Below are 56,936 nucleotides of genomic sequence, written 5' to 3'. Positions count from 1 at the left end.
CTGTATATGTTATCAGTTGGTGCGGGTGGCTGCAAGTCCAACCCACTCCCTTACTTGCTTTCACGCATGATGCGTGCCTTCTGGCGATTCCAGTCACGTTCCTTCTCGGTGGCCCGCTTGTCGTGCTGCTTCTTGCCGGTCACCAGAGCCAACTCGCACTTGATCAGGTTTTTTTTCCAGTACAGCTTGAGCGGCACACAGGTATGACCCTTATCCTGCGTGCGCGAGAAGATCCTGGCGATTTCCTTGCGATGCAGCAACAGCTTGCGGGTGCGCGTTGGGTCGGCCACCACATGCGTGCTGGCAGTATTCAATGGCGTAATGTGGCTGCCCAGCAACCAGGCTTCGCCATTCTTGACCAGAATATAGGTGTCGGTGAGCTGGGCCTTGCCGGCGCGCAGGCTCTTCACCTCCCACCCGGCCAGGGCCAGCCCGGCCTCGAAGGACTCCTCGATGTGGTACTCGAAGCGCGCCTTCTTATTGAGGGCGATGACGTTGTCACCTACCTTGGCTTTTTTCTTGGCCATGCGTCCTCGTGTCTCATTGTGCCAATGTCCGCCAGGCCTCCGATATGGGGTGAGGCATGATATCCTTCCAGGCCTTGGCGTCGAAGTTTGCCATGATACGCTTAACGGTTCGTCTACCATAGTACGCAGGTTGTGCCGGGCCAGTATGGTGCCCGGTTCATTGATGATAGCGGAGAGGTGCATGCCAACGGTCAATCGGTCCGCCCTGGTGCGGCATTCCGCCCAAACCATGTTCGATTTGGTCAATGATTTCGAAAGTTATCCGGAATTTCTTCCCGGCTGCCGACGTGCTCGGCTCATAGAGCGAGACCAGGCGCATCTGGTGGGTGAGTTGACACTGGCCAAGGCTGGCGTCGAGCAGAGTTTCACTACGCGCAATGATTTGTATGAACCTGAGCGTATCGAGCTTTCACTGGTGCAGGGGCCGTTCAAACGCCTGAATGGGCAATGGCTATTCACGCCGATGGGGGAGCAGGCCTGCAAGGTCAGCCTGGAGATGAATTTCGAGTTCTCCAACCGTCTGCTGGGGATGGCCTTCGGCAAGCTATTCAGCCAGGTCGCCGGACAACTGGTCGATGCGTTTACTCAGCGAGCCGATGAGATCTATGGGCGATGAGCTGACGGAAATTCGGAGCGACATGCCTGGCATAACTGTCGAAGTGGCCTTCGCACTGCCTGACCGCCAGAAGATCATTAGTCTTTCTGTTCCCACGGGTACCACGGCACAGGCTGCAGTGCAGCTTGCCGACATGGGGCAATATTTTCCCGATCTACCCGAAAACACCTTTACTCAGGCGCCATTGGGTATCTTCGGTAAACGCTTGCGCGATCCCGAGCAGCATGTGTTGCAAGCTGGAGATCGTGTGGAAATTTACCGGCCGCTGCTCATCGACCCCAAGCAGGCGCGCGCCAAGCGGGCCGCTGACGCATCGCGTTAGCCTGAGGCAGAGCCTTCAGAGAGGATCGTTGCCCGTGGTGGGAACGCTCTGTGGCATGGCCGGGGTCGCAGGACCGCCTTCATCCATTGGGATGGTGTCACTGGCTTCTGGCGACAGGTTCATATCGGCCTGCATATCGCCGTAGGCATTGATGTCCACAAGCCGGTTGTTGTCGAAGGTCAACGTCACGCGGCGCTGCTTGACGTCTCCGTAAGCTTCGTCGAGTCGGAAGACATAGTCCCACTGGCTGGCATCGAAAGGCGCCGGCAACAGCGGGCTGCCCATCACGTGCTGGACCTGCTCGCGGCTCATGCCCGGTTGCAGCTGGCTGACCATGTCCTGCGTCACCAGGTTGCCCTGGGGTAAATCACGCTTGTAGACACCGAGATAACTGCACCCACTCATCATCGAGAGGGCGAGTGTAAAAGTGACTGTTTTAATCAGGTTTTGCATTTGCCCCTATCTTTCACTATCGTTTGCTTTGGTCGATTATACTCGAGTCAATAAGTTACTGCGAAGAGCAACCATGGCCGATAGAAACCAGGAATTACGCAAGGCAGGTCTAAAGGTCACCTTGCCCCGAGTCAAGATTCTGCAGATCCTGGAGGCGACTCGCGAAGAAGATCTTCACATGAGTGCCGAGGATGTTTACAAGGCACTTCTCGACGCGGGCGAAGACGTTGGCCTGGCAACAGTGTATCGCGTATTGACGCAGTTTGAATCCGCTGGCTTGGTCGTGCGTCATAATTTCGATGGCGGCCATGCCGTATTCGAGATGTCGCAGGAAGAACATCACGATCATATGCTGTGCCTGGAAACCGGCGAAGTGGTCGAGTTCTACGATGCGGAAATCGAGCGCCGTCAGCGTGAGTTGGCCGAGGAGCGCGGCTATGAGCTGGTCGATCACGCTCTGGTTCTCTATGTACGCCCCAAGGGGTCGAACGCTACACGTCGTCAGGAAGGAGGCGGGCATCGCCGCTGAATAACCTGAGGAATGCTATAAAAAGCCACGGTCAATGCCGTGGCTTTTTATATGTTTATAAGGCTGCTCAGGCGTGGCGCAAGGCTCAGTGGTGTTGATGCTGGCTTGCGTCCAGCATTTCACGGGCATGGGCCAGAGTGCGATCCGATAGGTGTACCCCGCCCAGCATGCGAGCGAGTTCGCGAACGCGGCCGGCTTCATCGAGCAGTGCCATGTGAGTCAGCGTCACGTCTTCCTGAGCCTGCTTTTCGATGTGTAGATGTTGGTGGGCCTGAGCGGCCACCTGTGGCAGGTGAGTGACGGTCAGCACCTGGCCCGAGTGGCCGAGTCTTCTCAGGAGCTGCCCGACGATCTCTGCCGTGGCACCGGAAATCCCCACGTCGACTTCGTCGAAGACCAGGCTGGGAATCGTGCTGTGGCTAGCCGCGACGACCTGAATGGCCAGGCTGATGCGTGACAGTTCCCCGCCCGAGGCGACCTTGGTCAGCGGACGGGCAGGCTGGCCCGGGTTAGCGCTGATCAAAAAGCGAGCGCTATCCATGCCGTCCGGCTGGGGTGTTTCTCGAGCCATGATCTCGATCTCGAAACTGGTCTTGCCCATGGCCAAAAAGCCGAGCTGATCTTGTACTTCATTGGCGAAAGCCGCAGCGGCCTGACGTCTCGTCTCGCCGATGGTACGTGCGCGGGCGCGATAATCGTCGCGTACTGTCTTGACCTCGGCAGTCAGAGCTTCAAGGTCGGTGTCGCCACCTTCCAGCGAATCGAGTTCGGCTCGCAGCTTACCGTGCAGCTCGGCCAGTTCCTCGGGCAAGACATGATGCTTGCGGGCGATGCGGTGCACTTCGCCAAGGCGATCCTCGACAGTGGCCAGGCGCTCCGGGTCGAGTTCTGTACCTTCGGCGAAGTGGCGCAGCTCGCGGGCAGCCTCCTCGATCTGAATGCGTGCATCGCCCAGCATGGTGCAGGCTTCGGCGAGCGGGCCACGGTTGGCACCGGGCAGGTTGCCGAGTCGGGTCAGGGCCTGGTGTAGCAGGTTCAGGGCGCCGCTCTCATCATGGTCGCAGCAGTCGGCGGCGAACTGGGCCTCGCGCAGAATTTCCTCGGCATGTGCCAGTTCTTCCTGCTCCTGTTCCAGCGCTTCGAGCTCACCTTCATTCAGGGCCAGCACGTCGAGCTCTTCGACTTGGTAGCGCAGCAACTGGCGACGGGACTGGATCTCGTCGCTGGTATCGGAAAGCCGCTTGAGTTTGCGGCGTAGCCCCTGCCAGTGCCGATACAGCTCGCCGAGTTCGGCGACGGCGCGGGTTTGGCCCGCGAAGTCATCGAGCAGGCGTAAGTGAGTCTCTTCGCGCAGCAACGCCTGATGAGCATGCTGGCCGTGAATTTCAATGAGGTGTTCGCCGAGTTCCTTGAGATCGCCTACCGTACACGGCTGGCCGTTGATCCACGCCTTGGAACGGCCGCTGGCAGTGATCACCCGACGCAACAGGCAGTCATCGCTAGGCAGTTCGCGCGCATCGAGCCAGGCCTGTGCCGCCGGTAGGCTGGCAATGTCGAAGCGAGCGGTGATATCGGCGCGCTTGGTGCCGTGGCGTACACTACCGGCATCGGCGCGCTCGCCCAGGCTCAAGCCCAGTGCGCCGAGCAGGATCGATTTGCCCGCCCCGGTTTCGCCGGTGATGGCTGTCATGCCGCCGAGCAGGTCGAGATCGAGACTGTCGACGATAGCAAAATCGCGAATCGCAAGCTGTACCAGCATGGCCACCTCCGGGCGCGTCTTGGTTCTTGGGCGTCAGGTTTCGCTGTCTGTGCGTTTATACAGTAGTCCATGCCATGCCTTCAATCACCCATGTGTCGTATCCGGTCTCGCCCCTTGAGTTCGTCGGCGGCAACCCCATATAGGTGGCAAACCGCCAATCAACGCGGCCTGCGGGCCGTTTGACGTTTTCAGGAGAGCGACATGGCCAAAGATCCACAGACGCGTATGGACGAGGAGCTCGAGTGCAGCGAGCACGATGTCGAGCCACAAGCCGAGCCCCTTGAAGGCCAGCTCGACGAGGCCAGTGCCGATACCGACGAGCAGGCTGTGGCCGACGAGAATGCTCATGAAGCCGATACGCCTGCCGATCCTGAAGCCGAGATACTGGCAGCCAAGGTCGCAGAGCTCGAGCAGGCTCTCGGTGAGGCGAAAGACCAGGCGCTACGCGCTGCGGCCGAGGCACAAAATGTACGTCGCCGCGCCGAGCAGGACGTGGAGAAGGCGCGCAAGTTCGCCCTCGAGAAGTTCGTCAAGGAGCTGCTGCCCGTTGTCGACAGCCTGGAAAAGGCGCTCGAGTCGATGGGTGAGGATGCCAGCGAAGTACACCGCGAAGGTGTGTCGATGACGCTGAAGCTTCAGCTCGATACCTTGAACAAGTTTGGTGTCGAGACCGTCGAGCCCCAGGGCGAACCCTTCGACCCGCAATATCACGAAGCCATGGCCATGGTGCCCAATCCCGATATGGAGCCCAACACTGTCATGGATGTGATGCAGAAAGGTTACCTGCTCAATGGCCGCCTCGTCCGTCCGGCCATGGTGGTGGTCAGTCAGGCGGCAAAATAGTCAATTGTCAGGGGAGCGGCCCTTCAGCCCTTGAAAGGTTCGGCCGAGTCCCCACATAGACGACAAAGACGCGGTGAAAGCCGCAATGAACAGGCAAGCAACGAATCTTCGAGGTGATTATGGGACGCATCATCGGTATTGACCTGGGGACAACCAACTCCTGTGTCGCCGTGCTCGACGGTGATAAGCCGAAAGTCATCGAAAACGCCGAAGGCGCACGCACTACGCCGTCGATCATCGCTTACACCGACGATGGTGAAACGCTGGTCGGCCAGGCGGCCAAGCGCCAGGCGGTTACTAATCCGACCAACACCCTGTACGCGATCAAGCGTCTGATCGGTCGTCGCTTCAAGGACGACGTGGTCCAGAAGGACATCAAGATGGTGCCCTACAAGATCGCCGAGGCCGATAACGGGGATGCCTGGGTCGAGGTGAAGGGCAAGAAGCTGGCGCCGCCGCAGGTTAGCGCCGAAGTACTCAAGAAGATGAAGAAAACGGCCGAGGATTACCTGGGTGAAACCGTCACCGAGGCAGTCATCACGGTGCCGGCTTACTTCAACGACTCGCAGCGCCAGGCCACCAAGGACGCCGGTCGTATCGCCGGGCTCGAGGTCAAGCGCATCATCAACGAGCCGACCGCGGCCGCATTGGCCTATGGCATGGACAAGTCACGTGGTGACAAGACCATTGCCGTGTATGACCTGGGCGGTGGTACCTTCGACATCTCGATCATCGAAGTGGCCGATGTTGACGGCGAGACCCAGTTCGAGGTGCTGGCCACCAATGGCGATACCTTCCTGGGCGGTGAAGACTTCGATCTCAAGCTGATCAACTATCTGGTCGATCAGTTCAAGGCTGACAGCGGCATCGACCTGTCCGGCGACAACCTCGCCATGCAGCGCCTCAAGGAAGCCGCCGAGAAGGCCAAGATCGAGCTGTCCAGCGCGCAGCAGACCGAGGTCAACCTGCCGTACATCACGGCCGACAACACCGGTCCCAAGCACCTGAACGTCAAGATCACTCGTGCCAAGCTCGAGTCGCTGGTCGAGGATCTGGTCAAGCAGTCGCTGGGGCCGTGCAAGACCGCTCTGGCCGATGCCGGCCTTTCCAACGCCGAGATTGACGACGTCATTCTGGTCGGCGGTCAGACCCGCATGCCGCTGGTGCAGTCCAAGGTGGCCGAGTTCTTCGGCAAGGACGCCCGCAAGGACGTCAACCCGGACGAAGCCGTGGCCATCGGTGCGGCGATTCAGGGCGGCGTGCTGGGCGGCGACGTCAAGGACGTACTGCTGCTTGACGTGACTCCGCTGACGCTGGGTATCGAGACGTTGGGCGGCGTGATGACTCCGCTGATTGAGAAGAACACCACCATCCCGACCAAGAAGACACAGACCTTCTCGACCGCGGATGACAACCAGACGGCCGTGACCATTCACGTGCTGCAGGGTGAGCGCAAGCAGTCCAGCCAGAACAAGTCGCTGGGACGCTTCGATCTGGCCGACATTCCGCCGGCACCGCGTGGTGTACCCCAGATCGAGGTGGCGTTCGACCTCGATGCCAACGGTATCCTCAATGTGTCCGCCAAGGACAAGGCCACCGGCAAGGAGCAATCGATCGTCATCAAGGCCTCCAGCGGTCTGACCGACGAGGAAATCGATCAGATGGTTCGCGACGCCGAGGCGCATGCCGCCGAGGACCAGAAGTTCGAGGAGCTGGTTCAGCTGCGCAACCAGGCCGACGGTATGATCCACGCCGCGCGCAAGACCCTCGACGAGGCAGGCGACAAGGCATCTGCCGCCGAAAAGGAAAAGATCGAAAGCGCGATCAAAGAGCTCGAGGAAGCGCTCAAGGGCGACGACCAGGAGGCGATCCAGGCCAAGCTGGACGCCCTGACCGAAGCCTCTGGCAGCCTGGCGCAGAAGCTTTACGCCGAGCAGTCTGATGCCGCCCAGGGCGGTGCCCAGGCCGACGGCGCCAAGCAGGAAGACGATGTGGTCGACGCCGAGTACGAAGAAGTCAACGACGACCAGAAAAAGCAGTAACCACAACGTCTGACACGGTAACGGCGGCGCGGGGGCAAACGACTCCCGCGTTGCTGTTTCCGTGGACCCGACACGGAGGCGGACAGATCCATGTCCAAGCGTGACTATTACGAAGTGCTGGGCGTCGAGCGCAGCGCCGATCAGAAAGAAATCAAGAAGGCCTACCGACGCCTGGCCCAAAAGTACCATCCGGACCGCAACCCGGACGACGACACCTCGGCCGAGAAATTCCGCGAGGTGTCCGAGGCGTACGAAGTGCTCGCCGACAGCGAAAAGCGTGCAGCTTATGACCAGTTCGGCCATGCTGGGGTCGACGGGCAGGCTGGAGGCTTCGGCGGTGGCGGTTTTGGCGGGGCCGGAGCCGGTGGATTCAGTGACATCTTCGGCGATGTCTTCGGCGATATCTTCGGCGGTGGCGGCGGTGCCCGGCGTAACCCCAACGCGCCGCAGCGTGGCGCCGATTTGCGCTACAATCTCGAGCTCGACCTAGAAGATGCAGTGACCGGTACTACCGTTGATATTCGTGTGCCGCGTCATGTGGAGTGCGGTCACTGTGATGGCAACGGTGCCGAGCCCGGCTCCAGCAAGGAAACCTGTCCGACCTGTCACGGCATGGGGCAGGTGCGTATGCAGCAGGGATTCTTTGCTGTACAGCAGACCTGCCCGACCTGTCATGGTCGTGGCGAAGTCATCAAGGTGCCGTGCCGTGAATGTCGTGGCGAAGGCCGTGTCCGCGAGACACGCACGCTGTCGGTGAAGATTCCCGCCGGGGTTGATACCGGTGACCGCATTCGCCTCAACAACGAAGGCGAGGCAGGGGCCAACGGTGGACCGCCGGGCGATCTCTACGTTCAGGTAGCCATCAAGGCTCACCCGATCTTCGAGCGCGATGGGCGCCACCTGCATTGTGAAGTGCCGATCAATTTCGTCGATGCTGCTCTCGGTGGTGAACTGGAAGTGCCGACACTGGAGGGCCGGGTCAAGCTCAAGATTCCGCCCGAAACCCAGACCGGCAAGCTGTTCCGTTTGCGCGGCAAGGGCGTCAAGCCGGTGCGTGGTGGCCCGCCTGGCGATCTGATATGTAAGGTGGTTCTGGAGACTCCGGTCAACCTGACCGAGCACCAGAAGGACCTGCTGCGCAAGTTCCAAGACAGCCTGGGCAATAGCAATACCCATTCGCCCAAGAAGGACGGCTGGTTCGACGGCGTCAAGAAGTTCTTCGAGGACATGAAGCCGTAATTGAGCTCCATGCAGCTTGGCCCCAGCCATCGGAAGATGGCTGGGGCCTTCTTTATGCGAACAACGTTTTGCGGCTAGTGTGCGGCCAATACCGAGACGATGATGCCGGTGGCGACGGCGATCAGTACGAATTTATCGTCGACCTTGACCCAGCGCTGACCGCGGGGCGGCTCGGGCAGATGGTGATGATGCCAGTCGTGCACGACATGACGCTCGTCGCGATAGGCCGGGGGGAGCGTGTTGCCGGCGCGCCAAGCGTGCTGGTGTGGACTGGATGGCTTGTGGTCGTGCTTGTCGTGACGATCGGGGCCACGCTGAGGTGCATGACGTGGCTTGTCATCATGGCGGGGCGGTGTCTGGTTTCTATTGTCGGTCTGCCAGTGCGGATCGCCAGGCTCCGGGTTGGGGCCATGAGCCAGGGCGCTGGCGCTCCAGGCCAGCGGAGCGGTGGTGACTGCCAGGCTCAGGGCAAGACTGAAGAGTTTACGGGTCAGCATGCTCGGCTCCTTGTCCGAATTCCACATGACCCAGCGTAAGCGGCGATTGCGCAAGAACGTGCACGGATTCGTGCAAGGAAATCGCAAGGTATTCCCGCGGTATCGTCAGGGATGGGCCGGTAGCTCGAAGCAGCTCAACAGTGTTTCCTGAATCAGGCTGAAATTGTCGTCGCTGACCATCAGGTAGCGGTTGTCGCCAAGGTGTGTAAGCCCCTCGAAATTGTCCAGTCGCCAGCCTTCGCCGGTGGAAAGCCGAACGAGGGTGTTGGCCGAGGCCGTACCGTCGTCGTTCAACTGCACCTCGCGCAGACTGATGACCAGCGGGGCGGGAGGTGCAAAGGCGCGTTCCAGGGCTAGTAGCCCATTGCCGTAGGTTTCCAGCGCAGTCAGGGCGCTGCCCGAGGCATCCGCTAGCGGGTAGGCCCATTCCTGGCCGGTATCTAATGCAAACAGGCGGCTCGTCTTTTTCGACATGCCTGACGGAGCGCTTTCCAGGCCGACGATGACGCCTCTGTCAGGGTGGCTGCCAAGGGCCTCGGCACCTCGATTGTCGCCGGCGCCACGCAACCCACGGAAGTAGAGCGTCTGGCCTGCCGGTGTGCCATTGGGGAAAAAACGCTGCAGGCGGTGATCTCGTTCGAAGCCGATCAGCAGGACAGAATCGCCACGCACACCGTTGGCTCCGCGCTGGACGAGCAGGGACTCGGCATCGGCAGCGGTTTCAGTCAGGGCACGGCCCTCCATGTCACGCAGTACGTAGGTCTTGAGCGGTTCCAGGTCGATCATCTCGTTGCCGCTGAAGACGGGGCGGGCCCGATGCAGCCAGCCACGATCCGACACCAAGTAGAGCAGGTTCTCGTCGGCATCCCATGCCAGGTCAGAGAGGCCGCCCGTCGGTGTGTCGTCCTGCCACTGGCCCGGTAGCTCGAGAGTGCCACACCAGGTGATGCCGCTCGGTAGCGTATCGACATTGGGGGTGACCAGGCGGGTTCGGTGAGTATCCCGGGCACAGCCCGCAAGCAGGATAAGCAGAATGACAAGGGGCCAGCGTCGCATGGTGTCTCCTCTGGTCGCGCTATTCTCCGAGCCTACGTCATCGGCGTGGCGTCTGCATGACAGACGCCCATGTTCAGCATTGGTATACTTGCCTGATTCATCAGACATAGCGTAGGAGTCCGCATGAGTCCCACCCACCCTCGCGTCGCTATCGTCGGCGTGGCCGGCCGTATGGGTCGTACGCTGGTTGCAGCTGTCGAGCAGGACACCCAGGCTTATCTGGCGGCCGGCATTGTCGAGCCTGGCAGTTCACTGGCAGGCGCCGACATTGGTGAGCTGGCTGGCCTCGGCAAGCTGGGGGTGGCGGCCAGCGACTCTCTGAATGCCGTGGTCGACGATTTCGATGTGTTGATCGATTTCACCACGCCGCAGGTCACCCTGGCCAACCTGGCCTTCTGTGCCGAGCACGGCAAGCGTATCGTCATTGGCACGACTGGCCTCAATGAGGATGAGCTCACCCGATTGGACGCTTACCGAGACCGTGTGCCGATGGTCTTCGCACCCAACATGAGTGTCGGCGTCAACCTGACGCTCAAGCTGCTGGAGACGGCGGCGAAGGCCTTGGGGGACGAAGGCTATGACATCGAGGTGATTGAGGCGCACCATCGTCACAAGGTCGATGCGCCATCCGGCACGGCGCTGAAGATGGGAGAAGTCGTCGCCGAGTCGCTGGGGCGGACCCTTAAGGAACACGGGGTGTTTGCCCGCGAGGGGCAGTGCGGACCGCGTTCGGACAAGGAAATCGGCTTCGCCACGGTGCGGGCCGGCGATATTGTCGGCGAGCACACGGTGATGTTCGCCACTGAAGGCGAGCGCATCGAGATCACTCATAAGGCATCGAGCCGCATGACCTTCGCCAAGGGGGCGGTGCGGGCGGCGCGTTGGCTAGCCGATCGATCGGTCGGTCGCTACGACATGCAAGACGTTCTGTCTCTAAAAGGGTAGTCTCGCCGCGCCGAATCCTGTAGACTCCAGCCAATTTGGCCGGGCTTCGGTAAGCCAGCAGGCCCTCGTATACCGAGCAGAACAACAAGCGGGATGAAACCGGTCTTTTTTCAGGTTTCGTCCCGCTTTTTTACGACCTGCGCGTATGACGAATCCGACGTTTCGTCAGGTCCATCATACAGAAGGCCCTTTCGGCAGCCCGGCGACGGCGGGCTGCATCCAGTCTTACGAAAAGCAGTGGAGGACGTTGCGTTGAACAGACCCGCAATACTGGCCTTGGAAGATGGCAGCGTATTTCATGGCAGCGCCATCGGCGCCGATGGACAGACCAGCGGTGAGGTGGTGTTCAATACGGCCATGACCGGCTACCAGGAAATCCTTACCGACCCCTCCTATGCGCGCCAGATCGTTACCCTGACTTATCCGCATATCGGTAACACCGGGGTGAACATCGAAGACGTCGAGTCCGACCGAATCTACGTAGCCGGACTGGTGATTCGCGACCTGCCGTTACTGGCCAGCAGCTTCCGTAGCGAACAGACGCTGGATGCCTACCTGAAGAGCCAGAACATTCTCGGCATTGCTGACATCGACACGCGCCGCCTGACGCGTATCCTGCGTGACAAGGGCGCCCAGAACGGGGCGATCCTGGCAGGCCCCGAGGCCGAAGGCGACGATGCGGTCGAGCGCGCGCTGGCCGTGGCCCGCGAGTTCCCCGGTCTCAAGGGCATGGACCTGGCCAAGGAAGTCTCCTGCAAAGAGGTCTACGAATGGAGCCAGGGCGAGTGGGCGCTGGGCAACGGCTACGCCGATGCCACCACTGGTGAGCGGCCATACCATGTCGTGGTCTACGACTATGGCGTCAAATACAACATCCTGCGCATGCTGGCCGAGCGGGGCTGTCGCCTGACCGTGGTGCCGGCACAGACCCCGGCCAGCGAGGTGCTGGCGATGAGCCCCGACGGCGTGCTGCTGGCCAACGGTCCGGGCGACCCCGCGCCTTGCGACTACGCCATCGAGGCAATCCGCGAAATCATCGACACCGACACACCGACCTTCGGCATCTGCCTGGGGCATCAGCTATTGGCGCTGGCCTCCGGCGCCAAGACAGTAAAGATGAACCACGGCCACCATGGTGCCAACCACCCGGTCCTGGATCTGGATACTGGCCACGTCATGATCACCAGCCAGAACCATGGCTTTTCTGCCGACGAGACCAGTCTACCGCCGAACTTGCGTGCTACGCATCGCTCATTGTTCGACGGCACCCTGCAGGGCATCGAACGTACCGATCGCCCGGCATTCAGCTTCCAGGGCCATCCCGAGGCGAGCCCGGGACCACGCGACGTGTCGCCGCTGTTCGATCGCTTCGTGCGGATGATGAAGGAACGGCGCTGAGCCTCCCTTTCCATCATCCTGACCTGTTTTTACCGAATTAGCTGCGGGAATCGTCATGCCCAAACGTACTGACATCAAGAGCATCCTAATCATTGGCGCCGGCCCGATCGTCATTGGCCAGGCGAGTGAATTCGACTACTCCGGCAACCAGGCCTGCAAGGCGCTGCGCGAGGAAGGCTTCCGGGTCATCCTGGTCAACTCCAATCCGGCTACCATCATGACCGATCCGGTCATGGCCGATGCCACCTACATCGAGCCGATCACCTGGCAGGCGGTAGAGAAAATCATCGAGAAGGAGCGCCCGGATGCGCTTCTGCCCACCATGGGCGGACAGACTGCGCTCAACTGTGCTCTTGACCTCGACAAGCACGGCGTACTGGCCAAGTATGGCGTGGAGATGATCGGCGCCAACGCCGACGCTATCAACAAGGCCGAGGATCGTGACCTGTTCGACAAGGCCATGAAGAGCATCGGCCTGGAGTGCCCCAAGGCCAAGGTGGCGCATACCATGGAAGAGGCTTGGGAAATCCAGGCCGAACTGGGCTTTCCGACTATTATTCGCCCCTCCTATACCATGGGCGGCTCGGGTGGCGGTGTCGCCTACAACAAGGAGGAGTTCGACGAAATCTGCCAGCGCGGTTTCGAACTCTCCAACAATCATGAGCTGCTGATCGACGAATCGTTGCTGGGTTGGAAAGAGTACGAGATGGAGGTCGTTCGCGACAGGAACGACAATTGCATCATCGTGTGCGCCATCGAAAACTTCGACCCCATGGGCATACATACCGGCGACTCGATCACTGTAGCCCCGGCGCAGACGCTGACCGACAAGGAATACCAGATCATGCGTGACGCCTCGTTGGCGGTGCTGCGCGAGATCGGCGTCGAAACCGGCGGCTCGAACGTTCAGTTCGGGGTCGATCCCCAGACCGGGCGCATGGTAGTCATCGAGATGAATCCGCGCGTGTCGCGTTCGTCGGCGCTGGCGTCCAAGGCCACAGGCTTCCCGATCGCCAAGATCGCCGCCAAGCTGGCCGTGGGCTATACCCTGGATGAGCTTCAGAACGACATCACCGGTGGCAAGACGCCAGCCTCGTTCGAGCCGTCCATCGACTACGTCGTCACCAAGATTCCGCGCTTCACCTTCGAGAAGTTCCCGCAGGCCAATGACCGTCTGACCACACAGATGAAGTCGGTCGGTGAGGTTATGGCGATTGGCCGTACCTTTCAGGAATCACTGCAAAAGGCGCTGCGTGGTATGGAAACCGGTAATGACGGGCTCGACCCCAAGGTTACCGATTTCACTGATGAGAACCTGGCGCTGATCAAGGGTGAACTACAGGCGGCCGGCGCCGATCGCATCTTCTTCATTGCCGACGCCATGCGCGCCGGCATGAGTGTCGATGAAATCTTTACGCTGACCAATGTCGATCGCTGGTTCCTGGTACAGCTCGAGGATTTGATACTTGCTGAGCAGGACGTGGCCAAGCGGTCGCTGGCCGAGCTGGATGCCAATGCCTTGTTCCGCCTCAAGCGCAAGGGCTTCAGCGATGCGCGCCTGGCCAAGCTGCTTGGCGTTTCCGAGAAGGAATTCCGCCGGACGCGCCAGAAACACGGCATTCGTCCCGTCTACAAGCGGGTCGATACTTGTGCCGCCGAGTTTGCCTCGCATACCGCCTATATGTATTCCACCTACGAGGAGGAGTGTGAGGCTGCGCCCAGCGATCGCAAGAAGATCATGGTGCTGGGGGGCGGGCCCAACCGCATCGGTCAGGGTATCGAGTTCGACTATTGCTGTGTGCACGCAGCACTGGCGATGCGTGAGGACGGTTACGAGACCATCATGGTCAACTGCAACCCGGAAACCGTCTCCACCGACTATGACACCTCCGACCGCCTCTACTTCGAGCCGGTGACCCTGGAGGACGTGCTGGAAATCGCCGACAAGGAGCAGCCGGTCGGTGTGATCGTCCAGTTCGGCGGTCAGACGCCGCTCAAGCTGGCGCGCGAACTCGAAGCTGCCGGCGTGCCGATCATCGGCACCACGCCGGATGCCATCGACCGCGCCGAGGACCGTGAGCGCTTCCAGAAGATGATTGAAAAGCTGGGTCTCAAGCAGCCGCCCAACGCGACGGCGCGCAGCTTCGAGGACGCCTTTGCCAAGGCGGAAGCCATCGGTTACCCGCTGGTGGTGCGTCCATCCTACGTGCTCGGCGGCCGAGCCATGGAGATCGTCTATAGTGCCGACGAGCTGGAGCGCTACATGACCCATGCGGTCAAGGTCTCCAATGACTCGCCGGTACTGCTCGATCATTTCCTCAACGCCGCCGTCGAGGTCGATATCGATGCGGTGTCTGACGGTCATCAAGTCGTGATCGGCGGCATCATGCAGCACATCGAGCAAGCCGGCGTGCACTCCGGTGACTCGGCGTGTTCGCTACCGCCGTATTCGCTGCCCAAGGATGTCCAGGACGAGATGCGCGATCAGGTCAAGCGCATGGCGGTGGAGCTTAACGTGGTTGGCCTGATGAACGTACAGCTGGCCTGGCAGGATGGCGAAATCTATGTCATCGAGGTCAACCCGCGCGCCTCGCGTACCGTACCGTTTGTCTCCAAGTGCATTGGCACATCGCTGGCACAGATCGCCGCACGTTGCATGGCCGGCACCAGTCTGATTGATCAGAACTTCACCAAGGAGCTGATCCCCGGCTATTACAGCGTCAAGGAAGCGGTATTCCCGTTCAACAAGTTCCCCGGGGTCGATCCGATCCTGTCGCCGGAAATGAAGTCTACCGGCGAAGTCATGGGCAGTGGCGAAACCTTCGCCGAAGCGTTCTATAAGGCACAGCTCGGCGCGGGCGAGGCGATCCCCAAGCTCGAGGGAGAGCGTTCTGCGTTCCTGTCGGTCCGCGATCCGGACAAGGCGGGCGTTATCGAGGTCGCGCAATCTTTGCTAGCATTGGGTTTTGATCTGATCGCTACTCGCGGTACCGCCAAGGCTCTCGAGGATGCCGGTTTGCCGGTCAAGGCCGTCAACAAGGTCTTCGAGGGCAGGCCCCATATCGTCGACATGATCAAGAACGACGACGTGGCCTACATCGTCAACACCACCGAAGGCCGCCAGGCGATTAACGATTCTTCCGTGATCCGCCGCACCGCGCTCGCGCATAAGGTGCCCTATGCGACGACGCTGGCCGGTGCGCGCGCCGTTTGCATGGCGCTCGAGTACGGCAATGAAATTACCGTGCGGCGGCTTCAGGAATTGCATGCAGGAGCCAGTACATGAACAAGGTCCCGATGACCGTCTTAGGTGAACAGCGCCTGCGGGACGAGCTTAATCAGCTCAAGGGAGTGGAGCGTCCTCGGGTGATCAATGCCATCGCCGAGGCTCGTGAGCATGGCGATCTCAAGGAGAACGCCGAATATCACGCCGCACGCGAGCAGCAGGGGTTCATCGAGGGGCGCATCCAGGAGATCGAGTCCAAGTTGTCGTTAGCCCAGGTGATCGACGTCACCAAGATGCCCAAGACCGGCAAGGTGATCTTTGGTGTCACGGTTGAGCTGATCAACCTGGATAATGACGAAGAAGTACGTTACCAGATCGTTGGTGAGGACGAGGCCGATATCAAGGCGGGCAAGATTTCGGTGACCTCACCGATCGCACGCGCCCTGATCGGCAAGGAAGAGGGGGACGTGGCGTTGGTGCGTACCCCGGGTGGCGAGGTCGAGTACGAGATCTCGAGCGTCGAGCATCTCTAGGCGCCGAAGCATGAGCGAAAAAGCCCGCGACGATGTCGCGGGCTTTTTTCTCGGATACGAGGCAAGCCGGGTAGTGGCTCGCGCGAAACAACTTAGCGCCGCCCGTGATGTGCTTCGAAACGTTGGATATTGGACAGCTTGGGATTGGCCTTGGGGTTGCGCCGGTAGAACAGCGCCATCTTGCCGATAATCTGAATGACCTCGGCGCGTGCATCGGCGGCGAGTTCCTCGATGACTTGGCGGCGAATCTCGCGGTCGCCCACGGCCAGTTTGATCTTGATCAGTTCGTGGTCGGTTAGGGCACGATCGAGCTCGGCCATGACGCCTTCCGATACGCCGTTCTCCGAAACCGTGACCACCGGATCGAGATGATGGCCGATACTGCGAAATGCTTTCTTTTGTGCCTGTGACAAGCTCATGGTATCGTGGCTGTTCCCGGTTGGCGTGCATTGCTTGGTGGCGGACGCCGCGATGACACGAACGCCGCAGCGGCTGAACGCGCCATGGTACGGCGAAAGTCGATTCATGCAAAGTGCCGCTTTATCGTACAGTCATAGTTATGGCGTGCCGGGTTGCCTTCCACTGCCATTCCAATGTCCGGGAATTCATCCCGAACGAATCAGGTGAACTCGTGGCTCGAACTTCCTCCAGCAAGAGCAGCGCAGGCTGGCTCAAGGAACATTTCGACGATCAATATGTCCAACGCTCATGGCAGGACGGCTACCGCTCGCGGGCCAGCTACAAGCTTCTCGAGATCGACGCCAAGGACAAGCTGCTCAAATCAGGCATGACGGTCATCGATCTGGGCGCCGCACCGGGTGGCTGGAGTCAGATTGCTGCCGAAAAAGTCGGGCCAACGGGTGTGGTGATCGCTTCGGATATTCTCGAAATGGACGCTTTGGCCGGCGTCGACTTCGTGCAGGGCGACTTCACTGAAGATGCTGTACTCGAGGCCATTCTCGGGGCGCTAGGTGAACGTCCTGTGGATTTGATTATCTCGGACATGGCGCCCAACATGAGTGGCATGGCCGCCATCGACCAGCCTCAGGCCATGTATCTTGTAGAGTTGGCTCTGGATCTGGCGCGGCAGACGCTCAGACCCGGTGGGCGCTTCCTGACCAAGGTCTTCCAGGGTGAAGGGTTCGACGACTTCCTGAAGGAGCTGCGCGGTAGTTTTACTCGGGTAGTCACACGCAAGCCGGAGGCCTCGCGCGCACGTTCCCGCGAAGTCTACCTGCTGGCGGAAGGTTTCAAGGGTTAAGCTTGCAAACATGGTTGAACGCCCCTACGTGGTGTAGTGTCAAACATGGGCACGCTTGGCAGTCAGATTATGCAACGAGGGTATTGCCTTGAACGACATGGCGAAGAACCTGATTCTCTGGTTGGTCATCGCAGCGGTTCTGCTGACGGTGTTCAACAACTTCAGTGTCGATAGCACGACGCAGACGATGAACTATTCCCAGTTCGTCGAACAGGTCCAGGAAGGGCAGGTCCGTACGGTTACCATTGACGGTTATACAATCTCTGGTGAACGGCAGGATGGCTCGCAATTCCAGACCATTCGTCCGGCGGCCCAAGATCCCAAGCTGATGGATGATCTGTTGGCCAACGATGTCAACGTGATCGGCAAGAAACCCGAGGAGCAGAGCCTCTGGACACGGCTACTGATTGCCAGTTTCCCGATCCTGATCATTCTGGCCATTTTCCTGTTCTTCATGCGCCAGATGCAGGGCGGTGGCGCAGGTAAAGGCGGGCCGATGAGCTTCGGCAAGTCCAAGGCCAAGCTGCTGACTCAGGATCAGGTAAAGACCACCTTCGCTGATGTTGCTGGCTGTGACGAGGCTAAGGAAGAGGTCGAGGAGTTGGTCGACTTCCTCAAGGATCCCAGCAGGTTCCAGCGCTTGGGTGGCCAGATTCCTCGTGGCGTCTTGATGGTGGGGCCGCCCGGGACCGGTAAGACACTGCTGGCCAAGGCGATTGCCGGCGAAGCCAAGGTGCCTTTCTTTACCATCTCGGGTTCTGACTTCGTCGAGATGTTCGTGGGCGTCGGCGCATCTCGTGTGCGTGACATGTTCGAGCAGGCCAAGAAACAGGCGCCCTGCATCATCTTCATCGATGAGATCGATGCTGTAGGCCGCCATCGTGGATCTGGCATGGGTGGTGGACACGACGAGCGCGAACAGACCCTGAACCAGCTGCTGGTCGAGATGGATGGTTTCGAGGCCAATGATGGCATCATCGTTATTGCCGCGACCAACCGTCCTGATGTACTCGATCCGGCCTTACTACGCCCGGGGCGCTTCGATCGTCAGGTCACCGTTGGGCTGCCCGACATCCGTGGTCGTGAACACATTCTCGGCGTCCACCTGCGTAAGGTGCCGCTGGGCGAAGATGTCAAGCCGAGCCTGATCGCTCGCGGTACGCCGGGCTTCTCCGGTGCCGATCTGGCCAATCTGGTTAACGAGGCGGCTCTGTTCGCTGCGCGTCGTAACCGTCGCCTGGTGAGTATGGAAGAGCTCGAGATGGCCAAGGACAAGATCCTGATGGGCGCCGAGCGCAAATCCATGGTCATGACCGAAAAAGAAAAGCTCAACACGGCCTATCACGAGTCCGGTCACGCAATTATCGGTCTGCTGATGCCCGAGCACGATCCGGTCTACAAGGTCACTATCATCCCGCGCGGACGTGCGTTGGGTGTGACTATGTTCCTGCCGGAGGAAGATCGTTATAGCTTCTCCCGTCAACAAATTCTCAGCCAGATCTGCTCGCTTTTCGGTGGCCGGATCGCCGAGGAAATGACGCTGGGGCCGAATGGCGTTACCACCGGGGCATCCAACGATATCAAGCGTGCTACTGAACTGGCTCACAACATGGTGGCCAAATGGGGCCTGTCGGCTGAGATGGGGCCGATCATGTACGACGAGGACGAGTCTCACCAGTTCCTTGGCGGCCCTGGACAGGGTGGCAATAAGCTCAAGTCGGGCGAGACCACGACGCGCCTCGATAAGGAAGTGCGCCGCATCATCGACGAGTGCTATAACCAGGCCAAGCAGTTGCTGGAAGAGAACCGCGACAAGCTCGATATAATGGCCGAGGCGTTGATGCAGTACGAAACCATCGATGCCGATCAGCTCAAGGACATCATAGAGGGGCGGAAGCCGCGTCCGCCGAAGGACTGGGATGACAATGATGCGGGTCCTGGCTCGCCAGTCAGTGAGCAGCCGAGCTCCCAGGGGCGCCCTGACCAGCAGGGCCCTGATGTGGACGATGGCGAGGAAGAGGGCGATGACCGTACGCGGCGTCCGTCCGATCCCTTGGGTGGTCCGGCCGGGCACTGAGTGTCCGAGGTTGGCTGCTAGGCGCCCTGCGGGGCGCCTAGTGTCGTCATGAAGGTGAGTTTTCCCGCCAATCGGGTTTTAGAATGTCAGAATTTCCCCCTAGTACCGTTCTACAATGTGGGCGGCACTCCCTCGACTTATCTCGCCCCCGTGTCATGGGGATCCTCAATGCCACGCCAGACTCCTTCTCGGATGGAGGACGCTTCAACGCGATCGACGCTGCTTTGGCTCATGCCGAGCACATGCTGGCCGAAGGCGCGGCTATTATTGACGTAGGTGGCGAGTCGACCCGGCCTGGGGCCTCTCCGGTTTCGTTACAGGAAGAACTGGATCGCGTGGCTCCGCTCGTTGAGCGGCTGGTGAACGAGCTCGATGTGTTGGTATCGGTAGATACCAGTTGTCCAGAAGTCATGCGGGAAGTTACTGCTCTGGGAGCGGGTATGCTCAATGACGTGCGTTCCCTGCGTCGGCCCGGTGCGCTTGATGCGGCAGCAGCCAGCCAATTGCCGGTGTGTGTGATGCACATGCAGGGGGAGCCTGGCGACATGCAGCGAGACCCTCATTATGACGTGCCAGTCGAAGACGCAGTGACGACATTTCTCGCCGAACGGGTCGCGGCCTGTGAAACAGCCGGTATCTCTCGCGACCGCCTGATCGTCGATCCGGGATTCGGCTTCGCCAAGACGCTTGAGCATAACCTGCGTCTGCTCAAGCGTATGGATGCCCTGGCACATCTTGAACTACCCGTGCTGGTCGGCATGTCGCGCAAAAGCTTGATCGGAAAGGTGCTCGGTCGCACCGTCGAGGAGCGCCTGCCGGGTGGGTTGGCACTAGCGACGCTCGCGGTGGAGCGCGGTGCTCGTATCATTCGCGTGCACGACGTTGGCCCCTGCGTGGACGCGGTAAACATGACTTGGGCCGTGCTACAGGAAGGCGAAAACCAATGACACGACGCTATTTCGGTACCGATGGTATCCGCGGCACGGTCGGAGAGTACCCGATCACTGCCGATTTCATGCTCAAGCTGGGTTGGGCCATGGGGCGTGTGCTGGACAAGCAGCGCGGTCGCGCCAAGGTGCTGATCGGCAAGGACACACGCATTTCGGGTTACATGTTCGAGTCGGCCCTGGAGGCCGGACTTTCGGCTGCGGGTGTCGATGTCTCATTGCTCGGCCCGATGCCCACACCGGGTATCGCCTACCTGACTCGCACGTTCCGTGCCGATGCCGGAATCGTGATTTCCGCCTCGCACAATGCCTATCAGGATAATGGCATCAAGTTCTTCTCGGCCGAGGGTACCAAGTTGCCCGATGAGATCGAGATGCGCATCGAGGACGAACTAGAGAAGCCGCTGGAAACGGTTCCTGCCGATCGCCTCGGCAAGGCAGTGCGTATCAACGATGCGGCGGGACGCTACATCGAATTCTGCAAGTCTACTGTGCCGCATCGTCTATCCCTGCATGGACTGAAGATTGTGCTCGACTGCGCGCATGGGGCGACCTACCACATTGCGCCGAACGTGTTTCGTGAGTTAGGTGCACAGGTCAGTCTGGTTGGGGCTGACCCGGATGGTTTGAACATCAACTATAAGGTTGGCTCGACGCATCCGGCATCCCTGCGTGCTGCCGTTATTGAGCGTGGCGCCGATCTGGGGGTCGCTTTCGATGGTGATGGTGACCGTGTCATTCTTGTGGATGCCGACGGCCGCGAGGTGGATGGCGACGACATCCTCTACCTGATCGCCAGGGATCGCCATTCACGTGGTGAGCTGGGTGGGGGTGTGGTCGGTACGCTGATGAGTAATTTCGGTCTGGCCGCAGCGCTGGAATCACTGAACATTCCCTTCGAGCGCGCGAAAGTGGGTGACCGATACGTCATGGAGCGGCTTGCAGCCAGGGGCTGGCAGTTAGGCGGGGAGTCGTCCGGGCATATTGTGTGTGGCCATGTACAGTCTACCGGGGATGGCATCGTCTCGGCCCTGCAGGTACTGTCGATCATGGTCAGTCAGGAGCAACCCTTGGCCGCGTTGCTCAAGGATTTCGAGAAGGCGCCTCAGGCGCTGGTCAACGTGCGTCTGACGCCTGGGACTGACAAGCAGGCGCTGCTCGAGAGCGAGCCGCTTCAGAACTCGGTGGCTGCCGTGGAATCGGAGCTCGGCGGTAGCGGCCGCGTATTGCTGCGTCCCTCGGGAACCGAGCCGTTGATTCGGGTCATGGTAGAGGGGCGTCCGCGCTTCGACGTGAGGGCCCTGGCGCAGCGTATCGCCACTGATGTCGAGCGCCTGATGGGTTGAGAGCACGCGCCCCGCGGTTGTCTTGGTCGGGGCGCTCCTATAACATTTCGCACCACTTTGAGAAAGGGATTTGTTCATGCGCATGCCGCTGATCGCCGGGAACTGGAAGATGAACGGCTCGCTGGAACTGGTCGAGCAGTTCGGGCGGGCCTTTGCCGAGACAGGGTTGCCCACCTCGGTCGAAGTGGCGCTGATCCCGCCTACGCCCTATCTGGCGGCGATGCAGTCGGCTTTGGCCGGTACCGCGGTTGCGCTTGGCGCGCAAACGCTCAACCCCGAGACCAAGGGGGCGCATACCGGCGAGGTCAGCGCTGAGATGCTCAACGAGTTCGACGTGCGCTATGTCCTGGTCGGCCACTCCGAGCGTCGTTCAATGTATCATGAGGACGACGCAGCGGTATTGGCGCGGGCCAAGGCAGCGCTGGCGTCCGGGCTGGTCCCGGTGCTGTGTGTCGGCGAAACGCTTGAGCAGCGTGAGGCAGGGCAGACCGAAGCCGTGGTGCTTGGCCAGGTCGAGGCAGTATTCAATGCCTTGGATGCCGAGCAGCGTACACGCATGGTGATCGCTTACGAGCCGGTCTGGGCGATCGGCACCGGGCGCACGGCATCACCCTCTCAAGCCCAAGCGGTACATGCTGCGATTCGTGCACGCCTGGGCGAGTATGACAGCGAGCTGGCCGCAAGGCTGCGTCTGCTGTACGGAGGCAGCATGAAGGCCGACAATGCCGCCGAGCTGCTTGCCGAGTCGGATATCGACGGTGGTCTCATTGGCGGCGCATCGCTCAAGACCAACGATTTTCTAGCCATATGTCAGTCAGCAGGTTGAAAACATGCAAATCGCGATTCTTATGATTCACGTGGCCATTGCCATCGCACTGGTCGCGCTCGTCCTGCTGCAGCAGGGCAAGGGGGCCGAAGCCGGCGCCGCGTTCGGCGGTGGTGGTGCTTCCCAGACAGTCTTCGGATCCCGGGGGAGCGGTGGCTTTCTGGCCAAGCTGACCGGTGTCTTGGCGGCGGCATTCTTTGCCACGTCCTTGGCACTGGCCTACTTTGCCTCCCAGGCTGGCGATGCACCGGAGCAGGGCATTCCCGATGCCAAGGTGATTGAACAGCGCAATGCAGCACCGACACTTGACGATGGTGCGCAAAGTATGGATAATTCGGCGCCAGCGCTAGAGGAGAGCGGAGAGTGATCTCCACACCTCAATCGTAGTGCGGGTCGGTCGTGATAATGCCGACCCACGAGAGAAAAGACATAACGTGTGATGTCTGACTCTCGTCCCCTGATGCCGAAGTGGTGGAATTGGTAGACACGCTATCTTGAGGGGGTAGTGACCTTATGGTCGTGGGGGTTCAAGTCCCCCCTTCGGCACCATCTGAAGATTGCCTGGTTATCAGGCGTTCAGAAGCACGATTGGCACGATGTGGCGATGCGCTTTCCTTGACCTACAGGCAAGCGAGTTCCTATAATCGCCAAGCTATGATGCGGGGTGGAGCAGTCTGGTAGCTCGTCGGGCTCATAACCCGAAGGTCGTCGGTTCAAATCCGGCCCCCGCTACCAAGTTTTATCTGAAAGGCCCCTTCCTCAGAAGGGGCTTTTTGTTAGCGGTCCGTTCCGCTGGCACCAACGCCAATCAGCCACCTAGCTTTTTCCTTACTCCCGGTCAGGTGCCTGATGCAACTGCTGTAGGAGCCTTCGTCTGTGGCGAGCAACAAGAACGCTGCGCTGGATGCGCTGATCGAACCGGTGGTAACGTCCATGGGCTTCGAGCTCTGGGGTATCGAACATCTAGCCCAGGGCAAGCACTCACGTCTGGTAATCTACATTGACAGTCCTGAGGGGATCACCGTCGATCATTGTGCCGATGTCAGTCGTCAGGTCAGTGGCATTCTCGATGTCGAAGATCCGATTCCCGGTCAGTACCAGCTTGAGGTGTCATCACCGGGGATGGACCGACCGCTTTTTACCCTGGCGCAATTCGAGCGCTACAAGGGCAATACCGTGTCGTTGCGTCTGCGTACCCCCTTTGAGGGTCGGCGCAAGTACAAGGGGCTGCTGGCCGGTATCGACGGCGACGAGGTGCTGTTGCACCTCGACGGCGAGGAATACTGCTTTCCCATCGATAGTATCGATCAGGCGCGGGTGGTCCCGCAGTTCGATGCATAAGAACTGTTTTCTGGCGAGGCTTAAGGCATGAGCAAAGAGATTCTGCTGGTCGTTGATGCGATCTCGAACGAGAAGGGCGTGCCCCGTGATGTGATCTTCGAAGCGGTCGAGTCCGCATTGGCCAGCGCATCGCGCAAGCGTTTCGAAGGTCAGGAGGTCAACGTGCGCGTCAAGATCGATCGCGCGACCGGTGACTACGAGACGTTTCGTCGCTGGGTAGTGATCGAGGACGACGAGTTCGAGAATCCCGATGCAGAGATCAAGCAGTCGTTTGCCGAACAGCGCGATCCCCCGCTAACCTTGGGTGACGTGGTCGAGGAGCGGATCGAAAATGCTGCGTTCGGGCGCATCGCTGCCCAGACTGCCAAGCAGGTCATCGTGCAGAAGGTGCGTGAGGCCGAGCGTGCCCAGATCGTTCGTCATTATGCCGAGCGCGAGGGTGAGCTGGTTGCCGGTACGGTCAAGAAAACGACACGCGACGGATTGATCATCGACCTGGGCGATAACGCAGAGGCGTTCCTGCCACGCAGCGAGATGATCCCCGGGGAGCGTTACCGCATGAATGAGCGTGTGCGTGCCCTGTTGTGGAAGGTCGATCCGGAAGCGCGAGGTTCGCAGTTGATCTTGTCGCGCACGCGTCCTGAACTGATCATCGAGCTGTTCAAGATCGAAGTGCCTGAAATCGCTGAGCAGCTTATCGAGATCAAGGGCGCGGCTCGTGATCCCGGCTCGCGCGCCAAGATCGCCGTCAAGACTAACGACAAGCGTATCGATCCGGTCGGTGCGTGTGTTGGCATGCGCGGCTCGCGTGTGCAAGCAGTGTCCAACGAGCTGCAGAATGAGCGCGTGGACATTATCCTATGGGACGACAACCCGGCACAGTTGGTCATCAACGCCATGGCCCCCGCCGATGTTGCTTCCATTCTCGTCGACGAAGACACCCATTCAATGGATGTTGCCGTTGCCGAAGACAATCTTGCCCAGGCTATCGGTCGCAGCGGTCAGAACGTGCGGTTGGCCAGTGAGCTGACGGGTTGGGCACTCAATGTGATGACCGAAGACGAAGCCGAGGGCAAACGCGAACAAGAGATCGATAGCCTGGTCGAGTACTTCATCAGTCATCTCGAGATCGACGAGGAGTTGGCTCGGGTACTGGTTGAAGAGGGCTTTACCTCCCTCGAGGAGTTGGCCTATGTGCCTATCGAGGAGATGCTGGAGATCGAAGAAGTCGATGAAGACCTGATAGAAGAACTGCGCGCACGCGCCAAAGACGAGCTGTTGAACCTGGCAATCGCTTCCGAGGAAGTCCTGGATGGCGCCCAGCCCGCCGAAGATCTGCTCGAGATGGACGGGATGGATCGACACCTGGCCTTTATTCTGGCCAGCCGTGGCATCGTCACCATGGAAGATCTTGCCGAGCAGTCCATCGATGATCTCAAGGACATCGAGGACGTGGATGAAGAGCGCGCCGCGGCATTGATCATGACCGCCCGTGCGCCCTGGTTCGAGAGTGAACAGTAACTAGGTCACGGGCTCAGGAGGGTCGTAATGTCAGAAATGACAGTTAAAGATTTCGCAGTCAAGGTGGGGCGTGATACTTCCCGCCTTCTGGAACAGATGAAAGAAGCGGGGCTTCCGCACCAAAACGAAGGCGATGCCGTCTCCGAAGAGGATAAACAGCGGCTGCTCGACCATCTCACTCAGAGTCATGGCGGCGGTGGGCGTGCCCCCAAGAACCGCATTACTCTGACGCGCAAGACCAAGAGTCGCATCAAGAGTGGTGAGCGCGGCAAGACTATTGAGGTGCAGGTTCGCAAGAAGCGCACCTACGTCAAGCGCGACGAGGAAGAGGCAGCTGACAAGCCCGAGCCGGTCGAGCAGGGGCCACGTCAGCTGGTCGGCGATATGGCGGACACGCAGGCACGGGCACAGGCACAGGCTGAAGAGGCGCGTGCCCAGGCGGAAAGTGAGGCCAAGGCTGCAGAAGAAGCCCGGGAGGCAGAGGCGGCCAAGCAGGTATCTGCCGACAAGGCGGCGCAGGAAGCGACCCAAAAGCGTGAAGAGCCTACACCTACGCTTAGGTCACCCAAGCATACCCCCGCCGAGCCTGAGCTGACGAGCAGCGAGCCGGTTGTCGAGGCCCCTCCCAAGGAGCCGCGCAACGAGAATCGTCGTGCCCAGAAGAAGGCGCCGGCCAAGAAGGGGCGCGATACCAGCCGTGACGAGGATCGCGAGGAGCGTAGCGAGCGTCGGCGCGGGGGTGGCAAGAAGGTCAAGCGCGCCGAGCGCCGTGGCAGCCGTCGTGGTGGCCGTGACAGTGGCGGCGGCAAACATGCCTTCCAGAAGCCGACGCAGCCGATCGTGCGCGAAGTGGCCATCCCTGAATCGATCAGTGTGGCCGACCTGGCAGACAAGATGGCGATCAAGGCCAACGAAGTCATCAAGGCTATGTTCACCATGGGCGCGGCAGTCACCATCAACCAGACGATCGATCAGGATACCGCCGCGATCGTCGTTGAGGAGATGGGCCACAAGCCCAAGCTGGTCAAGGACGATGCGCTGGAGACCGAGGTTCTCGAAGGGATCTCCTACGAAGGCGAGGAGATCACTCGCTCGCCGGTCGTTACGGTCATGGGCCACGTCGACCATGGTAAGACCTCACTACTCGACTACATTCGCCGTACCAAGGTGGCGACTGGTGAGGCAGGCGGAATTACCCAGCACATCGGCGCCTACCATGTCGAGGATGAGCATGGCGGAGTGACTTTCCTGGATACCCCGGGGCACGCGGCGTTCACTGCGATGCGTGCGCGTGGTGCCCAGGCTACTGACGTCGTCATTCTGGTGGTAGCGGCCGATGATGGTGTGATGCCGCAGACCGTCGAGGCTGTCGAGCACGCCAAGGCTGCCGAAGTGCCGCTGGTGGTGGCCGTCAACAAGATCGACAAGGAAGGGGCGGACTTCGACCGTATCCGCAACGAGCTGTCCCAGCACGGTGTAATTTCCGAGGAGTGGGGCGGCGATACGCAGTTCGTCCACGTCTCGGCAAAGACCGGCGAAGGCATCGATGCGCTGTTGGAAGCCGTGCTGCTGGTTTCCGAGGTGCTTGAGCTCAAGGCTGTGCCGGCCGCCCCCGCCAAGGGCGTGGTGGTCGAGTCACGTCTCGACCGCGGTCGCGGCCCGGTCGCCACCGTGCTGGTGCAGAACGGCACCTTGCGTCGCGGCGACATGGTTCTTGCCGGACTGCATTATGGCCGCATTCGCGCGTTGACCAATGAGCTGGGTCAGCAGGTCGAGTCGGTGGGCCCGGCCATGCCGGTGGAAATTCAGGGTCTCGACGGGACGCCCGAGGCGGGTGAGGACTTTATGGTCCTGGCCGATGACAAGAAGGCGCGTGAAGTCGCCAACTTCCGTCAGGGCAAGTATCGTGAAGTGCGCCTGGCTCGTCAGCAGAAGGCCAAGCTCGAGAACATGTTCTCGCAGATGGGCCAGGACGAGGTGGCCAAGGTCAATATCGTCCTCAAGGCCGACGTTCAGGGCTCGCTGGAAGCGATCCGCGGTGCCCTCGAAGAGCTGTCCACCGGTGAGGTGGAAGTCGCCGTGGTGTCGTCCGGGGTTGGTGGTATCACCGGCACCGACGCCAACCTGGCGCTGGCTAGTGACGCCATTGTGGTCGGCTTCAACGTGCGTGCTGACGCTGCCGCTCGGGAAATCATCGAGCGTGAGGGACTGGATCTTCGCTATTACAGCGTTATCTACCAGCTCATCGATGAGGTCAAGCAGGCCATGAGTGGCATGCTGGCACCGGAGTGGAAAGAAGAGATCGTCGGCGTGGCCGAAGTGCGTGATGTCTTCAGAGCGCCCAAGATTGGCGCCGTGGCCGGCTGTATGGTCGTCGAGGGTACCGTGTACCGCAACAAGCGAATCCGTGTCCTGCGTGAAAATGTGGTCATTTACGAAGGTGAGCTGGAATCGCTGCGTCGCTTCAAGGATGACGTCAACGAAGTGCGCAACGGCATGGAGTGCGGTATCGGCGTCAAGAACTATAACGACGTCCAGGTCGGCGACAAGATCGAGGTCTTCGACCAGATCAGGGTCGAGCGCAGCCTGTAACGCGCCGAGGAGAGCAAGCCGATGCGCGAGTTCAAGCGTACCGACCGGGTGGCCGACCAGCTCCAGCAGGAGCTGGCGGTACTCATCCAGCGTGAGATCAAGGATCCGCGCCTGGGCATGGTGACCGTGAGTGGCGTCAGCGTCAGCCGCGATCTGGGTTATGCCGATGTTTATGTGACCCTGTTGGGTGACGACGATGCCGGGCGCATCAAAGAGAATTTGGCAGTGCTCAAGCGGGCTGCCGGTTTTCTGCGCAGCCAGATAGCCCAGCGCATCAAGCTGCGCCATGTTCCTGAGTTACGCTTTCATTACGATGAAAGCGTGGCGCGGGGGCACAAGCTATCGTCGCTGATTGATCAGGCGGTTGAGTCCGATCGTGCCCGTAACGATAACGATGATCCTGGCTCCGAGGGCGAGCGCTGATGGCACGTCGCCGTCGCGGTTTGCCGGTCAATGGTGTGTTGCTGCTCGACAAGCCTCAGGGCATGTCGAGCAATTTTGCTTTGCAGCGTGCGCGCCGCCTGTTCCAGGCGCAGAAAGCGGGGCATACCGGGACACTGGATCCCATGGCCACCGGCTTGTTGCCGGTGTGCTTTGGAGAAGCGACCAAGTTCTCCTCGCATCTGCTGGAATCGGACAAGGTCTACCGTACCCGGGTTCGCTTGGGTGAAATCACCGACACTGGTGATGCTGAAGGCACCGTCGTTGATCGCCGGATGGTCAAGCCATTCAGCGAGACGGAAGTCGAAGATGTACTGACGCGGTTTCGTGGCCAGATCGAGCAGGTGCCGCCGATGTACTCGGCGCTCAAGCATCAGGGGCGTCCGCTCTATGAACTGGCTCGCCAAGGCAAGTCGATTGAACGTGCACCACGGCGTGTGACGGTTTATGATACGCGCCTTCTATCCCACGACACCGAGGGATTCGATCTCGAGGTGGCCTGCAGCAAGGGCACATACATCCGGACCCTGGCCGAGGACATCGGACATGCGTTAGGGTGTGGCGCCCACATTACCGCACTGCGACGCCTGAGAACCGGCCCTTTCGGCGTTTCTGCCGGAGAAGCCGGAGGCGCTGTCGCTAACGGGGGCATGTTAACGCTGGAGCAGATCGAAGGTCGGGAGAATCAGGCGTCGCGGGAAGCCTTGCTGCTACCCATGGATGTCTTGGTATCGCACCTGCCCAAGATCGAGGCCGATGAAGCCGCCGCGAACCGGTTGTTGCAAGGCCAACGCGCCAGAATTGACACTGCCGGGCTGGAACACGAAGGCCTGGTGAGATTGTACCGTGACCAGGCGTTTCTGGGCTTGGTCACCGTCACGGCGGCGGATGAGGTTGCACCGCGTCGCCTGATCGCCACCGCAGGGTAGGCGATCCCAGCCACCGATTGGTGGCCGACCCATGGAGACTGCAAATATGCGTGGTCTCCGACATTCATCGTTTAGGCATATTGCTTACTGGAGAAACAGATGGCACTGACTGCTGAGAAAAAGGCTGAAATCGTCCAGGAATACGGTCGTGGTGATAACGACACCGGTTCCCCCGAAGTTCAGGTCGCCCTGCTGAGCGCCAATATCGACGGCCTGCAGGATCACTTCAAGACCAACAAGCAGGATCACCACTCCCGTCGTGGCCTGATTCGCATGGTCAACCAGCGCCGCAAGCTGCTCGACTACCTCAAGCGCAAGGACCTCGAGCGCTACCAGTCGCTGATCCAGCGCTTGGGCCTGCGTCGCTAAGACCGCAACAACGCAAGACCTTCGAACAAGCAACCCCACGGGGTTGCTTGTTCTTTTATGGGCCGCTGGTAGCTCTTGACCCTGTGAACTCCTAAAATGGTCGCCGAGTCAAAAGGCCCAAACATGAAACAGACAAGTTGAAGGAAGTCACGTGAATCCGGTCAAGAAAACATTCCAGTACGGTCAGAGCACCGTTACCCTCGAAACCGGGCGTGTCGCCCGTCAGGCCACCGGCGCTGTGCAGGTCACCATGGACGGGGCCGTAGTGCTGTGCACCGTTGTGGCCAAGAAAGACATGAAGCCGGGCCAGGACTTTTTCCCGCTGTCGGTGCATTACCAGGAAAGAACGTACTCGGTGGGCAAGATTCCCGGTGGCTTCTTTAAGCGTGAAGGACGTCCGACTGAGAAGGAAACGTTAACCTCGCGCCTGATCGACCGCCCGATCCGCCCGCTATTCCCCAAGGGCTTCATGAATGAAGTCCAGGTCATCTGTACCGTGTTGTCTGCTGACCGCAATCAGGATCCCGATATTCCCGCAATGATCGGCACCTCGGCGGCGCTGGCGATTTCCGGTATACCGTTCAGTGGTCCGATCGGCGCCGCGCGCGTGGCCTTTACCGAAGATCGTGGCTATTTCCTCAACCCGAGTGTCGAGGAACTTCAGACTTCCGAACTCGACATGGTAGTGGCTGGCACCGAGAAAGCCGTGCTGATGGTCGAGTCCGAAGCCAAGGAATTGCTCGAGGACGAGATGCTGGGGGCCGTACTCTACGGCCACCAGGAAATGCAGGTCGCCATCCAGGCCATCAATGAACTCGTTGCCGAGGCAGGCAAGCCCAAGTGGGACTGGCAACCTGAGCCGGAGAACACCGTGCTCAAGGATGCCGTGGCCGAGGCTTTCGAAGCCAAGGTTGGCGATGCCTACCGCATCACCGACAAGATGGCGCGTCAGGATGCACTGTCAGAACTCAAGGCCGAAGCCATTGAACAGCTTGCCGGCAGCGAGGAGAGCAAGTTCACGCCTGAGGAAGTCAGCGCCGCCTTCGGTAGCCTCGAAAAGCGTGTCGTGCGAGGCCGCGTGATCGCGGGCGAACCGCGTATCGATGGACGCGATAACAAGACCGTTCGTCCGCTGGATATTGAAGTTGGCGTGCTGCCGCGCACACACGGTTCCGCGCTGTTTACGCGTGGCGAGACCCAGGCGATGGTCATCGCCACGTTGGGGACCTTGCGCGATGCGCAACTGATCGAGTCGCTGGAAGGTGAGCGCAAGGATCGGTTCCTGCTGCACTACAACTTCCCTCCGTACAGTGTGGGTGAAGCCGGCTTCATGGGGGGACCCAAGCGTCGTGAAATCGGTCATGGCCGGTTGGCGCGTCGCGGGGTCCAGGCCATGCTGCCTAGTGATGAGGAATTTCCCTACACCATCCGCGTTGTGTCCGAGATTACGGAATCCAACGGCTCCAGTTCCATGGCCTCGGTATGCGGCTCTTCACTGGCTCTGATGGATGCTGGTGTGCCGCTCAAGGCGCCGGTGGCGGGGATCGCCATGGGCCTGATCAAAGATGACAACGGCTTCGCCGTGCTGACCGATATTCTCGGTGACGAGGACCACCTCGGCGATATGGACTTCAAGGTTGCCGGTTCTGCCGAAGGGGTCACTGCCCTGCAGATGGACATCAAGATCGAGGGCATCAACGAGGAAATCATGGAAACTGCCCTGCAACAGGCCCATGATGCTCGCTTGCATATTCTTGGCGAAATGAACCAGGTGATTGCCCAGAGCCGTGCGGAGGTTTCCGTCAACGCGCCGTCCATGGCGACTATCAAGATCGATCCGGACAAGATCCGTGACGTCATTGGTAAGGGGGGCGCGACGATTCGCAAGATTTGCGAGGATACCGGCGCTTCCATCGATCTCGATGACGACGGTACCGTACGCATCTATGCAGACGACAAGGCCGCCGCCAAGCGCGCCATCGATACGGTACTCGGCATTACTGCCGAAGCCGAGATTGGCAAGCTGTATCGCGGCAAGGTAGTGCGGATCGCCGACTTCGGTGCGTTCGTCAATTTCATGCCGGGAACCGACGGCCTTGTGCACATTTCTCAGATTGTGCCGGAGCGCGTCAATGACGTGCGTGACTTCCTCAACGAAGGGGATGAAGTCATCGTCAAGGTCCTCGACATCGATAACCGCAACCGTGTAAAGCTGTCGATCAAGGAAATTACCGCCGAGGAAAAAGCCGCTTTCGAAGCCACCCTGGCCGAGTAAGTCAGCACCAGCGACATGCTGGCAAAAAAGCGGTAATACAACGCCCCTGCAGGCTAAGCTTGCAGGGGCGTTTTGCGTAAATCGCTTGGTTAATCATGGCCGAGCACAGCGGCTTTCTACCAATTACCTTTCGATGGCGAGTGCGACCCCCTGCCCACCGCCGATGCAGAGCGTGGCCAGTCCCTTCTTTGCATCGCGCGCAATCATTTCATGCACCAGCGTGACCAGGACACGACAGCCCGATGCGCCAATGGGATGCCCCAGCGCAATTGCACCGCCGTTGACGTTGATCCTGGCGGGGTCCCAGCCGAGTTCCTTGTTGACCGACAGGGCCTGGGCGGCAAACGCCTCGTTAGCCTCGATCAAGTCCAGCTCGTCGATGGACCAGCCGGCCTTGTCCAGGCAGCGACGTGTGGCCGGCGCCGGGCCAATGCCCATGATCGCTGGATCGACACCGGCGTTGGCGTAGGCCTTGATGCGTGCCAGTGGCTCCAGGCCGAGCTCGCGAGCCTTGGCTTCGGAGCAGAGCATGGCCACGGCAGCCCCGTCGTTGATCGTTGAGGCATTACCGGCGGTGATCGTGCCATCTTTCTTGAAGGCGGGTTTCATGCCGGCCAGCTTGTCTGCCGTCGTGCCCTTGCGTGGGCCTTCATCGGTATCGAAGACAAGTGGGTCGCCCTTACGCTGGGGAATTTCTACGGGAACGATCTGGCTCTTGAAGCGTCCGCTGTCAATGGCGTCGCCGGCCTTCTGCTGGGAGGCGGCGGCAAACTCGTCCATCTGCTCGCGGGTGATGCCGTACTTCTCGGCCAGGTTCTCGGCGGTAATGCCCATGTGATATTGATTGAACGCATCCCACAGGCCGTCGTGAACCATGGTGTCGATGGCCTTCCAGTCGCCCATGCGCTGTCCAGTGCGAGAATTGGGCAGGACATGCGGCGATAGCGACATGTTTTCCTGGCCCCCGGCAAGTATCAGATCTGCATCGCCAAGACGAATGGCCTGGGTAGCCAGATGGAGAGCCTTGAGCCCCGACCCGCAGACCTTGTTGATAGTCATGGCAGGAACGGCATCGGGAAGGCCGGCAAGAATGGCGGCCTGGCGTGCTGGGTTCTGGCCGACACCGGCAGTGAGGACTTGCCCGAGCAGCACTTCATCGACCTGGTCAGGCGAAACGCCGGTACTGGCGAGAATCTCCCTGATTACCTTGGCGCCCAGCTCGGTGGCAGGGGTCGTGGCGAGTGAGCCGCCAAAGGTACCTATGGCAGTGCGGCGAGCCGCGACGATGACCACGTCTTGCATGCGAAACTCCTTGAAACGAAGGCAGACGACTACACCTTCAGCATAGGAGACTGTTGTGCATCGCGGCAATCGCTAAAAAGTGGCATGTTGCGTGTAGATTGGTCGTAGTGGGAGATTCTCGTGCGTGGATGGCTACCCTTCATTTGCAGCCATCAAACACCGCAATGATGTCAGGCGACCTGGACGGGAATGGCGCGGCTGGTGTGGCTGATCTGATTGCCCTCCTGCAGGTAGATCAGGGCCGGTTTGTGATCGTCCAGCTCGTTTTCGCTGTAATGGCCGTAACTACAGATGATGATGCGGTCCTGGACACTGGCCAGGTGGGCAGCGGCGCCATTGACCGAGATGATTCGTGACCTTTCCTCGCCACGAATCGCATAGGTTGTAAAACGCTGGCCATTTTCGACGTTATAGATCTGGATCTGCTCGTTTTCACGAATGCCCGCCATGTCGAGCAGCTCTCCGTCGATGGCACAAGAGCCTTCGTAGTTAAGTACAGCATGAGTGACACGGGCCATGTGGAGCTTGGCCTTGAGCATGACGGTATACATCGTTGTCCTCTTTCTTCTGCGTAATGCCCCGATGCGCTTTGAACAAGCCCTAGCGCGGCAGGGCCACCTTGAGATTATCGATCAGGCGGGCACTGCCCAGATGCACCGCACCCAACAATACGGCGTCGCGGGTCGTATCGGTTACCGGGCCGAGATCGCCAGCGCGTCGCAGCTCCAGGTAATCGGGTTTGAGACTGCCATAGGCGAGATGGCCGAGCGACTCTCGGAGAACGTCGTCTGGCGAGCGACCACTCTCTAAGTCATCACGCGCTTGGCATAAAACTTGGTAGAGGCGCGGTGCCTGGGCGCGCTGTGCCTCGTTGAGATAGCCGTTGCGCGAGGACAGGGCCAGACCGTCGTCGGCGCGCACGGTCGGCACCCCGATGATCTCGATCGGTAGGTGCAGGTCGGCGACCAGCTTGCGGATCACGGCCAGCTGCTGATAATCCTTCTCGCCGAAGCAGGCGACGTCCGGCTGTACCAGGTTGAAGAGCATGGCAACGACCGTGGCCACGCCCTCGAAGTGACCGGGGCGGCGAGCACCGCACAGGCCTTCGGAAACCCGAGGCACGCGGATGGTGGTCTGCTCATCCAGCCCGTTGGGATAGAGCATCTGGCTGGTCGGGGTAAACACCATGTCGCAGCCGGCGGCCTCGAGCGCAGCTCGGTCCTCGCTCAGCGTGCGCGGATAGTTGTCGAGATCCTCGTTACGTCCGAACTGCAGAGGATTGACGAAGATAGACGCGATCACCACATCGGCCCGGGCTCTGGCGGCCTCGACGAGTGCCAGATGTCCTGGATGGAGGTTGCCCATGGTGGGTACCAGACCGACGCATTTGCCCTGGCGACGGGCATCCCGCACTTCGCGGCGCAGTGAGGAGATATCGTTGAGGGTAAGTAGAGACATCAGAAGCTGTGCTCCTCAGCAGGGAAGCGGCGTGCCTTGACAGCCTCATGATAGGTGCGAAATGCATCCCCGATCGAGCCGGTATCGGCAAGAAAGTTTCGTGAAAAGCGCGGAATCCGGCCCAGACTGACACCAAGCACGTCGTGCATCACCAGAATCTGGCCATCGACGTCGGGGCCGGCGCCGATCCCGATAACGGGAACGTCGATGGCCTCGCGCATGGCCCGGCCCAGGCTGGCGGGAACGCACTCCAGCAAAATGATCGATGCGCCGGCAGCGACCAACTGGCGGGCATCGTCGATAATCCGCTCTGCATGGGCTGCATCGCGGCCCTGAACCTTGTAGCCGCCCATCTGATGGACCGTTTGCGGGGTCAGGCCCATGTGCGCGCAGACGGGGACGCCACGCCGGGTCAACTCGCGAATACCATCGGCCAACCAGGCCTCGCCCTCGATCTTGACTATCTCGGCACCGGCACGCATCAGAGCGCCAGCATGCTGCATGAGCTGCTCCAGGCTGGCATTGCTCATGAACGGCAGGTCGGCCATCAGCAGGCTGCGCCCTTTGCCACGGGCCACGCAGCGTGTGTGATAGCAGATGTCGTCGATGGTGACCGGCAGGGTACTGGTATGGCCCTGCAGTACCATGCCCAGGGAATCGCCGACCAGGAGCACATCGATACCGGCCTGGCTGGCAGCATGGGCGAACGAGGCGTCATAGGCGGTCAGGCAGCTGAACGGCTCGCCAGCGCGCTTGGCTGCCTGCAGCGTGCTCAAAGTGACGTTTTTCATGGCTTCAGGTCTCGTCTCCTGTGGCTGGCGTTGCCCGCCACGATCACGGGATGCAGGGGAGTGTTACCGTTATTGTTACCGCGTGCTGAGGCAGGTGTGGATCGGTAACAAAAGCTGCACAACTCTACCTCTGGGGTGACAGGCATCGCAAGCCACCATGCGTGACATGGGTCAGCAAAAATTGCAGGGGTGTCCCTTCGATGATCAGGTCGGGAGCGATATCCGCCAAGGGGACCAGCACGAAAGCGCGTTCATGCATGCGGGGGTGGGGCACCTTCAAGCGTGGCAGATCGAGGGACTGATCGTCGAACGTCAACACGTCGAGATCCAGCGTTCTCGGCCCCCAGTGACGCAGTCGACGACGGCGGTGAGCCTGTTCCAGGGCTTGCAGTTGATCGAGTAGCGCCAAGGGCGACAAGCGGGTCGACACGCAAGCCACGGCATTGATGAAATCTGGCTGGTCCTGCGGGCCGATCGGGGAGCTGGCATAGCGTGGCGATACGGTGACGAGGCGTGTTAGCGGAATTCGGTTCAGGGCAGTCAGCGCCTGTTCTATCCGTTGCTCGGGACCGTCGAGGTTGCTGCCCAAGCCAATGTAGGCGACGTGCATCACTCGTAGCCGGGGGAATTCTTGCGCCGCCGACGGCGCGGACGACGTTTGCGTACATCGGCCTGCCCGGCCGGATCGCTGTCGATCTTGCCCAGCAGGCGGCGTTGTTCGTGTTCGTCGGCCTGCTGGAAGGCCTCCCACCAGGCACCCAATCCCGAGGGAATCTCGCCAGCGGTTTCACGCAACAGCAGGAAGTCGAAGGCTGCCCGGAAGCGAGGATGCTCTCGGGTCTGGAAAGCCCGCTTGCCACGCCGCTTGGGCAGCCGCTGTTGTAGGTCCCATATGTCGCGCATCGGTAGGCTGAAGCGCTTGGGGATGGAAGTGTGCTGAAGCTGCCGCGACACGGCCTGATGCGATGCAGTCTGTTGGGCCGGTATCGCGGGCATGCCGTCAGCATGCAGTCGCTGGTAACGTAACTGAACACCGGGCCAGAGCAGAGCGGCAAACAGGAAGGCTGGAGTAACCGGGCGCTCTTCCTGAATGCGGGCGTCGGTATTGGCCAGGGCCTGGACGATTAGCTCCTTGGCCCAGGGCAGCTCATCCATGGCCTCTTCAGCCTCGGGAAAGAGCATGGCGAACAAGCCATATTCACGCAGCTTATGGAATGTCTGTACGGCATACCCCGAGAGAAACAGCTTGAGGACTTCCTCGAACAGGCGGGCCGGAGGAATCTGCAGCAGCAAGGGGGCCATCTCGCGGATCGGCGCCTCGGTGGCCGGGGCAATGATAAAGTCGAGCTTGGCGACAAAGCGGATAGCGCGCAGCATGCGTACCGGGTCTTCGCGGTAACGTGTTTGCGGATCACCGATTAGGCGCAAGGTACGGTTTTCAATGTCGTCCATTGCGCCGGCCCAGTCATGCAGTGAAAAGTCGGCAATGTTGTAGTAGAGCGCATTGACGGTAAAGTCGCGGCGCAAGGCATCTTCTTCGATATTGCCCCATACGTTGTCGCGTAGCAGCAGGCCTTGCTCCGACTGCTGGGCCAAGTGTTCGCCATGGTCGTCGTTGGGACGGCCTCGAAACGTGGTGACTTCGATGATTTCTCGACCGAAGCGGACATGCACGATACGAAAGCGACGGCCAATGATCCGTGAGTTGCGAAACAGATCACGTATCTGCTCGGGCGTGGCATCGGTCGCCACGTCGAAATCCTTGGGAGTCTTGCCGAGAATGGCATCGCGCAGGCAGCCACCGACAAGATAGGCATCGAAACCTGCATTATGCAGACGATAGAGCACCTTCAACGCGCTATCGCTAAACATCTGGCGCGATATCGGATGATCTTGTCGAGGAATGATTTTCAGCGTCGGCACGTTGCCTCGGCTGTCCTGATTGTTACCGAATAGGGTCTTCAAACCTTCACCGGAATAGTGAAAAAAGCGGCTAAATCCTTTAAGCATTCCGCGATATCGGCTCGCCATGGACTGAAGGGCCCAGTGTAGCGGAGCCCCAGGGGCTTGCAAAGCCTTGTCAGCCTTGGCTGACATACCAATGACGCATGCAGAAAGGGGAGGCTTGTGAGCCTCCCCTTTTAAGCAAATCATTCAGCATCCATGCTGATGTTTCTTCTTCGTGATGGCGCATCGCCTTGAATACGCACCACAGTCACCAATCCGATATATCAGGCAAGCACTCTTCTTGTCGTTATCGATCTTCCTGGTGCGACCGTCTCGTATTCAAAACAATAATCCAACCACGACGGCAGTGTGTCTGCCTCCCTTCGGCTTGTTGTCGTTGTTGCCAAAGGTGCTCATCCGACGAAACCTATAGTTATTGTTGATTTCATGCGCGGAGCGTCGCGTCCCGATAGAGCTATCGGTTGACCAACTTCTTGTTCTAGTTGGAGTTGGCTCGCCTGGCTTGACAGTTGTCGTTGTAGTGTCAGTGCAGGCGATTATCTATCCAGTATTTGTCGTTGTTGTTACCGGTATTCATCAGGTTCACGTCTTGTTGTTCTTCGTGACCTTGGGCATCTGGTTGTTGTTTTTCTTACTGTTGTATATTGCACCCGCTGTGCCACATGAATTTTAATTCTTTAAAATCAATATCATATAGTGGTTCGCGTGCCGATGAATTGTAACTGCCTTGGCAGGTGTTACCCCGAGTGGTGCAGTTTGGGGAGGCCGCTGTGTGGGAAGGTAACAAATGGTGCAATCGACCCGATAAATAGGTTGCTAAATAGTCACTGGCTAACAGCTGCGGTGTCTTATACCTTGGTCGCGTGAAAACGCTGCGTCAGGCGGAGCGACCGCGCGGACTCTTCTTGCGAGGGATACCCAGGCGTTGGCGGCGCTCCCATAGGCATTTACGACTAATACCCAGTTTCTGGGCCAGTTCGGTCTCGCTCATCTGATCCTGATGTTCGAGTACAAAGTGCTGGAAATAATCTTCCAGGGAAAGATCCTCGTCATCATTGCTCGTTTGGGGATTGGGCGTCGATGTCGATGTCTGGGCTGGAGAAGAGTGCATGCCGGTGGCCGGTTCGATGCCCAGATCATCCGGGTGAATAAGGCTTCCCTCAGCCAGGATCACCCCGCGCTCGAGAGCATTTTCAAGTTCGCGTACGTTGCCCGGCCAAGGATAGTCACGAATATCGCGGCGGGCGGCACGCGACAGCTTGAGCCCCTCGCGGCCATGGCGGCGGCAGGCGCTATCGAGCAGCACGTCAGCCAGTTCGAGGACGTCGTCCTCGCGATCGCGAAGGGGGGGGAGGTCGATCTGCATGACATTCAGGCGGTAATACAGGTCGAGGCGAAATTCGCCGCTCTTGGAGAGCAGGTTCAGGTCACGATGTGTGGCGGCGATCAAGCGGACATCGACATGGCGGGTCTCGATCGAGCCGACCTTGCGGATTTCTCCTTCCTGCAGCACACGCAGCAGTCGCGCCTGGGCGTCGAGGGGTAGCTCGCCGATCTCATCCAGGAATAGCGTGCCGCCATCGGCCGCTTCCACCAAGCCGGTTCGTGCGGCGCTGGCGCCCGTGAAGGCGCCCTTTTCGTGGCCGAACAGCTCGGACTCGATCAACGTTTCCGGAATGGCAGCGCAGTTGACGCAGATCAGTGGAGCCTTGGCACGCCGGCTCTGCCGGTGGATGGCGCGGGCGACGAGTTCCTTGCCGGTGCCTGACTCACCTTGTATGAGGACGGTGACATCCGCCGGGGCCGTCTTGCGAATGCGGGTATAGACCACCTGCATGGCTGGGCAGCGCCCAATCATCTCCTGCGGTGGGCTGTCGGCGGGTTCCGGCCCTACCGGTGTGCGGGCAGGCGCATGAGCTTCCAGAACCTTGGCCACGGTAGCGAGCAACTCGTCATGGTCAAAGGGTTTGGCGACATAATCCACCGCACCCAGCTTCAGTGTGTCCACTGCGGAGCGCATGCTGGCATAGCTGGTCATGATCAGCACCGGCGTGGGCGTGGCGGCATCGATCAATGCGGTTCCTTCTTCGCCGGGCAGTCGCAGGTCGCTGATAATCAGGTCGAAGCGTTGCGGGTCGTGCTCGAGCGCCTCCGCCACCGAGCCGGCCTCGCTGATCTGGTAGTCATGGCGCTCCAGCAGCCGGCGCAGGGCCGTGCGGATGATGGCTTCATCTTCAACGATCAAAATCCGGGGCATCGGAGTCTTCGCCGTCCTGTTGTGTTCGGGGCAGCCACACCGTGATGCGGGTACCGTGTGTGCGGTCCGGGGGAGGTGAGTCGATCTGGATATGGCCATGATGCTCACGAATAATGTTATAGACCAGAGGTAGACCGAGCCCGGTTCCCTGGCCGGGTGCCTTGGTGGTAGTGAAGGGTTCGAAAAGATGGTCGCGAATCGAAGCATCGATTCCATGCCCGTCGTCGGTGACACATACGCGCACTCCCTCTTCGCACGACCAGGCGTCGATCTCGACTTGTCCTCCAGGCTGGCTGGCATCGCGGGCATTGCCGATCAGGTTGACCAGTACCTGGACGAGACGCTGGGCATTGCCGTCGATCTCAAGTTCTGGCGGGCAGCGGTTGCTGTAGACAATATCCTGGCCCGAGCGTGCCAGCCGGATCAAGTGCAACGCTTCCTCACACAGCTGATGGAGATTGACCCGGGTTGTGTGGCTGCCCTGCGGGTGACGCCCACTATGGGCGAAGCCCACCAGTGAGCTGACAATGCTCGAGACTCGCTCGGTCAGTTGCTGGATCTGATCCGCAGTCTCATGCAGGCCGGGGTCGTCAGTGTCGTAGCGCAGATTCTGGGCCAGCGAAGAAATACCGGTAATTGGATTACCGATCTCATGGGCCACACCCGCGGCCAGGCGGCCGATAGAAGCCAGGCGTTCGGCGTGAACCAGCTCATCTTCCAGCCATTTCATTTCACTGTGGTCTTCCACGAGGATCACTGTCCCGCCGCGATCATCGCCCTCCGCCGCCAGCATCGCCTTGTGCAGGCTGAGGTAACGCAGTTCCCCAGTGAGATTGATGGCGCGTTTGTAGAGGTGCGGGTGTGCTGAGTCGATCATGCGGCCTAGCAGATCGGCCCATGGCGAGGGCAGGCTTTCACATCGGGCACCGATCACGCTACTGCCTTCGATGTCCGAAAGCCGGGCCAATGCGTCATTCCACATCAGCAATTCGCGGTCCTCGCCAAAGGCACACAGGCCAATGGGCAACTGGGCCAGGGTCCGCCGATGATAGCGCCGCAAGCCGTCGAGCTCTCGTGCCAGGCCTGTGAGCCGCGTGCGGTAGGCTTCCAGGCGGCTCTCGACGAAGTGAATGTCCGACGTGGCGTGATAATCCTGTTGGTAGGGCAGGAAGCGGTCGACGATATCCCGAGCCACGGCCGGACCCATCAGGCCTGACAGGTTGGCCTGCAGCCGGTCGCGTAAGCGTCGCAGCGCGTAGGGGCGACCGTCTAGCGGGGAGAGATTGAGCGCCTCGAGGGCGTTGGTCACCTCCCGTTCGGCAACGTCGGCGCCCAGGGCCTGGGCTAGATGGCGCTTGACGTCTTCCCCGTTCTTCGCCGCCAGGGTATGTCGCTTGGGGTGGACTACTGCCTCTACCGAGCAAGCTTCCGCCGCCGCACGCTCGCCTTCCGAGGTTGGGGTTATTAACGATACCAGGATGAAGACGAGGATGTTGCTGGACAGCGAGATCAGCGCGATGGCGTACCAGCCAGGCGTACCTTCGAGGCTTTCCAAGCCCGGAGGAAGGATCACAAGAGCGGGGTAGCCTGCCAACAGCGGTAACCACAGGCCGAGCAACCAAATTGCGCAGCCGACCGCCAGCCCGCTGACCATTCCCTTGCGATTGGCGCCGGGCCAGTAGAGTACGGCAAGCATGCCGGGCAGGCACTGGGCCATGCCGACGAAGGCTGCCAGGCCCAGGGTGGCCAGGTCATGTTTTATACCGATCGTGCGATAGAACAGCCAGCCGGACAGGATTACCGCCAGTATCAATGCACGGCGCAACCATAACAACCAGCGATACAGATCCGGGCGGTTATCGGGTGGGTGGGCGATCAGAACGACGTGATTGAGGATCATCCCGGCCAACGACAGGGCGATCAGAATCATGGTGCCGCTGGCGGCGGCCAGCCCAGCCAGGAAGACCAGGGAGTCGACCCAAGGACTCTCGGAGAGGGCGAAGGCCAGGTAGGCGATGCCCGATGTGGTGGTGTCGATGCCCAGGCGTTGCGTGCCCCACAGGATCAGCGGGATGGGCAGAGCCATCAATAGCAGGTAGAGCGGCAGGCTCCAACTGGTCTGCAGTAGGGCGCGACGTGATGGCGTCTCGATGAAGACCATGTGAAACATGTGTGGCATGAGAAATGCGGCGGCAAAGAACAGCAGGAGCAGGGTGCGCCACTGCCCCGAGTCGAGCTGGTCAGTCCTGGCTTGCATGGCTAGACCGGGCCCATCGAGCCAGGCCTGTAGGTCTGCCGGACCGTTGAAGATGCCATAAAGCGCGATGCCGCCAAGCGTAAGCATGGCGGCCAGTTTAACCAGAGACTCCACGGCAATAACGGCAATCAGCGTGTCATGACGGGCTTGTTGGTGGGTGTGACGCGCCCCGAAGGCCAGGGCGAGTCCGGCAATGAGGAGGCAGAACAGCAAGGCCAGCAGGCTCGGTGAGGCTGCCTGGGTTAGCAGATGCACTGCCTCGCCCAAGGTCTGGATTTGCAGGGCCAGCAAGGGCAGAACCGCAAGGAGGGTCACCAAGGTGATCAGCGTGCCCACCCAGCGGCTGCGAAAGCGGAACACGAACAGGTCGGCCAGCGAGGCCAGCTGGTAGGTGCGAGTCATGCGCTGGATAGGCATCAACATGACCGGCCCCAGCAGGAAAGCACCGGCGACGCCAAGGTAGTAGGCGAGGTAGCCGTAGCCTGCACTGGCGGCGAACTCGACGCTGCCATAGATGGCCCAGGCGCTGGCGTAGACGCCGAGAGCCAGGGTGTAGACCGCCGGGTGGTGAATGAGACGTGTCGGTATCCAGCCGCGCTCCACGGCCTGGGCGCAGCACATCAGCAAGACAAGGTAACCGATACCGAGTGCGAGCAGGCCCGCCAGGCTAGTGCTCATCCAGCTTCCTCTTCTGCTCGAGCCATACGGTCAATGCGATCAGGCCGCCCCAGATCAAAAAGGGGCGATACCAGGCCGTTCCCGGCAATGCCCAGCCGTTCATCAGCATGGGTGACAGCAGATACCCACCAAAGACGAGGAACAGCATGATGCGATAGACGTACATGGCCACGGCCGCAGAGGATTCGCCTCCAGTCTATGGAGCCGCCGTCCTGGCCTCAACTCGACCTGTGTCTAGGTAGGGGGTTGGGCTTTGAAGACTTCGGGCCTCAGACGCGAGACGTCCCAGGCAGCGGTGGCCGCAGCGAGCTGGTCGGCGACCGGAGCGCTGGCCAGTTCGGCAGATGGCGCCTGATCGAGGGCGATCAGTGCCTGATGGAGTAAGGTGCGCACTGCGTCGTCGCGGGTGGGCAGGGCCGGGGCCAGGTTCTGCTTGGAGAGCTTCTGGCCATTGTCGGCCACGATTAGCGGCAGATGCAGATAGCGGGGCTCGGGCAACCCGAGGGCAACCTGCAGCTGGCGCTGCCAGGGCGTATTGTCGAGCAGGTCATGGCCGCGCACCACATCGCTGATGCCCTGGTCGGCATCGTCGATGACCACGGCCAGCTGATAGGCCCATAGATCGTCCTTGCGCTTGAGTACCACGTCGCCAAGCTGGGCCGGGTCGAAGGTCTGTTCATCGAACAGACGATCCTGCCAGGTCACCGGGCGTAGGCCGAGGTCACTACGCAGCCGCCAGGCCACCGGTTGATCGGGCTGGCGGATGCCGTCCCGGCACCAGCCTGGGTAAACGGCATGTTCACGCCACTGCTTGCGTGAGCAGCTGCAAGGGTAGGCCAGACTCTGTGCCGCCAGCCGGTCCAGGGCGTTCTGGTAGGCGGCATGGCGAGTGCTCTGGTAGCGCACCTCCTCGTCCCAATACAGGCCGAAGGCTTCGAGCTGGCGCAGGATCTGGGTATCGGCGCCCGGCGGGCAGCGGGGCGGGTCAGTGTCCTCGATGCGTACTAGCCAGCAACCGCCGACATGCCGGGCATCAAGGAAGCTCGCCAAGGCGGCGATCAGCGAACCGAAATGCAAGGGGCCGGAAGGCGTCGGGGCGAAGCGGCCACGGTAACCGGGCATGGGGTTTCCTTCCAGAGTGACGGAACGCAAACGGGCGCCGTTAGGGCGCCCGTGCGTGAAGCGAGACGGTGATCAGCCGCCGAGCTGCTTTTCCTTCAGCTCCGCAAGGGTCTTGCAATCGACACACAGCGTGGCGGTAGGGCGCGCCTCGAGGCGGCGAATGCCGATCTCGACCCCACAGGCTTCGCAGAAGCCATAATCGTCCTCGTCGATCTTCTCGATGGTCTCGTTGATCTTCTTGAGCAACTTGCGCTCGCGATCGCGGGTGCGCAATTCCAGGTTGAAGCCTTCTTCCTGGGTGGCACGATCGGCGGGATCGGCATAATTGTTGGCGTCTTCCTGCAAATGACGCACGGTGCGATCCACTTCTTCCATGAGATCCTGTTTCCAGCCGAGCAAGATCTGGCGGAAGTGCTCCAGCTGCTTCTCGTTCATGTACTCTTCACCCGGCGCCGGCTCGTACGGGGTGAATTTCTTCGGCGCTTCCGGCTTCTTTTCTGCTACTGGCATGGGGCTGCCTCATTCTCAAGTGACTTGGGCCGATGCCCGGCCTGTCAGGTCGCGGTGAAACGACAGGGCCAAAGCGACCTGCTGGGTGGCATGCCCACCCGAAGCCTTGCTTATTTAGCGAAAAAGCCCGCCATTTGCAACCGCTCTGCTAACGGATAACTGCAGAGTTTGACGACAGTCGGTTAAGATAGGCGGTTTGACGTCGCCAGGCGGCATTGGTTCAAAGCAAGGAGACGGCATGGACTGGAGCGCACGAGTCGAGGGCGTCGCCGCCTTTCGCGTCATGGGGCTGTTGGAGCAGGCCCAGGCCCGCGAGGCGGCGGGACATGACGTCATTCACCTGGAAGTGGGCGAGCCTGATTTCCCGACCCCAGCACCGGTAATCGCCGCTGGCCAGCAGGCGCTAGCCAAGGGGCTGACCCGTTATACCCCGGCGGCGGGTCTGCCAGCGCTGCGCGAGGCGATCGCCGAGCATTATGCCGAACATTTCGGGGCACGGGTCGACCCATCGCGAATCCTCGTGACACCGGGCGCCTCCGGGGCACTGCTGCTGGCCAGCCAGCTGCTGGCGCAGCGCGGCGATCGCGTCTTGATGGCCGACCCCACCTATCCCTGCAATCGCCACTTCATGGCGTTGGCCGAGGCAGATGTCGATGCGGTGCCGGTGGGCCCCGAAAGTGGCTGGCAGCTCGATGCCGGGCTGATCGATGCGCATTGGCGTGACGATACGCGTCTGGCAATGCTGGCCACGCCCTCCAACCCCACCGGACATACCCTCGATGCGACTCGCCTCTCGGCGGTGATCGATGCCGTCCGGGCGCATGGCGGTACCTTGCTGGTCGACGAGATCTACCAGGGACTGACCTATGACGTCGAGCCAGTATCGGCCGCGGCGCTGAGTCCGGACGCCTTCGTGATCAACAGCTTCTCGAAATATTTCGGCATGACCGGCTGGCGGTTGGGGTGGCTGGTCGCCCCTGAGGCTGCTGTCGAGCCGTTGTCGCGCCTGGCTCAGAACGTCTTCCTGGCGGCACCGACCCCATCGCAGCATGCCGCGTTGGCTGCATTCAGCGTCGAGTGTCGGGAGGAGCTTGAAAACCGCCGCCGGGAGCTTCACCGTCGTCGCGATGTATTGCTGGCCGGACTCGAGCGGCTGGGGCTGGCGCCATCGCAGCCGCCTCAGGGCGCTTTCTACGTTTGGCTCGATGTTTCGCAATACACCCGCGACAGTCAGGCGTTTTGTCAGCGCCTGCTTGAGGAAGAGAATGTAGCCATCACGCCGGGCATCGATTTCGCCGTGCGGGGCGGTGAGCACCACGTTCGTATCGCCTTTACCAACGAGGCCGCGCGACTCGAGGAAGCCTTGGTGCGACTCGAGCGCTTTCTGGCCCGTCAACCGGGGCCGGCATGAAGTATCCGCGGCTCGTACCAGGCATCCTGCGCCGGCGCTACAAGCGTTTTCTGGCCGACGTGGAGCTCGTCGACGGCGAGGTCGTGGTCGCACATTGTCCGAATACTGGCTCGATGCGTGCTGTCAGTGTCCCGGGGTGCCGGGTGTGGCTAGCACCGAGTACCAACCCGGCACGCAAGCTGGCCTGGACTTGGGAGCTCATCGAGCTGCCGCAGCCCGACGGTGGCGTGGCCCTGGCGTCGGTGCACACCGGGCGCGCCAATGCCATCGTCGAGGAGGCACTGCTGGCGGGACGAATCCCTGAGTTGGCCGGTTATGCCTGGCTGAAGCGCGAGGCCAAGGTAGAGGGGGCCAGACTCGACTTTCGACTCGACGATCCACAACGTGATACCGCCTTCGTCGAGGTCAAGCAGGTCACGCTCAAGGAGAGCGACGGGCATGGCTATTTCCCTGATGCAGTGAGTGCGCGTGGCACGCGTCATCTCGAAACGTTGGCGCAGCTGGCTGCCAATGGACAACGTGCCGTGTTGCTGTTCTGCGTGGCGCATACCGGCATCGATGACGTGGCACCGGCCGCGCATCTGGATCCGAGCTACACCGAGGCGCTGCGTCGTGTCAGTCGGGCCGGTGTCGAGGTGCTAGCCTACGCTTGTGACGTGGAACGCGATGAGCAACGACCGGTTGCCATTCGTCTGGCCCGAGCGTTGCCGGTCTCTCTGGAGCGAGAGGTGGCGGCTCCCAGCCTGGTGGAGTAAGGAAGACGAGCGAGGTGGCGGAATGCAGCGACGCGAATGCCTGCGTGCATTGGCCTTACTGACCCTGACGGCTGCGATACCGGGTCGTGTCTCTGCACGCAAGCCCTTCGCAGTACACCAGGCCCGCGATCTACGCCGTGGCGAGTGGCTGACCAGCGACACGCTGCTTGCCGAGCTGGTCGGCGCTCCGGCTGTCATCATCGGTGAGCGTCACGACAACCCCGTGCACCACCGCCTTGAGCGCTGGTTGATCGAGCAGTTGGCTGCGCGTGGGATGCTGGGTGGCGTGGCGCTGGAAATGTTGGACCAGAAACAGCAGGCAGTGATCCAGGGGATACCCGGCGTGCTCCTGGCCGATTTGCCGGATGCCGAACTCATGGCATTGCTGGACTGGCAGCGAGGCTGGGACTGGTCAGCCTATGGTCCGCTGGTGCGTCAGGCATTCCAGCTTGGTGTATCGCTTCAGGCAGGCAATCTGCCCCGCGAGACGATTCAATCCCTTGTCATGGCCAACCAGGCGCCATCACTGCCGGATGTCATCGCCCGGGCGCAGCGGCAGGCGATCGCCGAGGGCCACTGTGGGTTACTCCCCGACTCGATGCTGGATGGCATGCTGGCGGCCCAGGTGGCCCGTGATCGCGCCATGGCGGCGGCTCTGGACTCGTTACCCTCGATTCCCGTACTGGTTTGCGGCAGTGGTCATGCCCGTCGTGACATCGGCGTGGCCCTGTACACCGAGAGTGCGCCGTTGTGCCTGGGGCTGGTAGAGCTGGCGCCCGGCCAGGACTGGATGACAGCCCTGCCGGCGAGTGTCGATGATGGGCCGGCGTTCGATATTGCCTGGTTCACGCCGCCCGCCGTCCGGCACGAGGATCAGTGTGCCGCGTTGCGGCAACGGTTCGCGTAGAGGTCAGGCTTCAATCGGTGAAGAAGCGCTGGATGAAGGCCACTTCGGCCGGCGCCTTGTTGCGGTCATAATAGACATCCAATGTGAAGCGCATCGGCTCGCCACGCTGGATAGGAAAGACCGCCAACTGATAGATGGAATTTTTTTCCCTGATTGTGCGGAACGACAACGGCTGCGATTGACCGGCAAGATTGCCGACTCGTCCCTCAACCGTTGCCATGACCGGCTGGTTGGAACCATCGGGCTGCGCTTCCAGCACACTGACATTGAGCAGTGCCGTGCGCTTGCTGCGCTGAATATCGTAGGCCGCCGCGACCTCGGGGGTGAGAAAGCTGGTATTCACCGCGCTGTAGTGGATCTGATAGCGGCCCACATGTTCGGCCTGCTCAGCGTGCGCCAGGCTGGCCACTAGCCACAGCACCGCCAAGCCGATGAGCCCTGCAACAGGAGACGTTATCATTATCCGCTTCATGGGCTGTCCTCTTGCGATGGGCTCATTGCGCCAGGCTTAGTCAGTTGCCGGCTTGCCTCGGCTGACACGGAATATCGCCGTCTCGCCGAACAGGTTGGGCCACAGGCGGGTGGTCCAGCTGCCTTCGTGATCACCGTTGCCTACCGCCCGGTCGCTGATGATCAGTCCTTTGTCCAGGCACAGTTGTTCAAAATCGTTGAAGGTCGACAGGTGGATGTTGGGGGTATCGTACCAAGCGTGCGGTAGCGACTTGGAGACGGGCATGTAACCCTTGAAGCCCAGATAGAAGCGATGACGCCAGTAGGCGAAGTTGGGAAAGGTGATGATGCATTCGTTGGCAACGCGCAGCATCTCGTCGAGCATTTTGTCGGGGCGACGTAACGCTTGAAGCGCCTGGGTCATGACGACCAGATCATAGGCGTTGTCCTCGAAATTAGTCAGGCCTTCATCAAGGTCCTGTTCGATGACACTGACGCCTCTTTCCACGCAGGCAGTGATGCCGTCAGGGTCAATTTCCAGGCCATAACCCCTTACGTCCTTGTCGCGGCCCAGTGCCTCAAGCAGTGTGCCATCGCCACAGCCAAGGTCGAGTACGCGAGCGCCCTGCGGTATCCAGTCATAGATTAGCTTGAGATCGGCGCGCATCATTTGTCTCCCGCCCGTGTGATATCGCGGGCCACGCGTTTCATGAACCCCCCGAATACGGCCTGATAGCGGACATCCGGAAGCAGGAAGGCATCATGCCCATGCGGCGACTCTATCTCGGCATAGCTGACCGGCTTACCGGCCCTCACCAGCGCATCGACCAATTCACGCGAACGCTCCGGGGCGAAACGCCAGTCGGTAGAGAAACTCATCACCAGAAACGGGCAATTGGCCGGCGCGAGTGCCGCTGCCAGGTCACCGCCATGGGCCGCGGCCGGATCAAAGTAGTCCAGGGCTTTGGTCATCAGCAGATAGGTGTTGGCATCGAAGGCTGTGGAGAACATGTCGCCCTGATAGCGCAGATAGGACTCGACCTGGAATTCAACGTCGTAGCCGAAGTTGAGCTCGTCGCTGCGCAGGTCGCGTCCGAACTTGGCGCCCATGGAATGCTCGGACAGGTAGGTGATATGGCCGACCATGCGAGCCAGCTTGAGGCCGCGCTTGGGCATGGTGCCATGTTCGGCGTACCAGCCACCGTGGAAGTCGGGGTCAGAGCGGATCGCCTGACGAGCGACCTCATTGAAGGCGATATTCTGTGCCGACAAGCGCGGCGTGGCGGCGATCACTACAGCGTTGGCGATGCGCTCCGGGTAGGCCAGCGACCATTGCATCACCTGCATGCCGCCAAGGCTGCCACCGACTACGGCGGCGAACCGCTGGATGCCCAGGCGATCGGCCAGCCGGGCCTGGCTGTTGACCCAGTCGCCGACCGTCATGACCGGGAAGTCCGGCCCCCATTGGCGGCCTGTGTCGGGATTGATGCTGCACGGGCCGGTGGTGCCGTGGCAACCACCGAGGTTATTGAGCGAGACCACGAAGAAGCGGTTGGTGTCGATGGTCTTGCCAGGACCGATATGGGCGTCCCACCAGCCGGGCTTGCGCTCGTCCATGCTGTGGTAGCCGGCGGCGTGATGATGGCCGGACAGGGCATGACAGATCAGGACCGCATTGTTGCGCTCCACGTTGAGCTTGCCATAGGTCTCGTAGACCAGGTCATAAGCTGGCAATGTCTTGCCGCAGGCCAGGGCCAGCGGCTCGTCGAAGTGCGCCTGCTGGGGCGTTACCAGGCCGACCGAATCGGCGGGAAGCGTGTCGGGCATTTCTATGTATTATCCAGTATCCAGCATGAGGCGAGTGTAAGGTCGTTGACACCGTTCCCTTCGGAAACGACGAGACCCCGGCGACTGCCGGGGCCAGGCGGCCGGCTCGCCTCAGAGGCCGACCAGGGCGCCGGAAATACCGGCAGCGCGCGTCAACGAGCCCACCACAATGCCGTCGATCAGGTTGATGGCGATAAATACCACGATCGGTGAGAGGTCGATCATGCCCAGCGGCGGGATGACCTTGCGTACCGGCGCCATGATCGGCTCGACCAGTTGGAAGATCAGGAGCGCCCCGGGGTGACTGGCCTGAGGCGCCACCCAGCTGAGGATGATCATGCCGATCAGAGCGAAGAAGTAAATCTTGAGGATGGCGCTGGCCAGGGCTGCAAGCGAGGCGATAGCGACACCGCCGAGGGGGGGCATTGCGCCCAGGGCGATCTGCACGATGGCAATGATGCTGATCGCCTTGAGGATGAAACCAGCCCCCAAGGTAGCCAGATCGAAGCGGCCGATCGGACGCAGGAAACCCTGCAGTGGCTTGACCACTGGCTGAGTAACCTTGACCACCGATTGGCTGAGCGGGTTGTAGTAGTCGGCCCGGGATGCCTGCAGCAGGAAACGCAGCATCAGTAGGAACAGGTAGATGTTGATCAGGGTGTTGACCAGCATCAGGCCGGCGCTTCCCAATTGACTGCCCATGGGGCTCCTCCGTATGGAATTGGAATAATTCAGTGCTTTTTGCCGAGTTCCTCGGCCATTTCCCGGGCGCGAAGAGCGCAGGCTTCGGTGGCCTTGTCGAAGAGTTCACGTAGGCCCCCGTCCTCGAACGTCTCAATGGCTCGCTCGGTCGTGCCGCCGGGTGACATTACGTTGCGCTTCAAGCGGGCCGGGTCAAACTCGCTCTGCTGGGCCATGCGGGCAGCACCGTAGCCGGTCTGCAGGGCCAGGCGACGCGCGCTCTCTGCAGGCAGGCCGAGGCGCTTGCCGGCCTCCTCGAGGGCTTCGAAGATCAGGAAGAAATACGCCGGGCCGCTGCCGGAGACAGCGGTGACGGCCTCAAGCAGGGACTCATCATCGACCCATTCGACGATGCCCACGGCTTCAAGCAGCGTTGTGGCCAGCTGACGCTGATCATCGCTGACCCGAGCGTTGGCGTACAGCCCGGAGGCACCGGCACCGACCAGCGATGGCGTATTGGGCATACAGCGTATCACGGCAAGTCCTCCACCCAGCCACTCGTCGAGCGTCTCCGCGGTCAGACCGGCGGCGACCGAGACGATAAGCGGTTTGCGTTCCTGCACGGCCTCGCGCATGCCTTCGCACACGTCGCGCATGATCTGCGGCTTGACGGCCAGCACCACTACGTCGGCACTAATCACGGCAGCGGCATTGTCGGTACTGGTGCGAATACCAAAGCGTTCATGCAGCGGGGCCAGAAAGGTTTCGTCAGGCGAGGTCGCGGTGATGGCATCGGCCGGGTAGCCGCCGTCGATCATACCGCCGAAGATGGCGCTGGCCATGTTGCCGGCACCGATGAATGTCACTTGGCTTGCCATGCGTTGGATCCTCTGTCGTCGTTGGGGCGGGCAGTGATTGGCTGCATCAGGGGCGTGGCGCACGGGCGCCGAAGATAGCTGTGCCCAGTCGTACCATGGTGGCTCCCTCCAGGATGGCTGCCTCGAGATCCTCGCTCATGCCCATCGATAGCGTATCCAGGGGGGCCTGCGGGTAGCGCTGACGGAGCGCCTCGCGAAGCTGGCGCAGCCGGGCCAGCGGACGACGCTGCCCGGCCATATCCGAGGCCGGTGCGGGAATCGCCATCAGACCGCGAAGGCGCAGGTTGGGAAGGGTCATGATCTCGGCGGCCAGGGCCTCGATGTCCTCCGGAGCGGCACCGGACTTGCTTTCCTCGCCGCTCACGTTGACCTGCAGGCAGATATTCAGCGGGCCGAGGGAGGCCGGGCGCTGTTCGGACAGGCGCCGGGCGACCTTGGCGCGATCGATGCTATGTACCCAAGCGAAGTGTTCGGCCACGGCACGGGTCTTGTTGGATTGCAGCGGACCGATGAAATGCCAGACGATATCCGTCAGGTCCGTGAGTTCGGCCTGCTTGTCGAGGGCTTCCTGCAGGTAGTTCTCGCCGAAGTCGCGCTGGCGACAGGCATAAGCCTCGCGGATCAGCGCGGCGGGCTTGGTCTTGCTCACCGCCAGCAGGCGGGCGTCGTCGGCGGGGCGTCCGGCACTCTCGAGGGCATCGGCCAGGCGCTGTCGCGCACGCTGGAGTGATTCGCGGACCTGAACGTCTGGCATACTGAACTCGACCTATGTAGCAAAGCAGGGGAACCGCATGGATATTACCGAACTGCTGGCATTCTCGGCAAAGCAGAAGGCCTCGGATCTGCACCTATCCGCCGGGCTGCCGCCGATGATCCGCGTCGATGGCGACATACGGCGACTCAACGTGCCGGCCATGGATGATCGCGAGGTCCGCAAGCTGATCTATGACATCATGGGCGACCGGCAACGGCGCGACTACGAGGAATTCCTCGAAACCGATTTCTCCTTTGAGGTGCCCGGCGTGGCGCGCTTTCGCGTTAACGCCTTCAATCATGGGCGCGGCTCGGGGGCAGTATTCCGCACCATCCCCTCCGAGGTGCTGAACATGGAAACGCTGGGCCTGGGCGACGTGTTTCGACGCCTGGCATCGTTGCCGCGCGGCCTTGTGCTGGTGACGGGACCGACCGGCTCGGGTAAGTCCACGACGCTGGCGGCGCTTATCGACTATATCAACGAAACGCGATATGACCACATCCTGACCATCGAGGATCCGGTCGAATTCGTGCACACCAGCAAGCGCAGCCTGATCAACCAGCGCGAGGTTCATCGTGACACGCAAAGCTTCAGTCGAGCCCTGCGTTCAGCGCTGCGCGAGGATCCCGACGTGATCCTGGTCGGCGAATTACGCGACCTGGAAACCATCCGGCTGGCGCTGACCGCCGCCGAGACCGGCCACCTCGTCTTCGGCACGCTGCACACCACCTCGGCGGCCAAGACCATTGACCGTATCATCGATGTGTTCCCGGGCGATGAGAAGGCCATGGTGCGCTCGATGCTCTCCGAATCGCTGCAAGGAGTGATTTCACAGGCCTTGCTCAAGCGGCAGAACGGCGGGCGGGTGGCGGCCCATGAGATCCTGATCGCTACGCCTGCGGTACGCAACCTGATTCGTGAGGACAAGGTGGCGCAGATCTACTCGGCGATCCAGACCGGCGGCAACCAGGGCATGCAGACCCTGGATACGGCGCTGGCGCGATTGGTGGCGGAAAACGTGGTCGCCCGTCAGGAAGCTCAGACCAAGGCCAAGGGCCTGTTGCCCGAAGCGCATTGATACAACCCAAGGCGGCTGTAGCCGACAGAGACTGTGGATAACCGGGAGGACGGTGGGCATGACGCCGAAAGAGTGGCTGGAACAGTTATTGGACATCATGGTCGACAAACAGGCATCCGACATGCTGATCTCGACCAATGCGCCGCCCAACCTAAAGCTCAATGGCAAGCTGGTACCGCTGGGCGACAAGCCGTTATCCATCGCACAAGTACGTGAGCTGGTGCTGGGGGCACTGCCCGATAATTTGCGCGGTCGCTTCGACGAGGAGCGTGAGGCCAATTTTGCGCTCAGTCTGCAAGGCAAGGGGCGCTTCCGGGTCAGTGCTTTCTTCCAGCGCAGTCAGATGGCGATGGTCATCCGTCGCATCGCCTTCGATATCCCTCGCCTCGATGCACTCGGCCTGCCGTCGGCGGTAGGAGATCTGGCCTCGATAAAGCGTGGCCTGGTGTTCGTGGTCGGTGGCACGGGGACCGGCAAGTCGACCACCTTGGCGTCGATGGTCCAGCAGCGCAACGAGACGGTGGGCGGACATATCATCTGCATCGAGGATCCGATCGAGTACATCCATCCGCACCGACGCGCCATCATCAACCAGCGCGAGGTGGGCATCGATACCGAATCGTTCGAGGTGGCTCTGAAGAATACGCTGCGTCAGGCTCCGGATGTCATCCTGATCGGCGAGATCCGTACCCGCGAGACCATGGAGCATGCTCTGACCTTCGCCGAGACGGGGCATCTATGCCTGGCCACGCTGCATGCCAACAACGCCAACCAGGCATTGGACCGAATCATCAACTTCTTCCCGTCCGAGCGCCACGACCAGATATGGCTGGACCTATCGCTGAACCTCAAGGCGGTGGTAGCTCAGCAGCTGCTGCCGGCTGCCGATGGCAAGGGGCGTCATGCGGCCATCGAAATCATGCTGCGCTCGCCATTGATTAGCGACCTGATCCGCAAGGGCGACGTGGCCGAGATCAAGAATGTCATAGCTCGGTCACGCGATCAGGGCATGCAGACCTTCGATCAGGCGCTTTATGAGCTTTACCGGGCAGGCAAGATCAGCGAGGACGTGGCACTGGTACATGCCGATTCAGCCAATGAGCTGCGCTTGATGATCAAGTATGGTGCCGGTGCACGCAAGGAAGGGGGCGAGGCCATAGATGCACCGAGCCACTTGTCACTGCGGGATGGTGATGACTTCTGATGGATTGTAGCCCGCTCTCAGGCGCTGTAGACACCCCCGAGAATGCGTGGGCCGCTGGCGCCCGTGACGGAGGGCAGATTTCCCGGCAGGTTTTCCAGGCGTCGCCAGGCCAGCCAGGCGAAGGCCCCGGCTTCCAGCCAGTCCGGCGTCCAGCCGACATCCTCGCAATGCATCAGCCCCAGATCCGGTAGCCGTCGGATCAGCCGGCCCAACAGGTCACGGTTGTGCGCGCCGCCGCCACAGGGAATCAGGCGCATGGGGCCTGTGGCATCCTGTTGACGCATAGCCTGCTCGACACCTAAAGCCACGCTGGCCGCCGTCAGCTCGGCTAACGTGGCCTGGACGTCTTCTGGCGCCTCGTGACCTTTCAGGTGGCCAGCCAGCCAGTCGAGATGAAACACTTCGCGGCCGGTGCTTTTGGGTGGCGGACGGTGGAAAAAGGGTTCGTCCAGTAGACGGTCGAGCAGGGCCGCGTCGACCCGGCCGCTGGCGGCCCAGGCCCCATCAGCGTCGTAGTGCCCTGTCCGGTGACGTGCATGCCAGGCATCGAGCAGAGCGTTGGCGGGGCCGGTATCGAAACCAATGACAGGAGCGTTGGCATCCGGCGGAAGTAGCGTCAGATTGGCGAATCCGCCCAGGTTGAGGACCAGGCGCCACTCATGCGGGTCGCTGAATAGCGCAGCATGAAATGCCGGTGCCAGTGGAGCGGCTTGGCCGCCAGCAGCCAGATCGCGACGCCGGAAATCGGCTACCACTCGGCAACCGGTGAGTTCAGCCAGCAGGCTGGGGTTGTCGAGCTGCCAGGTAAAGGCCGTCGCGTTGTCACTATCGTGACCGTAGGGAGCATGCTCAATGGTCTGGCCATGGCTGCCGATGGCGGCAATGGCTTCGGGGCGGGTTCCGCTCTTGACGAGCAGATGTGCGACGGCCTTGGCCTGGAGCTGACAGAAGGCGGCTTCCGCGCGGGCGAGCTCCGCAAAACTTAGCGTCTGTCCAAGACATAGAGAGAGTAACCGTTCGCGAAGAGCCTCGGGCATGGTGAGCCCAATGGCATCGATCAGAGTCACGGGGCCTTCACCACAGCGCACCAGTGCCGCGTCGATACCATCCAAGCTGGTGCCGGACATCAGGCCGATAAAAAGGGGCATGCTCTACTACTCCTCTCGTTGGGCGCTCAACCGCCAAGTCAAGACATGCTAACATCCCGCCCCAATCGTACAGATAACCGTTTTTAGTGGAGAGGGACACGATGACCGACGCTGCCGATGCGCTAGCGCTGCTCAAGCGCGGCGCTCATGAAATCCTGCTCGAGGAAGAGCTCGAGAAGAAGCTCGCTTCCGGTCGCAAGCTGCGTATCAAGGCCGGCTTCGATCCTACTGCCCCCGACCTTCACCTCGGGCATAGCGTATTGCTGACCAAGATGCGCCAGTTCCAGGATCTGGGCCACGAGGTCATCTTCCTGATCGGGGACTTCACCGGACGTATCGGCGATCCCACCGGCAAAAATGTAACTCGCAAGCCTCTGACGGAAGAAGAAGTCCGGGCCAACGCCCAGACCTACAAGGAGCAGGTGTTCAAGATCCTCGATCCCGAGAAGACCGAGGTGCGCTTCAACGCAGAATGGTTCAGTGATATGTCCGCTGCGGACATGATCGAGCTGGCTGCCCAGAGTACGGTGGCACGTATGCTTGAGCGCGACGACTTCGAGAAGCGCTACAAGTCCAACCAATCCATCTCCATTCATGAGTTCCTCTATCCGCTGGTGCAGGGCTACGACTCCGTAGCGTTGAAGGCGGATATCGAACTTGGCGGTACCGATCAGAAGTTTAACTTGCTGATGGGCCGCGAAATTCAGAAGCATTTTGATCAAGAGCCCCAAGTAGTAATCACCATGCCGCTGCTCGAAGGGCTCGACGGCGTGCAGAAGATGTCCAAGTCGCTTGGCAACTATGTCGGCCTTGATGAAGCGCCGGGTACCATGTTCAACAAGCTGGTTTCGATGCCAGATAGCCTGATGTGGCGCTACTACGAGTTGCTCTCGCTGAAGAGCAACGAGGAAATCGAGGCCCTCAAGCGCAACATCGAAGCAGGCGCCAATCCGCGTGATGTCAAGATGGAGCTGGCTCGTGAGTTGATCGCGCGCTATCACGGCGACGAGGCTGCGGCCAATGCGCACCGCTCGGCAGGTAACCAATTGGCGGAAGGTGAGTTGCCCGAAGACTTGCCGGAAGTCAGCGTCGATTTCGAGGGAGGGGCTCAAGCACCCATAGCGGCAGTACTCAATCGGGCCAATCTGGTCAACAACAGTGCCCAGGCCAAGGACATGCTGGGTAATGGTCGCGTCAGGGTCGATGGGGAGGTTGTGGCCCGTGACCATATGCTGGATACAGGCAAGACCTATGTTATTCAGGCCGGAAAGAAGCGCTATGCCCGCGTCACGCTGACTTGATAGTGCCGACACGCCAAGTAATGTCCCTATTGCCCGCCTTGTGCGGGCGTTTTTGTTATCCACACCCGGTGACATGGCGGGGCAAGACACCAGTTGTGGATAAAGTCGCATTCGAAGATATGACGAGGGTATGACGTACCCGCAAATATTTTATGACACAGGGCTTGTCAGCGAGCCTCGAGATCCGTAAAGTACGCATCCGCTGCCAACGACGGGCATACGTGGTTGGCGGTGAAGGTGGCGCAAGGCGCTGTTTCTGTTGGGGTTTTTCTCGGCTCGCTGAGAAAGG

53 protein-coding genes and 2 tRNA genes are annotated in these 56,936 nt (G+C 60.7%); 31 read left to right on the top strand and 24 right to left on the bottom strand.

Annotation, left to right across the window (positions count from 1 at the left end; translation table 11 throughout):
• Positions 1-50 precede the first annotated feature (50 nt).
• Entirely contained in the window at positions 51-527 is a 477-nt protein-coding gene (gene smpB, locus F568_RS0112650; protein ID WP_019019102.1) for an SsrA-binding protein SmpB, read from the bottom strand.
• Positions 528-708: 181 nt separating this feature from the next.
• On the opposite strand from smpB, the gene F568_RS0112645 reads away from it, so the two are divergent.
• The gene (locus F568_RS0112645) at positions 709-1,143 is read left to right on the top strand and encodes a type II toxin-antitoxin system RatA family toxin (RefSeq protein ID WP_019019101.1); all 435 of its coding nucleotides are present in this window, start codon (positions 709-711) and stop codon (positions 1,141-1,143) included.
• A gap of 22 nt (positions 1,144-1,165) precedes the next feature.
• Positions 1,166-1,465, top strand: coding sequence for an RnfH family protein (locus tag F568_RS0112640; RefSeq protein ID WP_040476326.1), 300 nt, complete (start codon positions 1,166-1,168; stop codon positions 1,463-1,465).
• Between the two features lie 15 nt (positions 1,466-1,480).
• Here F568_RS0112640 and F568_RS0112635 read toward each other — a convergent pair whose 3' ends face one another.
• Positions 1,481-1,918, bottom strand: coding sequence for an outer membrane protein assembly factor BamE (locus F568_RS0112635; RefSeq protein ID WP_019019099.1), 438 nt, complete (start codon positions 1,916-1,918; stop codon positions 1,481-1,483).
• Between the two features lie 73 nt (positions 1,919-1,991).
• Between F568_RS0112635 and fur the strand changes: the two genes are divergently transcribed.
• On the top strand, positions 1,992-2,447 hold the full coding sequence (gene fur, locus F568_RS0112630; protein WP_019019098.1) for a ferric iron uptake transcriptional regulator: 456 nt from the start codon (positions 1,992-1,994) through the stop codon (positions 2,445-2,447).
• A gap of 85 nt (positions 2,448-2,532) precedes the next feature.
• Here the strand turns inward: fur and recN are convergent, their stop codons facing one another.
• A complete protein-coding gene (gene recN, locus F568_RS0112625; RefSeq protein WP_019019097.1) occupies positions 2,533-4,206 on the bottom strand; it encodes a DNA repair protein RecN in 1,674 nt (557 codons plus the stop codon).
• 201 nt (positions 4,207-4,407) lie between these two features.
• On the opposite strand from recN, the gene grpE reads away from it, so the two are divergent.
• The 3 genes from grpE to dnaJ all read left to right on the top strand — a co-directional run bounded on the left by grpE (position 4,408) and on the right by dnaJ (position 8,330).
• The gene (grpE, locus tag F568_RS0112620) at positions 4,408-5,049 is read left to right on the top strand and encodes a nucleotide exchange factor GrpE (RefSeq protein ID WP_019019096.1); all 642 of its coding nucleotides are present in this window, start codon (positions 4,408-4,410) and stop codon (positions 5,047-5,049) included.
• Between the two features lie 119 nt (positions 5,050-5,168).
• Positions 5,169-7,091, top strand: a complete 1,923-nt coding sequence (gene dnaK / locus F568_RS0112615) for a molecular chaperone DnaK (protein WP_019019095.1) — start codon at positions 5,169-5,171, stop codon at positions 7,089-7,091.
• Positions 7,092-7,181: 90 nt separating this feature from the next.
• Positions 7,182-8,330, top strand: coding sequence for a molecular chaperone DnaJ (gene dnaJ, locus F568_RS0112610; protein WP_019019094.1), 1,149 nt, complete (start codon positions 7,182-7,184; stop codon positions 8,328-8,330).
• Between the two features lie 74 nt (positions 8,331-8,404).
• On the opposite strand, the gene F568_RS22870 is transcribed toward dnaJ, so the two are convergent.
• Positions 8,405-8,827, bottom strand: a complete 423-nt coding sequence (locus F568_RS22870; RefSeq protein ID WP_019019093.1) for an RcnB family protein — start codon at positions 8,825-8,827, stop codon at positions 8,405-8,407.
• A gap of 105 nt (positions 8,828-8,932) precedes the next feature.
• Positions 8,933-9,883, bottom strand: a complete 951-nt coding sequence (locus F568_RS0112600) for an esterase-like activity of phytase family protein (RefSeq protein ID WP_019019092.1) — start codon at positions 9,881-9,883, stop codon at positions 8,933-8,935.
• Between the two features lie 123 nt (positions 9,884-10,006).
• On the opposite strand from F568_RS0112600, the gene dapB reads away from it, so the two are divergent.
• From dapB to greA, 4 genes are all read left to right on the top strand, one after another.
• Complete coding sequence (gene dapB / locus F568_RS0112595) at positions 10,007-10,828, top strand: 4-hydroxy-tetrahydrodipicolinate reductase (protein WP_019019091.1); 822 nt, start codon at positions 10,007-10,009, stop codon at positions 10,826-10,828.
• A gap of 252 nt (positions 10,829-11,080) precedes the next feature.
• Positions 11,081-12,226: a glutamine-hydrolyzing carbamoyl-phosphate synthase small subunit gene (gene carA, locus F568_RS0112590; protein ID WP_026300520.1), complete on the top strand. Its 1,146-nt coding sequence runs from the start codon at positions 11,081-11,083 to the stop codon at positions 12,224-12,226.
• 55 nt (positions 12,227-12,281) lie between these two features.
• Positions 12,282-15,512 carry a carbamoyl-phosphate synthase large subunit gene (carB, locus tag F568_RS0112585; RefSeq protein ID WP_019019089.1) on the top strand — a complete coding sequence of 1,077 codons (3,231 nt, stop codon included), beginning with the start codon at positions 12,282-12,284 and terminating at the stop codon, positions 15,510-15,512.
• Positions 15,509-15,985, top strand: a complete 477-nt coding sequence (gene greA / locus F568_RS0112580; RefSeq protein WP_019019088.1) for a transcription elongation factor GreA — start codon at positions 15,509-15,511, stop codon at positions 15,983-15,985. Before carB ends, greA begins: the two co-directional genes overlap by 4 nt.
• A 92-nt stretch (positions 15,986-16,077) precedes the next feature.
• Here the strand turns inward: greA and yhbY are convergent, their stop codons facing one another.
• Entirely contained in the window at positions 16,078-16,404 is a 327-nt protein-coding gene (gene yhbY / locus F568_RS0112575) for a ribosome assembly RNA-binding protein YhbY (protein WP_026300519.1), read from the bottom strand.
• 212 nt (positions 16,405-16,616) lie between these two features.
• On the opposite strand from yhbY, the gene rlmE reads away from it, so the two are divergent.
• The 15 genes from rlmE to pnp all read left to right on the top strand — a co-directional run bounded on the left by rlmE (position 16,617) and on the right by pnp (position 31,910).
• Positions 16,617-17,246 carry a 23S rRNA (uridine(2552)-2'-O)-methyltransferase RlmE gene (rlmE, locus tag F568_RS0112570; RefSeq protein WP_019019086.1) on the top strand — a complete coding sequence of 210 codons (630 nt, stop codon included), beginning with the start codon at positions 16,617-16,619 and terminating at the stop codon, positions 17,244-17,246.
• A gap of 88 nt (positions 17,247-17,334) precedes the next feature.
• On the top strand, positions 17,335-19,323 hold the full coding sequence (gene ftsH, locus F568_RS0112565; protein ID WP_019019085.1) for an ATP-dependent zinc metalloprotease FtsH: 1,989 nt from the start codon (positions 17,335-17,337) through the stop codon (positions 19,321-19,323).
• Between the two features lie 83 nt (positions 19,324-19,406).
• Positions 19,407-20,270, top strand: a complete 864-nt coding sequence (folP, locus tag F568_RS0112560) for a dihydropteroate synthase (RefSeq protein WP_083933036.1) — start codon at positions 19,407-19,409, stop codon at positions 20,268-20,270.
• Complete coding sequence (glmM, locus tag F568_RS0112555) at positions 20,267-21,616, top strand: phosphoglucosamine mutase (RefSeq protein ID WP_019019083.1); 1,350 nt, start codon at positions 20,267-20,269, stop codon at positions 21,614-21,616. Before folP ends, glmM begins: the two co-directional genes overlap by 4 nt.
• A gap of 76 nt (positions 21,617-21,692) precedes the next feature.
• Complete coding sequence (gene tpiA, locus F568_RS0112550) at positions 21,693-22,442, top strand: triose-phosphate isomerase (protein WP_019019082.1); 750 nt, start codon at positions 21,693-21,695, stop codon at positions 22,440-22,442.
• A gap of 4 nt (positions 22,443-22,446) precedes the next feature.
• Positions 22,447-22,809: a preprotein translocase subunit SecG gene (gene secG / locus F568_RS0112545; protein ID WP_019019081.1), complete on the top strand. Its 363-nt coding sequence runs from the start codon at positions 22,447-22,449 to the stop codon at positions 22,807-22,809.
• Positions 22,810-22,904: 95 nt separating this feature from the next.
• Positions 22,905-22,991: transfer RNA gene (locus tag F568_RS0112540), tRNA-Leu, on the top strand.
• Positions 22,992-23,100: 109 nt separating this feature from the next.
• Positions 23,101-23,177: transfer RNA gene (locus F568_RS0112535), tRNA-Met, on the top strand.
• A 141-nt stretch (positions 23,178-23,318) separates the two neighbouring features.
• Positions 23,319-23,783 carry a ribosome maturation factor RimP gene (gene rimP, locus F568_RS0112530; RefSeq protein WP_019019080.1) on the top strand — a complete coding sequence of 155 codons (465 nt, stop codon included), beginning with the start codon at positions 23,319-23,321 and terminating at the stop codon, positions 23,781-23,783.
• A 27-nt stretch (positions 23,784-23,810) separates the two neighbouring features.
• A complete protein-coding gene (nusA, locus tag F568_RS0112525) occupies positions 23,811-25,304 on the top strand; it encodes a transcription termination factor NusA (protein ID WP_019019079.1) in 1,494 nt (497 codons plus the stop codon).
• A gap of 27 nt (positions 25,305-25,331) precedes the next feature.
• Positions 25,332-27,896: a translation initiation factor IF-2 gene (gene infB / locus F568_RS0112520; protein ID WP_019019078.1), complete on the top strand. Its 2,565-nt coding sequence runs from the start codon at positions 25,332-25,334 to the stop codon at positions 27,894-27,896.
• Between the two features lie 21 nt (positions 27,897-27,917).
• Positions 27,918-28,319, top strand: a complete 402-nt coding sequence (rbfA, locus tag F568_RS0112515) for a 30S ribosome-binding factor RbfA (RefSeq protein ID WP_019019077.1) — start codon at positions 27,918-27,920, stop codon at positions 28,317-28,319.
• On the top strand, positions 28,319-29,266 hold the full coding sequence (truB, locus tag F568_RS0112510) for a tRNA pseudouridine(55) synthase TruB (RefSeq protein ID WP_019019076.1): 948 nt from the start codon (positions 28,319-28,321) through the stop codon (positions 29,264-29,266). The genes rbfA and truB overlap by 1 nt, the downstream gene beginning before the upstream one ends.
• A gap of 99 nt (positions 29,267-29,365) precedes the next feature.
• Entirely contained in the window at positions 29,366-29,635 is a 270-nt protein-coding gene (rpsO, locus tag F568_RS0112505; RefSeq protein WP_019019075.1) for a 30S ribosomal protein S15, read from the top strand.
• A gap of 151 nt (positions 29,636-29,786) precedes the next feature.
• Complete coding sequence (gene pnp, locus F568_RS0112500) at positions 29,787-31,910, top strand: polyribonucleotide nucleotidyltransferase (protein ID WP_019019074.1); 2,124 nt, start codon at positions 29,787-29,789, stop codon at positions 31,908-31,910.
• A 123-nt stretch (positions 31,911-32,033) separates the two neighbouring features.
• Here the strand turns inward: pnp and F568_RS0112495 are convergent, their stop codons facing one another.
• The 11 genes from F568_RS0112495 to dksA all read right to left on the bottom strand — a co-directional run bounded on the left by F568_RS0112495 (position 32,034) and on the right by dksA (position 44,253).
• Positions 32,034-33,212 carry an acetyl-CoA C-acetyltransferase gene (locus tag F568_RS0112495; RefSeq protein WP_019019073.1) on the bottom strand — a complete coding sequence of 393 codons (1,179 nt, stop codon included), beginning with the start codon at positions 33,210-33,212 and terminating at the stop codon, positions 32,034-32,036.
• 170 nt (positions 33,213-33,382) lie between these two features.
• The gene (gene panD, locus F568_RS0112490) at positions 33,383-33,763 is read right to left on the bottom strand and encodes an aspartate 1-decarboxylase (protein WP_019019072.1); all 381 of its coding nucleotides are present in this window, start codon (positions 33,761-33,763) and stop codon (positions 33,383-33,385) included.
• Positions 33,764-33,812: 49 nt separating this feature from the next.
• Positions 33,813-34,670: a pantoate--beta-alanine ligase gene (panC, locus tag F568_RS0112485; RefSeq protein WP_019019071.1), complete on the bottom strand. Its 858-nt coding sequence runs from the start codon at positions 34,668-34,670 to the stop codon at positions 33,813-33,815.
• The gene (panB, locus tag F568_RS0112480) at positions 34,670-35,461 is read right to left on the bottom strand and encodes a 3-methyl-2-oxobutanoate hydroxymethyltransferase (protein ID WP_019019070.1); all 792 of its coding nucleotides are present in this window, start codon (positions 35,459-35,461) and stop codon (positions 34,670-34,672) included. The genes panC and panB overlap by 1 nt, the downstream gene beginning before the upstream one ends.
• Before the next feature lie 124 nt (positions 35,462-35,585).
• Entirely contained in the window at positions 35,586-36,071 is a 486-nt protein-coding gene (gene folK / locus F568_RS0112475; protein ID WP_019019069.1) for a 2-amino-4-hydroxy-6-hydroxymethyldihydropteridine diphosphokinase, read from the bottom strand.
• Positions 36,071-37,471 (bottom strand): polynucleotide adenylyltransferase PcnB, encoded by a 1,401-nt coding sequence (gene pcnB / locus F568_RS0112470; protein WP_026300518.1) that lies wholly within the window; start codon positions 37,469-37,471, stop codon positions 36,071-36,073. The genes folK and pcnB overlap by 1 nt, the downstream gene beginning before the upstream one ends.
• Positions 37,472-38,306: 835 nt before the next feature.
• Positions 38,307-39,686 (bottom strand): sigma-54-dependent transcriptional regulator, encoded by a 1,380-nt coding sequence (locus F568_RS0112465; RefSeq protein ID WP_019019067.1) that lies wholly within the window; start codon positions 39,684-39,686, stop codon positions 38,307-38,309.
• The gene (locus F568_RS0112460; protein ID WP_019019066.1) at positions 39,664-42,621 is read right to left on the bottom strand and encodes an ATP-binding protein; all 2,958 of its coding nucleotides are present in this window, start codon (positions 42,619-42,621) and stop codon (positions 39,664-39,666) included. The genes F568_RS0112465 and F568_RS0112460 overlap by 23 nt, the downstream gene beginning before the upstream one ends.
• Positions 42,611-42,787, bottom strand: coding sequence for a hypothetical protein (locus F568_RS25275; protein ID WP_019019065.1), 177 nt, complete (start codon positions 42,785-42,787; stop codon positions 42,611-42,613). The genes F568_RS0112460 and F568_RS25275 overlap by 11 nt, the downstream gene beginning before the upstream one ends.
• Before the next feature lie 68 nt (positions 42,788-42,855).
• Positions 42,856-43,743, bottom strand: a complete 888-nt coding sequence (gene gluQRS / locus F568_RS0112450; protein ID WP_019019064.1) for a tRNA glutamyl-Q(34) synthetase GluQRS — start codon at positions 43,741-43,743, stop codon at positions 42,856-42,858.
• A 72-nt stretch (positions 43,744-43,815) separates the two neighbouring features.
• A complete protein-coding gene (dksA, locus tag F568_RS0112445) occupies positions 43,816-44,253 on the bottom strand; it encodes an RNA polymerase-binding protein DksA (RefSeq protein WP_019019063.1) in 438 nt (145 codons plus the stop codon).
• Between the two features lie 238 nt (positions 44,254-44,491).
• Between dksA and F568_RS0112440 the strand changes: the two genes are divergently transcribed.
• Genes F568_RS0112440 through F568_RS22865 form a run of 3 tightly spaced genes read left to right on the top strand, consistent with a single transcriptional unit; the run spans position 44,492 to position 47,326 of the window.
• Positions 44,492-45,664 carry an aminotransferase class I/II-fold pyridoxal phosphate-dependent enzyme gene (locus F568_RS0112440; RefSeq protein WP_019019062.1) on the top strand — a complete coding sequence of 391 codons (1,173 nt, stop codon included), beginning with the start codon at positions 44,492-44,494 and terminating at the stop codon, positions 45,662-45,664.
• Complete coding sequence (gene sfsA, locus F568_RS0112435; RefSeq protein ID WP_019019061.1) at positions 45,661-46,419, top strand: DNA/RNA nuclease SfsA; 759 nt, start codon at positions 45,661-45,663, stop codon at positions 46,417-46,419. Before F568_RS0112440 ends, sfsA begins: the two co-directional genes overlap by 4 nt.
• A gap of 22 nt (positions 46,420-46,441) precedes the next feature.
• Complete coding sequence (locus F568_RS22865) at positions 46,442-47,326, top strand: ChaN family lipoprotein (protein ID WP_019019060.1); 885 nt, start codon at positions 46,442-46,444, stop codon at positions 47,324-47,326.
• A gap of 10 nt (positions 47,327-47,336) precedes the next feature.
• On the opposite strand, the gene F568_RS0112425 is transcribed toward F568_RS22865, so the two are convergent.
• The 6 genes from F568_RS0112425 to F568_RS0112400 all read right to left on the bottom strand — a co-directional run bounded on the left by F568_RS0112425 (position 47,337) and on the right by F568_RS0112400 (position 51,916).
• Positions 47,337-47,798, bottom strand: coding sequence for a DUF4426 domain-containing protein (locus tag F568_RS0112425; RefSeq protein ID WP_040476296.1), 462 nt, complete (start codon positions 47,796-47,798; stop codon positions 47,337-47,339).
• A gap of 36 nt (positions 47,799-47,834) precedes the next feature.
• Complete coding sequence (gene metW, locus F568_RS0112420) at positions 47,835-48,443, bottom strand: methionine biosynthesis protein MetW (protein WP_019019058.1); 609 nt, start codon at positions 48,441-48,443, stop codon at positions 47,835-47,837.
• Positions 48,443-49,603, bottom strand: coding sequence for a homoserine O-succinyltransferase MetX (gene metX, locus F568_RS0112415; protein WP_019019057.1), 1,161 nt, complete (start codon positions 49,601-49,603; stop codon positions 48,443-48,445). The genes metW and metX overlap by 1 nt, the downstream gene beginning before the upstream one ends.
• A 111-nt stretch (positions 49,604-49,714) precedes the next feature.
• The gene (locus tag F568_RS0112410) at positions 49,715-50,305 is read right to left on the bottom strand and encodes a YggT family protein (protein ID WP_019019056.1); all 591 of its coding nucleotides are present in this window, start codon (positions 50,303-50,305) and stop codon (positions 49,715-49,717) included.
• A gap of 29 nt (positions 50,306-50,334) precedes the next feature.
• Entirely contained in the window at positions 50,335-51,162 is an 828-nt protein-coding gene (proC, locus tag F568_RS0112405) for a pyrroline-5-carboxylate reductase (RefSeq protein WP_019019055.1), read from the bottom strand.
• Positions 51,163-51,208: 46 nt separating this feature from the next.
• Positions 51,209-51,916, bottom strand: coding sequence for a YggS family pyridoxal phosphate-dependent enzyme (locus F568_RS0112400; RefSeq protein WP_019019054.1), 708 nt, complete (start codon positions 51,914-51,916; stop codon positions 51,209-51,211).
• 37 nt (positions 51,917-51,953) lie between these two features.
• On the opposite strand from F568_RS0112400, the gene F568_RS0112395 reads away from it, so the two are divergent.
• Together F568_RS0112395 and F568_RS0112390 are read left to right on the top strand one after the other, a co-directional pair.
• The gene (locus tag F568_RS0112395; RefSeq protein WP_019019053.1) at positions 51,954-52,994 is read left to right on the top strand and encodes a type IV pilus twitching motility protein PilT; all 1,041 of its coding nucleotides are present in this window, start codon (positions 51,954-51,956) and stop codon (positions 52,992-52,994) included.
• Positions 52,995-53,052: 58 nt separating this feature from the next.
• Complete coding sequence (locus F568_RS0112390; protein ID WP_019019052.1) at positions 53,053-54,198, top strand: PilT/PilU family type 4a pilus ATPase; 1,146 nt, start codon at positions 53,053-53,055, stop codon at positions 54,196-54,198.
• 17 nt (positions 54,199-54,215) lie between these two features.
• Here F568_RS0112390 and F568_RS0112385 read toward each other — a convergent pair whose 3' ends face one another.
• Entirely contained in the window at positions 54,216-55,346 is a 1,131-nt protein-coding gene (locus F568_RS0112385; RefSeq protein ID WP_019019051.1) for an anhydro-N-acetylmuramic acid kinase, read from the bottom strand.
• 101 nt (positions 55,347-55,447) lie between these two features.
• Between F568_RS0112385 and tyrS the strand changes: the two genes are divergently transcribed.
• Positions 55,448-56,647, top strand: a complete 1,200-nt coding sequence (tyrS, locus tag F568_RS0112380; protein ID WP_019019050.1) for a tyrosine--tRNA ligase — start codon at positions 55,448-55,450, stop codon at positions 56,645-56,647.
• The last annotated feature ends 289 nt before the right edge of the window (positions 56,648-56,936 follow it).

The organism is Modicisalibacter luteus DSM 23508, from assembly GCF_000378505.1.
Lineage (GTDB): Bacteria > Pseudomonadota > Gammaproteobacteria > Pseudomonadales > Halomonadaceae > Modicisalibacter > Modicisalibacter luteus.
This window is presented reverse-complemented; position numbering and strand designations above follow the sequence as displayed.

Bases quoted from the DNA above. Each gene is read 5' to 3' on its own strand.
- smpB (WP_019019102.1), bottom strand. From the start codon at position 527: ATGGCCAAGAAAAAAGCCAAGGTAGGTGACAACGTCATCGCCCTCAAT.
- F568_RS0112645 (WP_019019101.1), top strand. From the start codon at position 709: ATGCCAACGGTCAATCGGTCCGCCCTGGTGCGGCATTCCGCCCAAACC.
- F568_RS0112640 (WP_040476326.1), top strand. From the start codon at position 1,166: ATGCCTGGCATAACTGTCGAAGTGGCCTTCGCACTGCCTGACCGCCAG.
- F568_RS0112635 (WP_019019099.1), bottom strand. From the start codon at position 1,918: ATGCAAAACCTGATTAAAACAGTCACTTTTACACTCGCCCTCTCGATG.
- fur (WP_019019098.1), top strand. From the start codon at position 1,992: ATGGCCGATAGAAACCAGGAATTACGCAAGGCAGGTCTAAAGGTCACC.
- recN (WP_019019097.1), bottom strand. From the start codon at position 4,206: ATGCTGGTACAGCTTGCGATTCGCGATTTTGCTATCGTCGACAGTCTC.
- grpE (WP_019019096.1), top strand. From the start codon at position 4,408: ATGGCCAAAGATCCACAGACGCGTATGGACGAGGAGCTCGAGTGCAGC.
- dnaK (WP_019019095.1), top strand. From the start codon at position 5,169: ATGGGACGCATCATCGGTATTGACCTGGGGACAACCAACTCCTGTGTC.
- dnaJ (WP_019019094.1), top strand. From the start codon at position 7,182: ATGTCCAAGCGTGACTATTACGAAGTGCTGGGCGTCGAGCGCAGCGCC.
- F568_RS22870 (WP_019019093.1), bottom strand. From the start codon at position 8,827: ATGCTGACCCGTAAACTCTTCAGTCTTGCCCTGAGCCTGGCAGTCACC.
- F568_RS0112600 (WP_019019092.1), bottom strand. From the start codon at position 9,883: ATGCGACGCTGGCCCCTTGTCATTCTGCTTATCCTGCTTGCGGGCTGT.
- dapB (WP_019019091.1), top strand. From the start codon at position 10,007: ATGAGTCCCACCCACCCTCGCGTCGCTATCGTCGGCGTGGCCGGCCGT.
- carB (WP_019019089.1), top strand. From the start codon at position 12,282: ATGCCCAAACGTACTGACATCAAGAGCATCCTAATCATTGGCGCCGGC.
- greA (WP_019019088.1), top strand. From the start codon at position 15,509: ATGAACAAGGTCCCGATGACCGTCTTAGGTGAACAGCGCCTGCGGGAC.
- yhbY (WP_026300519.1), bottom strand. From the start codon at position 16,404: ATGAGCTTGTCACAGGCACAAAAGAAAGCATTTCGCAGTATCGGCCAT.
- folP (WP_083933036.1), top strand. From the start codon at position 19,407: ATGTCAGAATTTCCCCCTAGTACCGTTCTACAATGTGGGCGGCACTCC.
- glmM (WP_019019083.1), top strand. From the start codon at position 20,267: ATGACACGACGCTATTTCGGTACCGATGGTATCCGCGGCACGGTCGGA.
- tpiA (WP_019019082.1), top strand. From the start codon at position 21,693: ATGCGCATGCCGCTGATCGCCGGGAACTGGAAGATGAACGGCTCGCTG.
- secG (WP_019019081.1), top strand. From the start codon at position 22,447: ATGCAAATCGCGATTCTTATGATTCACGTGGCCATTGCCATCGCACTG.
- nusA (WP_019019079.1), top strand. From the start codon at position 23,811: ATGAGCAAAGAGATTCTGCTGGTCGTTGATGCGATCTCGAACGAGAAG.
- infB (WP_019019078.1), top strand. From the start codon at position 25,332: ATGTCAGAAATGACAGTTAAAGATTTCGCAGTCAAGGTGGGGCGTGAT.
- rbfA (WP_019019077.1), top strand. From the start codon at position 27,918: ATGCGCGAGTTCAAGCGTACCGACCGGGTGGCCGACCAGCTCCAGCAG.
- truB (WP_019019076.1), top strand. From the start codon at position 28,319: ATGGCACGTCGCCGTCGCGGTTTGCCGGTCAATGGTGTGTTGCTGCTC.
- rpsO (WP_019019075.1), top strand. From the start codon at position 29,366: ATGGCACTGACTGCTGAGAAAAAGGCTGAAATCGTCCAGGAATACGGT.
- F568_RS0112495 (WP_019019073.1), bottom strand. From the start codon at position 33,212: ATGCAAGACGTGGTCATCGTCGCGGCTCGCCGCACTGCCATAGGTACC.
- panD (WP_019019072.1), bottom strand. From the start codon at position 33,763: ATGTATACCGTCATGCTCAAGGCCAAGCTCCACATGGCCCGTGTCACT.
- panC (WP_019019071.1), bottom strand. From the start codon at position 34,670: ATGTCTCTACTTACCCTCAACGATATCTCCTCACTGCGCCGCGAAGTG.
- panB (WP_019019070.1), bottom strand. From the start codon at position 35,461: ATGAAAAACGTCACTTTGAGCACGCTGCAGGCAGCCAAGCGCGCTGGC.
- folK (WP_019019069.1), bottom strand. From the start codon at position 36,071: ATGCACGTCGCCTACATTGGCTTGGGCAGCAACCTCGACGGTCCCGAG.
- pcnB (WP_026300518.1), bottom strand. From the start codon at position 37,471: ATGCTTAAAGGATTTAGCCGCTTTTTTCACTATTCCGGTGAAGGTTTG.
- F568_RS0112465 (WP_019019067.1), bottom strand. From the start codon at position 39,686: ATGCCCCGGATTTTGATCGTTGAAGATGAAGCCATCATCCGCACGGCC.
- F568_RS0112460 (WP_019019066.1), bottom strand. From the start codon at position 42,621: ATGAGCACTAGCCTGGCGGGCCTGCTCGCACTCGGTATCGGTTACCTT.
- F568_RS25275 (WP_019019065.1), bottom strand. From the start codon at position 42,787: ATGTACGTCTATCGCATCATGCTGTTCCTCGTCTTTGGTGGGTATCTG.
- gluQRS (WP_019019064.1), bottom strand. From the start codon at position 43,743: ATGCCCGGTTACCGTGGCCGCTTCGCCCCGACGCCTTCCGGCCCCTTG.
- dksA (WP_019019063.1), bottom strand. From the start codon at position 44,253: ATGCCAGTAGCAGAAAAGAAGCCGGAAGCGCCGAAGAAATTCACCCCG.
- F568_RS0112440 (WP_019019062.1), top strand. From the start codon at position 44,492: ATGGACTGGAGCGCACGAGTCGAGGGCGTCGCCGCCTTTCGCGTCATG.
- sfsA (WP_019019061.1), top strand. From the start codon at position 45,661: ATGAAGTATCCGCGGCTCGTACCAGGCATCCTGCGCCGGCGCTACAAG.
- F568_RS22865 (WP_019019060.1), top strand. From the start codon at position 46,442: ATGCAGCGACGCGAATGCCTGCGTGCATTGGCCTTACTGACCCTGACG.
- F568_RS0112425 (WP_040476296.1), bottom strand. From the start codon at position 47,798: ATGAAGCGGATAATGATAACGTCTCCTGTTGCAGGGCTCATCGGCTTG.
- metW (WP_019019058.1), bottom strand. From the start codon at position 48,443: ATGCGCGCCGATCTCAAGCTAATCTATGACTGGATACCGCAGGGCGCT.
- metX (WP_019019057.1), bottom strand. From the start codon at position 49,603: ATGCCCGACACGCTTCCCGCCGATTCGGTCGGCCTGGTAACGCCCCAG.
- F568_RS0112410 (WP_019019056.1), bottom strand. From the start codon at position 50,305: ATGGGCAGTCAATTGGGAAGCGCCGGCCTGATGCTGGTCAACACCCTG.
- proC (WP_019019055.1), bottom strand. From the start codon at position 51,162: ATGGCAAGCCAAGTGACATTCATCGGTGCCGGCAACATGGCCAGCGCC.
- F568_RS0112400 (WP_019019054.1), bottom strand. From the start codon at position 51,916: ATGCCAGACGTTCAGGTCCGCGAATCACTCCAGCGTGCGCGACAGCGC.
- F568_RS0112395 (WP_019019053.1), top strand. From the start codon at position 51,954: ATGGATATTACCGAACTGCTGGCATTCTCGGCAAAGCAGAAGGCCTCG.
- F568_RS0112390 (WP_019019052.1), top strand. From the start codon at position 53,053: ATGACGCCGAAAGAGTGGCTGGAACAGTTATTGGACATCATGGTCGAC.
- F568_RS0112385 (WP_019019051.1), bottom strand. From the start codon at position 55,346: ATGCCCCTTTTTATCGGCCTGATGTCCGGCACCAGCTTGGATGGTATC.
- tyrS (WP_019019050.1), top strand. From the start codon at position 55,448: ATGACCGACGCTGCCGATGCGCTAGCGCTGCTCAAGCGCGGCGCTCAT.